General features: G+C 35.3%; 51 protein-coding genes, 2 pseudogenes and 3 riboswitches (1 of these 56 running past the window's edge). Of the genes and pseudogenes, 4 read left to right on the forward strand and 49 right to left on the reverse strand.

Annotated elements, in window-relative coordinates; translation table 11 throughout:
- Positions 1 to 147: 147 nt before the first annotated feature.
- Positions 148 to 501 (reverse strand): nuclear transport factor 2 family protein, encoded by a 354-nt coding sequence (locus GGQ92_RS10265; RefSeq protein ID WP_184248152.1) that lies wholly within the window; start codon positions 499 to 501, stop codon positions 148 to 150.
- Positions 502 to 713: 212 nt separating this feature from the next.
- Between GGQ92_RS10265 and GGQ92_RS10270 the strand changes: the two genes are divergently transcribed.
- Positions 714 to 1,259, forward strand: coding sequence for a DUF420 domain-containing protein (locus GGQ92_RS10270; protein WP_184248155.1), 546 nt, complete (start codon positions 714 to 716; stop codon positions 1,257 to 1,259).
- A 98-nt stretch (positions 1,260 to 1,357) separates the two neighbouring features.
- Here the strand turns inward: GGQ92_RS10270 and tenA (GGQ92_RS10275) are convergent, their stop codons facing one another.
- The 8 genes from tenA (GGQ92_RS10275) to GGQ92_RS10310 form a co-directional block, all read right to left on the reverse strand.
- A complete protein-coding gene (tenA, locus tag GGQ92_RS10275; protein WP_184248158.1) occupies positions 1,358 to 2,038 on the reverse strand; it encodes a thiaminase II in 681 nt (226 codons plus the stop codon).
- 198 nt (positions 2,039 to 2,236) lie between these two features.
- Positions 2,237 to 2,335: riboswitch (TPP riboswitch) on the reverse strand.
- Between the two features lie 329 nt (positions 2,336 to 2,664).
- On the reverse strand, positions 2,665 to 3,138 hold the full coding sequence (locus GGQ92_RS10280; protein ID WP_246384366.1) for a cupin domain-containing protein: 474 nt from the start codon (positions 3,136 to 3,138) through the stop codon (positions 2,665 to 2,667).
- Between the two features lie 21 nt (positions 3,139 to 3,159).
- On the reverse strand, positions 3,160 to 4,071 hold the full coding sequence (locus GGQ92_RS10285) for an SDR family oxidoreductase (protein ID WP_184248164.1): 912 nt from the start codon (positions 4,069 to 4,071) through the stop codon (positions 3,160 to 3,162).
- Between the two features lie 357 nt (positions 4,072 to 4,428).
- Entirely contained in the window at positions 4,429 to 4,818 is a 390-nt protein-coding gene (locus tag GGQ92_RS16420) for a DUF3887 domain-containing protein (RefSeq protein ID WP_184248167.1), read from the reverse strand.
- Positions 4,815 to 5,498: a YhfC family glutamic-type intramembrane protease gene (locus GGQ92_RS10295; protein ID WP_184248170.1), complete on the reverse strand. Its 684-nt coding sequence runs from the start codon at positions 5,496 to 5,498 to the stop codon at positions 4,815 to 4,817. Before GGQ92_RS10295 ends, GGQ92_RS16420 begins: the two co-directional genes overlap by 4 nt.
- A 276-nt stretch (positions 5,499 to 5,774) precedes the next feature.
- Positions 5,775 to 6,947, reverse strand: a complete 1,173-nt coding sequence (locus GGQ92_RS10300) for a Ger(x)C family spore germination protein (protein WP_184248173.1) — start codon at positions 6,945 to 6,947, stop codon at positions 5,775 to 5,777.
- A complete protein-coding gene (locus tag GGQ92_RS10305; protein ID WP_184248176.1) occupies positions 6,928 to 8,043 on the reverse strand; it encodes a GerAB/ArcD/ProY family transporter in 1,116 nt (371 codons plus the stop codon). The genes GGQ92_RS10300 and GGQ92_RS10305 overlap by 20 nt, the downstream gene beginning before the upstream one ends.
- A complete protein-coding gene (locus GGQ92_RS10310; RefSeq protein WP_184248179.1) occupies positions 8,040 to 9,590 on the reverse strand; it encodes a spore germination protein in 1,551 nt (516 codons plus the stop codon). The genes GGQ92_RS10305 and GGQ92_RS10310 overlap by 4 nt, the downstream gene beginning before the upstream one ends.
- 293 nt (positions 9,591 to 9,883) lie before the next feature.
- Between GGQ92_RS10310 and GGQ92_RS10315 the strand changes: the two genes are divergently transcribed.
- Positions 9,884 to 11,284, forward strand: coding sequence for a purine-cytosine permease family protein (locus GGQ92_RS10315; protein WP_221437295.1), 1,401 nt, complete (start codon positions 9,884 to 9,886; stop codon positions 11,282 to 11,284).
- Between the two features lie 113 nt (positions 11,285 to 11,397).
- Here the strand turns inward: GGQ92_RS10315 and tenA (GGQ92_RS10320) are convergent, their stop codons facing one another.
- The 18 genes and pseudogenes from tenA (GGQ92_RS10320) to GGQ92_RS10405 all read right to left on the reverse strand — a co-directional run bounded on the left by tenA (GGQ92_RS10320) (position 11,398) and on the right by GGQ92_RS10405 (position 30,730).
- Positions 11,398 to 12,087, reverse strand: a complete 690-nt coding sequence (gene tenA / locus GGQ92_RS10320; protein ID WP_184248182.1) for a thiaminase II — start codon at positions 12,085 to 12,087, stop codon at positions 11,398 to 11,400.
- Positions 12,088 to 12,197: 110 nt separating this feature from the next.
- A riboswitch (TPP riboswitch) is annotated at positions 12,198 to 12,300 on the reverse strand.
- Between the two features lie 71 nt (positions 12,301 to 12,371).
- Complete coding sequence (locus GGQ92_RS10325) at positions 12,372 to 13,355, reverse strand: ketoacyl-ACP synthase III (RefSeq protein ID WP_184248185.1); 984 nt, start codon at positions 13,353 to 13,355, stop codon at positions 12,372 to 12,374.
- A gap of 109 nt (positions 13,356 to 13,464) precedes the next feature.
- A complete protein-coding gene (locus GGQ92_RS10330; protein WP_184248188.1) occupies positions 13,465 to 13,821 on the reverse strand; it encodes a hypothetical protein in 357 nt (118 codons plus the stop codon).
- Between the two features lie 152 nt (positions 13,822 to 13,973).
- A complete protein-coding gene (locus GGQ92_RS10335) occupies positions 13,974 to 15,986 on the reverse strand; it encodes an ABC transporter permease (RefSeq protein ID WP_184248191.1) in 2,013 nt (670 codons plus the stop codon).
- Positions 15,976 to 16,735: pseudogene (locus GGQ92_RS10340) on the reverse strand (ABC transporter ATP-binding protein). The gene GGQ92_RS10335 and the pseudogene GGQ92_RS10340 overlap by 11 nt, the downstream one beginning before the upstream one ends.
- 52 nt (positions 16,736 to 16,787) lie before the next feature.
- Positions 16,788 to 17,204: a hypothetical protein gene (locus GGQ92_RS10345; RefSeq protein ID WP_184248194.1), complete on the reverse strand. Its 417-nt coding sequence runs from the start codon at positions 17,202 to 17,204 to the stop codon at positions 16,788 to 16,790.
- A gap of 157 nt (positions 17,205 to 17,361) precedes the next feature.
- The gene (locus tag GGQ92_RS10350; RefSeq protein WP_184248197.1) at positions 17,362 to 18,378 is read right to left on the reverse strand and encodes a sensor histidine kinase; all 1,017 of its coding nucleotides are present in this window, start codon (positions 18,376 to 18,378) and stop codon (positions 17,362 to 17,364) included.
- Positions 18,375 to 19,040, reverse strand: coding sequence for a response regulator transcription factor (locus tag GGQ92_RS10355; protein WP_184248200.1), 666 nt, complete (start codon positions 19,038 to 19,040; stop codon positions 18,375 to 18,377). The genes GGQ92_RS10350 and GGQ92_RS10355 overlap by 4 nt, the downstream gene beginning before the upstream one ends.
- 197 nt (positions 19,041 to 19,237) lie before the next feature.
- Positions 19,238 to 19,531, reverse strand: coding sequence for a Dabb family protein (locus GGQ92_RS10360; protein WP_184248203.1), 294 nt, complete (start codon positions 19,529 to 19,531; stop codon positions 19,238 to 19,240).
- A gap of 10 nt (positions 19,532 to 19,541) precedes the next feature.
- Positions 19,542 to 20,792, reverse strand: coding sequence for a flavin-dependent oxidoreductase (locus GGQ92_RS10365; protein ID WP_221437296.1), 1,251 nt, complete (start codon positions 20,790 to 20,792; stop codon positions 19,542 to 19,544).
- Positions 20,793 to 21,039: 247 nt separating this feature from the next.
- The gene (gene xylE / locus GGQ92_RS10370) at positions 21,040 to 22,425 is read right to left on the reverse strand and encodes a D-xylose transporter XylE (RefSeq protein ID WP_184248206.1); all 1,386 of its coding nucleotides are present in this window, start codon (positions 22,423 to 22,425) and stop codon (positions 21,040 to 21,042) included.
- A 327-nt stretch (positions 22,426 to 22,752) separates the two neighbouring features.
- Complete coding sequence (locus GGQ92_RS10375; RefSeq protein ID WP_184248209.1) at positions 22,753 to 24,321, reverse strand: response regulator; 1,569 nt, start codon at positions 24,319 to 24,321, stop codon at positions 22,753 to 22,755.
- Between the two features lie 20 nt (positions 24,322 to 24,341).
- Positions 24,342 to 25,757: a sensor histidine kinase gene (locus GGQ92_RS10380; RefSeq protein WP_184248212.1), complete on the reverse strand. Its 1,416-nt coding sequence runs from the start codon at positions 25,755 to 25,757 to the stop codon at positions 24,342 to 24,344.
- The gene (locus GGQ92_RS10385) at positions 25,750 to 26,757 is read right to left on the reverse strand and encodes a sugar-binding protein (protein ID WP_184248214.1); all 1,008 of its coding nucleotides are present in this window, start codon (positions 26,755 to 26,757) and stop codon (positions 25,750 to 25,752) included. Before GGQ92_RS10385 ends, GGQ92_RS10380 begins: the two co-directional genes overlap by 8 nt.
- Positions 26,758 to 26,948: 191 nt before the next feature.
- Positions 26,949 to 27,722, reverse strand: a complete 774-nt coding sequence (gene pstB / locus GGQ92_RS10390) for a phosphate ABC transporter ATP-binding protein PstB (RefSeq protein WP_184248217.1) — start codon at positions 27,720 to 27,722, stop codon at positions 26,949 to 26,951.
- A 25-nt stretch (positions 27,723 to 27,747) separates the two neighbouring features.
- Positions 27,748 to 28,617, reverse strand: coding sequence for a phosphate ABC transporter permease PstA (gene pstA / locus GGQ92_RS10395; protein WP_184248220.1), 870 nt, complete (start codon positions 28,615 to 28,617; stop codon positions 27,748 to 27,750).
- Positions 28,618 to 28,620: 3 nt separating this feature from the next.
- Positions 28,621 to 29,541, reverse strand: coding sequence for a phosphate ABC transporter permease subunit PstC (gene pstC / locus GGQ92_RS10400; protein WP_184248223.1), 921 nt, complete (start codon positions 29,539 to 29,541; stop codon positions 28,621 to 28,623).
- Positions 29,542 to 29,833: 292 nt separating this feature from the next.
- Positions 29,834 to 30,730: a phosphate ABC transporter substrate-binding protein gene (locus tag GGQ92_RS10405; RefSeq protein ID WP_184248226.1), complete on the reverse strand. Its 897-nt coding sequence runs from the start codon at positions 30,728 to 30,730 to the stop codon at positions 29,834 to 29,836.
- Between the two features lie 442 nt (positions 30,731 to 31,172).
- On the opposite strand from GGQ92_RS10405, the gene GGQ92_RS10410 reads away from it, so the two are divergent.
- Positions 31,173 to 31,553 (forward strand): PH domain-containing protein, encoded by a 381-nt coding sequence (locus GGQ92_RS10410; RefSeq protein WP_184248229.1) that lies wholly within the window; start codon positions 31,173 to 31,175, stop codon positions 31,551 to 31,553.
- A 72-nt stretch (positions 31,554 to 31,625) separates the two neighbouring features.
- Here GGQ92_RS10410 and GGQ92_RS10415 read toward each other — a convergent pair whose 3' ends face one another.
- From GGQ92_RS10415 to GGQ92_RS10500, 18 genes and pseudogenes are all read right to left on the reverse strand, one after another.
- Entirely contained in the window at positions 31,626 to 32,966 is a 1,341-nt protein-coding gene (locus tag GGQ92_RS10415; RefSeq protein WP_184248232.1) for an LLM class flavin-dependent oxidoreductase, read from the reverse strand.
- Positions 32,967 to 32,985: 19 nt separating this feature from the next.
- Positions 32,986 to 33,834: a MetQ/NlpA family ABC transporter substrate-binding protein gene (locus tag GGQ92_RS10420; protein WP_184248235.1), complete on the reverse strand. Its 849-nt coding sequence runs from the start codon at positions 33,832 to 33,834 to the stop codon at positions 32,986 to 32,988.
- Positions 33,835 to 33,861: 27 nt separating this feature from the next.
- A complete protein-coding gene (locus GGQ92_RS10425) occupies positions 33,862 to 34,512 on the reverse strand; it encodes a methionine ABC transporter permease (RefSeq protein WP_184248238.1) in 651 nt (216 codons plus the stop codon).
- Positions 34,454 to 35,533 (reverse strand): methionine ABC transporter ATP-binding protein, encoded by a 1,080-nt coding sequence (locus GGQ92_RS10430; RefSeq protein ID WP_184248241.1) that lies wholly within the window; start codon positions 35,531 to 35,533, stop codon positions 34,454 to 34,456. The genes GGQ92_RS10425 and GGQ92_RS10430 overlap by 59 nt, the downstream gene beginning before the upstream one ends.
- Positions 35,534 to 35,565: 32 nt before the next feature.
- The gene (locus tag GGQ92_RS10435; protein WP_246384370.1) at positions 35,566 to 36,381 is read right to left on the reverse strand and encodes a MetQ/NlpA family ABC transporter substrate-binding protein; all 816 of its coding nucleotides are present in this window, start codon (positions 36,379 to 36,381) and stop codon (positions 35,566 to 35,568) included.
- 22 nt (positions 36,382 to 36,403) lie between these two features.
- Positions 36,404 to 37,591, reverse strand: coding sequence for an amidohydrolase (locus GGQ92_RS10440; protein WP_184248244.1), 1,188 nt, complete (start codon positions 37,589 to 37,591; stop codon positions 36,404 to 36,406).
- 12 nt (positions 37,592 to 37,603) lie between these two features.
- Positions 37,604 to 38,122 carry a GNAT family N-acetyltransferase gene (locus GGQ92_RS10445; RefSeq protein WP_184248247.1) on the reverse strand — a complete coding sequence of 173 codons (519 nt, stop codon included), beginning with the start codon at positions 38,120 to 38,122 and terminating at the stop codon, positions 37,604 to 37,606.
- Positions 38,123 to 38,152: 30 nt separating this feature from the next.
- Positions 38,153 to 39,166, reverse strand: a complete 1,014-nt coding sequence (locus tag GGQ92_RS10450; protein ID WP_184248250.1) for an MsnO8 family LLM class oxidoreductase — start codon at positions 39,164 to 39,166, stop codon at positions 38,153 to 38,155.
- Positions 39,167 to 39,352: 186 nt separating this feature from the next.
- Entirely contained in the window at positions 39,353 to 39,622 is a 270-nt protein-coding gene (locus tag GGQ92_RS10455) for a glutaredoxin family protein (protein WP_184248253.1), read from the reverse strand.
- 79 nt (positions 39,623 to 39,701) lie between these two features.
- Positions 39,702 to 40,808, reverse strand: a complete 1,107-nt coding sequence (locus GGQ92_RS10460; RefSeq protein ID WP_184248256.1) for a 5-methyltetrahydropteroyltriglutamate--homocysteine S-methyltransferase — start codon at positions 40,806 to 40,808, stop codon at positions 39,702 to 39,704.
- A 330-nt stretch (positions 40,809 to 41,138) separates the two neighbouring features.
- A riboswitch (SAM riboswitch) is annotated at positions 41,139 to 41,242 on the reverse strand.
- 954 nt (positions 41,243 to 42,196) lie between these two features.
- Positions 42,197 to 43,168 (reverse strand): sugar phosphate isomerase/epimerase family protein, encoded by a 972-nt coding sequence (locus GGQ92_RS10465; RefSeq protein ID WP_184248259.1) that lies wholly within the window; start codon positions 43,166 to 43,168, stop codon positions 42,197 to 42,199.
- Positions 43,169 to 43,178: 10 nt separating this feature from the next.
- Complete coding sequence (locus GGQ92_RS10470; protein WP_184248261.1) at positions 43,179 to 44,324, reverse strand: Gfo/Idh/MocA family protein; 1,146 nt, start codon at positions 44,322 to 44,324, stop codon at positions 43,179 to 43,181.
- Between the two features lie 17 nt (positions 44,325 to 44,341).
- The gene (locus tag GGQ92_RS10475; protein ID WP_184248264.1) at positions 44,342 to 45,298 is read right to left on the reverse strand and encodes an ABC transporter permease; all 957 of its coding nucleotides are present in this window, start codon (positions 45,296 to 45,298) and stop codon (positions 44,342 to 44,344) included.
- Complete coding sequence (locus GGQ92_RS10480; protein WP_221437297.1) at positions 45,276 to 46,784, reverse strand: sugar ABC transporter ATP-binding protein; 1,509 nt, start codon at positions 46,782 to 46,784, stop codon at positions 45,276 to 45,278. Before GGQ92_RS10480 ends, GGQ92_RS10475 begins: the two co-directional genes overlap by 23 nt.
- Before the next feature lie 53 nt (positions 46,785 to 46,837).
- Entirely contained in the window at positions 46,838 to 48,004 is a 1,167-nt protein-coding gene (locus GGQ92_RS10485; protein ID WP_184248270.1) for a levoglucosan dehydrogenase, read from the reverse strand.
- A 36-nt stretch (positions 48,005 to 48,040) separates the two neighbouring features.
- Entirely contained in the window at positions 48,041 to 49,255 is a 1,215-nt protein-coding gene (locus GGQ92_RS10490) for a substrate-binding domain-containing protein (RefSeq protein WP_184248273.1), read from the reverse strand.
- A 15-nt stretch (positions 49,256 to 49,270) separates the two neighbouring features.
- Positions 49,271 to 50,086 carry a sugar phosphate isomerase/epimerase family protein gene (locus tag GGQ92_RS10495; protein ID WP_343068811.1) on the reverse strand — a complete coding sequence of 272 codons (816 nt, stop codon included), beginning with the start codon at positions 50,084 to 50,086 and terminating at the stop codon, positions 49,271 to 49,273.
- A gap of 84 nt (positions 50,087 to 50,170) precedes the next feature.
- Positions 50,171 to 51,180, reverse strand: a pseudogene (locus GGQ92_RS10500) (LacI family DNA-binding transcriptional regulator).
- A 642-nt stretch (positions 51,181 to 51,822) separates the two neighbouring features.
- Here GGQ92_RS10500 and GGQ92_RS10505 point away from each other — a divergent pair.
- Entirely contained in the window at positions 51,823 to 53,811 is a 1,989-nt protein-coding gene (locus tag GGQ92_RS10505) for a LacI family DNA-binding transcriptional regulator (RefSeq protein ID WP_184248278.1), read from the forward strand.
- An 827-nt stretch (positions 53,812 to 54,638) separates the two neighbouring features.
- Here GGQ92_RS10505 and GGQ92_RS10510 read toward each other — a convergent pair.
- The 4 genes from GGQ92_RS10510 to GGQ92_RS10525 form a co-directional block, all read right to left on the reverse strand.
- Entirely contained in the window at positions 54,639 to 55,025 is a 387-nt protein-coding gene (locus tag GGQ92_RS10510) for a hypothetical protein (RefSeq protein ID WP_184248281.1), read from the reverse strand.
- A 91-nt stretch (positions 55,026 to 55,116) separates the two neighbouring features.
- Positions 55,117 to 56,499, reverse strand: coding sequence for an ATP-binding protein (locus tag GGQ92_RS10515; RefSeq protein WP_184248284.1), 1,383 nt, complete (start codon positions 56,497 to 56,499; stop codon positions 55,117 to 55,119).
- A complete protein-coding gene (locus GGQ92_RS10520; protein ID WP_184248286.1) occupies positions 56,496 to 57,176 on the reverse strand; it encodes a response regulator transcription factor in 681 nt (226 codons plus the stop codon). The genes GGQ92_RS10515 and GGQ92_RS10520 overlap by 4 nt, the downstream gene beginning before the upstream one ends.
- A 102-nt stretch (positions 57,177 to 57,278) precedes the next feature.
- Positions 57,279 to 57,671: the 3' portion of an ABC transporter ATP-binding protein gene (locus GGQ92_RS10525; RefSeq protein WP_184248289.1), read on the reverse strand. 306 nt of this gene lie beyond the right edge of the window; the window shows 393 of its 699 coding nt (coding positions 307-699); its start codon lies beyond the right edge, outside the window; its stop codon occupies positions 57,279 to 57,281.

Raw genomic sequence — 57,671 nt, forward strand, 5'->3', positions numbered from 1 at the left:
ACGGACACCCTTACGATTAGCTAACCACTACTTCTGCCTTCGTGGCTCGGGACTCTCACCCTAGAGATTACACCCATGCCGGGCACACTAAAAAAATGGCTATTGACTTGCCGTATTGGCAGGTCAATAGCTTTTTTAATGGTTAACTTATAAAGATTGGACGTAGCTAATAATTTCAGTTATTTTATTGTCGTTCTCATTCACTAGATACATATCACAAAAACTATAGTGAGACCATTCGCCTTGATTGCTCAAAGAATGAATCGTGCCATTTAATGCAGCTTTATTTCCTTCAATAATAATATGCTCCAAATCTATCTCAAAACCCTCATCTGATTTTACATCCGATAAAAGCGCCTCTAATTTCTCTTTCCCTTTAATCGTTTCTGTTCCAACCATTCTCCAAACTACATTGTCCGAAACTTTTTCTATTACACTTTTTACATCAACGTTCATTAATGCTTTATTAAAATCCATAAAAAAATGTTTATCTAAGCTCATCGTCTGCTTCCTTTCCTCTACTACTAAATAATTGTTCTTTTATTATAGCATGGTCTATATTTCTATCCTTCGCACAGCATTCTCTTACTGTACAATTAAAAACCAACTCAAAATCGAAAAGACTGTGAATATTATTCGTTAAGACTGATATGCTCGAGATGTTTGTGATAAACTAAGGTATAAAAATAGAATGTAATGGAGTGTTTGAATAGATGGGAGAAAAGTTATCTAATAATAAAGTAAAAAGAAATTATAAGCCCGCTATCATTACCATCTCTATCGTTCTGATTGGGGTTATTGGACTTCTTTCGGGAAAACGCGGTGGTGAAGAAGTAGAAGCTTTTGATATTACCATCCTGCCTTTAATGAATGCTATTTTTAATAGTTTTACGTTTATCTTTTTACTAAGTGCATTCATCGCAATTATGAAACGAAAAGTAAAAGTGCATAAGCGCTTTATCTATGCCGCATTTGTAACAACGTCCTTTTTCCTTGTTACGTATGTTACCTATCATTATCTAACACCGTCAACTTCTTACGGTGGAACAGGTATTATGGCATTTATTTACTACTTTATTTTGATCACACATATCGTGTTAGCAGCAGGTATTGTGCCACTTGCTTTAACAAGTGTAGCGAGGGCATGGAATGAAGAAAATGATCGCCATCGAAAAATTGCTCGTTGGACCATGCCGATTTGGCTTTATGTAAGTATTACTGGTGTTCTCGTTTATGTAATGATTTCGCCATATTACTAATAAATGAAATCCCCTATTAGCAAGTATCAAATACTTACTATTAGGGGATTTTTTTAATGTCGAAGATTTATGAGTCAACTACCATTGAAAACAAACTTTTATAGCTTAATCGGCCACTCCTCTTTGTTTTCAGCCATGTCCCAAAACATGTACTCATAAAGACTTGTTTTTACAACAATATCTTCTAACACAGCAAGATCTCTCTCGGGCATATCATCTGCCATTTTGTTCATTAGTTGTATACAGTCATTTGCTAAGGCAGTAAATTCCTCGGATGAATAGGTTGTCACCCAGTCTCCGTAAAACTCATGCTCCAAAGCACCTGGAATTTTAGCTAGTTCTTTCCCAATATAATTATAACTCCATGCACACGCTAATACAGAAGCTACAACATTTTCAATACCACCTCGTTGAGACACATTTAACATATAACTTGTATAAGCAGTCGTTGTAGCAGCTGGGTATGTTTTCTCTAAATCTTCTGGAGTAATATTAAACTTTGCCGCATATTGGCGATGCAAATCCATCTCCATATGAAGTGTTCCATGAAGCAACCCGGCAAAAGTAGTCATTGTTTCTAAGTCTTCTGCTTTTGCACTACCTAAAGCAAACAATCGGGAATATTCAATTAAATAGACATAATCTTGCTTGAGCCAATGTTTAAATTTTTCCTTATCTAACGTGCCATCACCTAACCCCTTCACAAAAGGGTGCTCCAAGTAGGCAGTCCAAATTGGTTCTACTTTACTCCATAAACGATCGGTAAATACATTTGTCATCATACATTCTCCTTCTTCATTATATTTTTTTAAATAGACTCTCCAATATGTATTCTAGAAAAATATCATCCTTTCTCATCGACAAGGGGCATTTCATTAATAGAAAAGCAAAAACCCATTTCCGTAAGTACTGGAAATGGGTAGAGTTCAGCTAGCAATATTAACTAGAACATCATAAATTGAATATGCTCGTTATGCATGCTTTCCATTCCACTTCCCTACGCTAGTGCTAACTAGATCAGGTTCAAAGGGTCGATTTTACTCTCTCAGCATTTTCATGCTCCCCTAGTCGAATTAATTATTCAATTACTAATATTCAGTATAATAAGGAATTTATGGTAAGTCAATGATAGTGTATGAGAGTATTAGTATCGAAGGTTTAGAGCATGCGACGATTCTGCTTTATCCGTAGTGGATTCGTGGTATCGTGAGTCGTTTATGCTTTATCCGTAGGGGATGTGTAGTATCAGGAGTCGTTACTGCTTTATCCGTAGTGGATGTGTAGTATCGGGAGTCGTTACTGCTTTATCCGTAGTGGATTCGTGGTATCGTGAGTCGTTACTGCTTTATCCGTTGTGGATGTGTAGTATCGCGAGTGTTACTGCTTTATCCATAGTGAAAGTCTATTATCGTGAGTGTTCCTGTTCATGTGCAGCCATAGCTTCAGCCTTTGTGCGATGCACAGTTCCAAATGGATGATTCGGTGGAGCGTAAATAGAATAAAGCTTCATCGGGACATTCCCAGTGTTGATAACGTTATGCCAAGTTCCTGCAGGGATAATTATCGCCGAATCATCATGCACAGGTGTTACTTGTTTCAAGTTTCCTTGATGATCACCAAATTGAACAATCCCCTGTCCCTGTTCAATACGTAAAAACTGATCCACTTGCGGATGAATCTCTAATCCAATATCTTCTCCTGGAAGTATGCTCATTAAGGTTACTTGCAAATGGCGCCCTGTCCATAAAGCTGTTCGAAAATTTCTATTCTCTTTTGTAGCCTGATTAATATTAATTGTAAACGGATATGGGCCGTAATCAGTGACAGTACTTTGCACTCTATTAACATCTTGATTATACGACCAATCATTATAATACATAGTTATCATCCTTCCCTTTATTTATCTAAAAATTTGTCCTCCATTAACATGTAACGTTTGACCTGTTACAAAACGCGAATCGTCAGACGCTAAATATACAAATGTTGGCGCTAATTCAAATGGCTGTGCCTGTCTGTCCATCGGATTCCCTGCTAATGTTACCGCATCAGGTGAAAAACTTGATGGTATTAAAGGTGTCCACACACGACCTGGAGCAATGGCATTGACCCTAATTCCCTTCGTCACTAAGTTTTTTGCTAAGGAACGAGTAAAGCCAACATTAGCTGCCTTCGTAGCTGAGTAATCAATTAATTCATCATGACCATCAAAGGCAACCACAGACGATGTATTAATAATCGAACTTCCAGCCTCTAAAAACGGCAAAGCAGCCCTCGTCGTGTAAAAATGTGAATATATATTTACTTTAAACGTATCCTCGAATTGCTCATCACTAATATCTTCTAAATTTTGCTGTTGAAACTGAATGCCAACATGATTACATAGAATATCTAACTGACCAAGTTTCCGTATAGTTTCCTCTACTATAAATTGACAATGCTCTTTATCTCTAACATCTCCTGGTAACAAAAGGCACACTTGACCTAATTCTTCTATTCGTCTCTTTGTTCGATTAGCATCCTCATGTTCATCTAAATAAGAAATCGCTAAATTAGCACCTTCTTTTGCAAACGCAATTGCCGTTGCTGCACCTATTCCGCTATCACCACCAGTAATCAATGCTACTTTTCCTTTTAGTTTTCCACTACCTTTTTCTTGTGGATTTTCAATGATTGGCCTAGGAACCATAAGACTTTCGACTCCTGGTTGACGGTATTGTCTTTGTTCTGGAACAGTTAGTGCTACTTCTTGATATTGTGTAATTCTCCCGTAATTCCGTGCCATAGGATACGTTTCATTTCTATTATTAGGCATGAGAAAACTGCCTCCTTCATAAGTATCTAGGTTTACTTTATGATAGTTAGGCATACGTTGTGCATGTTTCCTCATAAAGACTTGCTCTGATTTTAGCAGTGTAGCATATAGTACATAGTAAATCGTGAGAGGAGAGAGAATATTGGAGTATTACTACCATCCGGAAGTTAAATATCTCTTATTAAACCATTCAAATGAAAGGGTTAGGGTTTCTTATGCTAATAATTCTTCCCCCTTTCTTTTACCACTTATAGCAAGTAGACCACCGTACTACACGAACCCTATTTATGAGCCAATGTATCCCATTCTATAATAAAAGAGCTGCTTCCCAGGAGGAGGCAGCCGATACTCAACATTTTATTTTACAAACAATCCTGCTATTTTGTCTTCTGGATCGAAGGTTATCGTGTAAACTCTATTTACGTTGCTATAATTACCCGTAATCGTTACAATATAATATCCTTCCTTCATCTCCACTGAAGATTGATCAAAACTTTGAAATTCTCCTGACTCTTCGATGACTGGTGTCACTTCAGCATTCATTTTTTCTACAGATAATTCTGAAGACATTTTTTCATCAAATTGTTCATAAAGTTCTTCAAATTTTCCGTCATTTAATAATTGGATAGCATCTTCTGCTTTTGTAGTGTAAGTTTGTGCTGTCTCTTCATCTACATTACCACTTACACAACCTACTAATATAAATAGGAACCCTGTTAATAATAAAATTGTAATCTTTTTTTTCACCTTAAAGACCCCTTCCTTCTAACTACAAAACTATACGCTAACATGATTAATCCCATCATAACAATAAATCCTTCAATTATATATAAAGATAGATTAGTAGGTACGTAATAAGATATAACTCCAATTGAAGCATTTACTATCGTATGTAGTATTATCGCTATCCACACATATCGAATCTGTTTTTTGACAACTCCCTGCAGTATCATTAAAGATAAACCAACATGGAGAAACATAGCGGATAATCTTTCTATTCCACTAATAAAACTAAGACTATCCGTTAGTAAATAAGGCGTCATCAAAATAGCATTAATCATAGGGATTCCCACTAGCAATATTGCTTCTATTCCGCCATGGCCTAGACCAAAAATAACACCGTGTCCCCAATTTCTCCGTTTCATAAGAAAGCGCATCGTAACATACCTTCCCCATTCCTCAATAAGGGCCGCTGTAACTCCGAGGAATAAAGCAAATAAGATAGGCTGTGTTGCGCTAAAAAATAAATAGCTAGTACTATTCTTTTCTAAAACAGACAGTAAAGGCATTCGCAGAGTTACTTGGGAAACAACAAATGTTGCTACACCTAACAAAAAGGAAACATAACTTTTTTTCCAACAAGCATATATAAATACTGCTACTGGTAAAATAACACTCACTAGTATAGTGAATAATCCCCCTAGCATTCCCTTCCCCCTTATCTCATAACGTTCTATTCTCTATCTATTTCAATATACAGAATTCCTATCTCTAAGACAATAAATGTCTAACCCCCCCACAATCAACCATTTCTATGAGCCTTTCTTTTTCCACGGTGGATCTCCATGTTCGTGTAATTTTTTATTTGCTTTATAAACGGTCAATGGGATTAGAAAAGATAGTATTGTACATATCATTACCATTCTATCTGGAAGGAAACCGAATATGTATTCTAAAGTAGATAACACCTCACACAACCTTTCTTATTTTTTATTTGACTTATCGATTACACCATGAGCTCGTACCTCTGCAATTACATTGACGGTTATTTCACTATTAACAAAATATTTTTCGCCTTTTTCCCAATCATCTTTCATCTTTTTCCAAGTCTTATAATCACTCTTGTTGAGCTCATCTAAAAAACCAAATATATCCGCTTCGAATTCTTGTTGTGCCTTTTTTATTGTTTTTTCGACAATCTCTTCTGTTTTTGCTGCTACTTTTTTCTCTAGCTTCAAATTAGATTCAATATCATTCAGTACTAGACCTCCAAAGGTTTCTTGCAATTCGCCCTCTAATTTAATCTGAACATTTATTTTCGGATTTTCTTGATTTTTTGCTTGAACATTAACGATACTTTTCGCTTCTCTAATTGAAAAAGTAGTTATCCCACCTTCTATTTCCACTTCTATCGGTCCACGTGCATCCTCTTCTGTAACCAAATTCAAGCCAAACATTTCATTTAATTCTAGTTTACCGATAACTTTTTCTGACACTGACCCATAAATGGCTCCATCCGTTTCCTCTAATAGCTTTTCCTTGCTAGCTAACTCGGTTAGAACAAAGCTACGTTTCGTTAGTAAATAATCATGAATATCCCCAAGCTTTGTGTTCTTTAATTTATTCGTTTCTTTTAGATTTTTCTCTAATAATTCAAAAAGGTACAGAGTTGGTAGCTTCTCATTTTCTGGTTCTATCTCCAATATATCTTTTGCTTTGTCTTTTGAAATAATAACATCTATTCCTCTATCGGTATCTCTATTTCTTATAAATATATCGAGTACATCTGCCATGAGTCCAGGGGTAGACGCAACTTCTTCTGAAATGGCTATTACTTTAAGATGTTCAAAGAATGGTATCTTGTTTGTCTGATTAGCTATTTTTTGAGTGATGAGATCTATACTATTTCCGCTAGCAGATAGGTTCATATAGGGATTTCCACCACCACCTGATTGAGCAGGATTTCCTAATCCGGGAGGAACTGCAAACTGAGTAGTAACTGTCAAATGATTCTCGGCAGCCTCTTGACCTTCAGCAAAATCTATCGCCATACCAATAATTAAACCCCGATCCTCTATATTAACAATATCCCAACATCCAGAAAGCAGAAAGATAATGAGTAGACAACCAATAAAATTAAATAGCCTTTTTTCCATTAGATTTCCCCTTTCTCACCTTGGCGATGATAAACAATACAATCGCTATTAAATATCCATATATATACATAGAGGTTGCGATATAATTTCCAAATTGAATAATTTGTGTCGTATTTTTTGGAATTGTTCCAATAAAGTAAACAAGGGGGCTAAGAAATAAGATGATATGTATTTTCTTTATTTTCTTAAAAATGGATTGTAATGCTAGTATAGCCACATCAAAAACCATCATTGCTGTCGTAAACACTCCCATTGTCCATACAGTAAAAAATAGTGCTTCTATTCTTTCTAACATTCCTCCAGGAAGGTCTACACGCTTGGCTAAATCTACCGTTGGAAATAGCATGTTCGACGTTCCAACTTGTCCAAAAACTAAAATACAATTTAAATACACAACAATATAGAGGACCACTGGAACGGTTACCCCAATGATAGATACTTTTGGTATGTTCTTCGGATTTTCTACGAAGGACGTATAGAATAGTATAATACTTATCCCGATATACGATAATGCACTCGTATACAAACCATGCATATGACCTTTAATGTCCGTTTGGAAGGCAGGTCTTAAGTTTGAAACATCCATTATTTTCGAGCTTAATAGGAAAACAACAATTGCAACAATGAGAATGATAGGCAAAAAGAGTATGTTTAGCCGAAATATTCCTACTCTAGACCCCGATACCGCATAGACAACTACAAGTAAGAAGGCAAGCATTACTACCTCGACTGGTGTTTTCTTAAATAAATATTGCTCGGATATATGTCCCAACATTCGAATATCATAGGCCGTAACACATATGAAATATACAGCAAAAGTAAATGTGATTACTACCGCAACAGGCTTGGACACCAATTTGGCTGAATACGATAAAAAGCTTTGTTTCGGAAAACTTGAAGCAACTTTAGCCATAAGCCAAATAACACCCATTTGCAAAATACCTGCGATGAGAAGGGCGATCCATCCGTCAGAACCGACTGTCACTGATGCGATACCACTTGGTAAGGAAAGAACTCCTACCCCAATAATCATAGAAGGTATAGCTATTTTTAATTCTTTATCACTTATCGTTTCGTTACTATAAAGAAACTTCATTCCTTCTCCCTACTTCCTGAATCTACATCTTTCGTATTCATAAAGTTAGGTCGCCTCGTTAGAATCGTCATCGGTGCACGTAAAATAAGATCCTTCCAATCTCTATCCATTGTTGGAGAAAAGGGTGCTGTATACGGTACACCGAATGATTTTAAATTCACCATATGAATCATCACCATAATGTAAACAAGGATAATCCCGAATAATCCAAGAATTCCTGCCGCTAACATAAAAGCGATGCGTAAAATTCGAAACGATATACCAAGACTAAAAGAAGGAGTGGCAAACGCTGAGATTGCGGTCAAGCCTATAACAATAACCATAATAGGACTAACGATCCCTGCTGAAACAGCAGCATCTCCAATGACTAATCCTCCTACGATTCCAATGGTTTGACCAATCGGTGCAGGTAATCGGAGACCAGCTTCTTGTAACAATTCCATCGTGAGAACCATAAGAAAGGCTTCTGCTACTGGTGGAAATGGCACTTCCTCCCGTGTTGCCGCAATAGACAATGCCATATCAGTAGGTAATAACCCTGGGTGTAGAGATATTAATGCTATATAGAGCGAAGGTAATAGTAATGCAAAAAAAGCTGCTACATATCTTAAGATCCTTAATAGAGTTCCAATGAGCCAGCGCTCGTTGTAATCTTCAGGCGATTTTAGAAAATCCCCTAAGGTAAATGGCGCAATTAATACAAAAGGAGTACCGTCTAATAAGATGACTACCTTTCCCTGTAATAATTCTGAGGAAGCTTTGTCCGACCTCTCCGTATTGTCCATTTGTGGAAAAGGTGACAAAAAGCTATCTTCAATCCATTGTTCTATAAATCCTGATTCCGGTGCGTCATCAATATCGATCGATTGAATCCTTCTATTTACTTCTTTAACTATCTCAGGGTGAACAACCCCATCTACATATGCAACGACAAGACTTTTTTTGCTACGTCTACCAATTTGATGAGTTTGAAAACGCAAACTCGATGTTTGTAATGATTTCCTTAATAGTGCTAAATTCGTTCCTAAACTCTCCACAAACCCTACTCTTGGACCACGAACAACCATTTCTGTTGTAGGTTCATCAATGGATCGGCTTTCTCCACCCTTGGTATTAATGATTAAAGCGGAAGTTTGCCCATCAATCAGTATTACCGTTTTACCTACAAGAATTCCATCTAAGGCATCTTCCAGAGTATTTCCCTTCTCAACCGAATGAATAGATATAAAGTTTTCATACATCACTTCTAATATCGTTTTTGAAGTATCGTATGATTTTTTGTTAGATGCAAAATCTTTCATATTCCTTAATATACTTTCTTGTACTAACTGTTTATCGATTAATCCGTCCATATAAACGACGGAACCCTTCATGGTAGGATTATTATTTAAAAGAAATTCCCTAATGACAAGATCATTTGGCCCGTCTAGTAATTGTTTCAATTTTTGAATGTTTGCATCAAGTTGACTATTCAAACTCTCATTGCTCGTCTGTTCTTTTATATTCTTTGATGGCCAGTTTGCTTTTTTTGTATATCGACGCCTCATAAAAAAACCTCTTGTCTTTGTAAAAGTTATTTCTATCCTTCCCAATTTCTTCATTTTTTATATAAATGTACGTCGACAACTTATTTTCTTTGTCAAAATAGGTTGTATTCTGACAAAGGACAGCTTCTAATAGATTTCTTGTACGTCTAAGGGAGATAGGCATAAATAACCCCGATATATTAGTGTTTATCACTATCTTTCCTGTTTTATCGCGTTTGTTGGGATAGATATCAATATGATATAGTAGAAATGTTGCTCATTCACAATTTAATAAATGAAAGGGAGTTGATAGTTTGGAAGCTATCCAAACAACTGAAGATTATACAACCAATAATAGTGGTGAGGATTACTCATTAGACAGAGTTCCCCGCGATAAGAGAAACATGGGATGGCTTAGTATAACGAATATTACTTTCGGTATTGCGACTGCTATTTTTTATTTCCAAATGGGAAGTGTCATGGCACTCAGCTTTGGTGCAATGAATGCCATTATTTCTGCCGTTTATGCTATTGTTGTTGCCGGAGTACTCGGCACGTTTATTGCTTATCTATCGGCTAAATCTGGTATGAACGTGAACCTGCTTTCTAGAGGAGGCGGATTCGGTTATATCGGTGCATCTTTAACCTCATTTATTTATGCCACGAATTTTATTATGTACTGTGCGTTAGAGGGAATGATTCTCGTTGCAGCAGTGCATGAATTTATGCCTTCTATCCCACTATGGGTATTAATTGTATTTTTTGGTTCCATCGTTATCCCCCTCAACTGGTTCGGAATCAAACAGTTAGATAAACTACAAAAATGGTCATTGCCGATATTTTTTGTATTCTTAATCGCAGCAATTATTATGGCTTTCATGACCCCATCAGGATATGATGGTTACTTTTGGACATACCTTCCAGAGGGAGTTCAAGTCGGCGGATTAGCACTATTATCATGTATTGGTATGCAACATGGAATTATGGGATTAACCCCACTTCTAGCCTCTGATTACGCCCGTTTTCTTAAGCCTAAAGATACAAAAGTAGGCATCTTCGCAATTGGATTTATACCTCAAATCTTCTGTTTTGGTGTCATGGGAGGACTTGGAATATGGTTTGGTGTTCGACTCGGAGAACCAAATCCAGGTGTTTACATCGTACTTCTTCTTGGTGCATGGGGAGCATTATTTACGATGCTAACACAAATAAGAATAAATATTACTAATATTTACAGTGGGTCTTTATCACTGTCTTCTTTCTTCGAAAATATCTTTAAATTTACACCAGGTAGACGCTTTTGGATTGTTGTGACAGGGGTAGCAGCAATTGGTTTAATGCTTGGAGGAATTGTGGATCACTTAGAATTAGCGATGACGTTCCAAGGAGTATTTTTATTAACATGGGCAACGATTTTGGTAACGGACGCAATCTTTGTGAAACGATTTCTTAAAATTGGACCAGGCTACTATGAAGCTAGACAGCAATATTTGTATAAATGGAATCCTGTTGGGGTAGGAGCTTTACTGATTGCAAGTGGGCTCGGTACGATTGCAGCATTAGGATTTATGGGTGAATTTTTACAAAGTACGGCTGCATTCTTCGCAGCAATTTTAGCAGCCATGTTAACATTTGTTCTAGCTATTTTTACGAAGGGTAAATATTATGTAAAGAAAGATGTAAACGATATACCTAGCGAGGACTATATAAGATAATGAAGGTGGAGGACGAAACCTCTCACCTCCTTCCCCATCTGGGGTAAAACTCTTCGATATATTCTTCATTTTCTCTCTACTATTCTTACCTCATTAAAGAAAAATATCTTTATTTATACGGTTGTCTCTGCTTTCTTCTTTTCTGACAACCATGTTTCAAACGTATACGACATTTCCCAGAAAGCAAGCTCATATTCCTTAGCAATAATAAATTGCTCTTTCACTTTTTCTTTTTCAGTATCCCCTAATTGTTCTACCAACTCGTCCAATAAATCTATCATTTCTTGTGTGGAATCCTGAAACCAATCGCTTGCATACATGTTTAACCAGTTCTGATAAATTTCCTTTTCAGGTTTCGCATCTTTATACGTCATCCCAATATCTGCATACAACCAATAACATGGGAGCATTGCTGCTACGATTTGAGCTAGACTTCCTGATAAGGATGCTCGATACAAGTGAGAAGTATAAGCATACGCAGTCGGAGCAGGTTTAAAATTAGCAATATCTTCATCCGTTATTTCTAAAATTTCCGCATGCTCCTTATGGACGGTTAATTCTGCTTCGGCAGTATTTTTCGCTTTTTCTGCAAGACTAGCAGCAACGTGGAAATCATCTGCATGAGCCGCTGCGAAGGCATGTACCTTTCCATAATGCTTTAAATAATAGATATCTTGCATGATGTAGTTCTTGAAAATGCTAAGTGGCAAATCTCCATCCACGATACCTTTAACAAATGGATGATTTAGACTCAGCTCCCAACTGTCCTTCGTTAATTCTTTTAATTCATCTGTAAAACGCATTAAAAATTCCTCCCCTATTTTCGTTTCCGATGTTGGAGGAGGAAATGGATATACGCTAATAATAATTATCATACGCGTGATGAGAAATCATCACTATTTAATATGATAATGGTTGCGTTCTTCCACTTCCCTCCGCTGGTATTAACCAGATCAGGTTCAAAGGGATCAAGAAATCATTCTTGTCTCAGCCCATAGGCACCCCTAGCAGAAACGTTATAATTTTGTACAAACCAACCTTATCATACTTCTTTCTATATTAAAAGGAAATCGCTTTAATTTATACTCTAGTACTGAAGCAACATTGTGATAAATTCATAACCCGTCCCAATCGTCCAGACAAGAACATAATCTCCACGTTTGATTTTTCCTCGCTTTACACCTTCATGAAGTGCTAAAAATGGACTGCTTGTTCCTGTATAGCCGAATTGATCGGCTACAAAAATAATTTGATCATCAGCGATGCCGATATTTTCTTGGATTAACCTTACATTCGCTTTATTAGATTGAGAGAAACAACATTTTACATCACTTGGCTTCAAATCGTATTGATTCAATAACTCTCTTATTGATTCATACACTTTAGGAAACATTTCTGCATCATCAAATGGCTTTGTTTCCATGTAACGACCTTCCCCATTTTCTAACAAATGGGTCAATCCTTGTCCTGGAAATACCATGTTATTTGGATCTGTATGATCAACATAATGGATAGCATCGATAAAACCGCCTGATTCCTTGGTTCTTTCTAATACAACGGCAACGGCTGCATCTCCAAATAGAGGATAGGTTACTTCATTCTCTGGATCTAGTATTGGCGAAAAGTAATCACTACCTACCACTAATGCTCGTTCAATACGTGGATTGGTAAGCATATTACGAGCGGCTTGCTCCACTCCTACATTCATCCCTGCACAAGTCGCATTTATGTCGTATAAAAGTGTTCGATTTTTCCCATTAATAGCTTGATGTACGTAGATAGAACTCATTGGAATCGTTTGTTCAGGAGTTTGTGTAGCAAAGATAATCATATCGATATCTTCTCCCGTAAGATTCGCACGTTCCATTACTTTCTTAGATGCTGCAACAGCCATTGTGATACTTGTTTCCTCATCCGTTGAATCAACCAAATACCTACTTTCTCTTCCAATATGTTGAAGCAAACGTCGAATATCTTTTCCTCGCTTATCAAAATGTTCAAAAAAGTAATCATTGTCTATCGTATGTTCTGGGTGATAAATAGCTATGTCCTTAATCTTTATGTTCGTCATTACTGATAATCTCCTCGATCATGTGATATAAATTATTAAATATGTAGTTTTAAACACGCCTAAAGAGTAAAAAAACAAGGTTTGAGACAAACCTTGTTTTTTACATCTATTATACTTCAAGCAATTTCGCGTTACTTACTCCGCTATTACGTATAATTCTATTTAATTGCATTTTTAGAATGCCATTAGATGCTTTAACAGTAAATGTTATATCTTTAAATCCGGTTTGTTGGTACATTTTAAATACTTCTTCAAGTTTTTGAACTTTATCTTGTGTTTCCACAGACATTTCTTGACAATCTACAACTAAAGCAAAATCACTTACTTGGATGCTACTAGTTTTACTATTATATTCATTCAAAAACTCTTGTATTGCTTCAGGATTTGCTGTACCTGAAACATAAATATTTACTGTTTTACCTACGCTATCTACTGTAATTTCATAGCTGCCATCATACTTTGACACGAAACTTCTCCCTTTCTCAATATGTACTGTTAGTCAAAAAGACACCTAACTATTTTACTATATTTTAGGAAATAAAGAAAGCGATAAGGGCGTGCACAGTTAATACAAAAATGCTTGGCTATTTTTAGCCAAGCATCTTTAATTTAACTCCTTTATGAATTACCGTTTTTCACTACATTTTTAACGCCGACATATGTTGAATAAAAATATACGCCATATATAATCCCTAGGAATAACGTACTTACGATAATACTCTCATAGTGGAAGGAAAAAATGTCGTTAAGTGCAATAATCCCTACTATTGAATGTACAATCGCTAAACTTAAAGGTGCGAAGAAATAAATGAAGCTTTGTTTTAATATTGCTTTATTTATCATTCTTTCAGTCACACCTATTCTCTTTAAAGCTTTATACCGTCCTAGGCTTTCGCTAGCATCTGATAGTTGCTGTAATGCCATCACTGCCGCACTAGAAATAATAAAGATTAAACCTAAAAAGAGACCGATAAATACTACCATTGCTGCCATACCATTTTGTCTATCTTTTATTTGATTTAATGTATTTCCAATTACTAATGCTGGAGAAACATCTCTATATTTGTTGTCCCACATGTCATTAAATAATGTTGAAAATCTTTCTTCTGATTCATCAAAATATCGTTCATCATAAATCACATTAAAATTTGTAGATTCTAATTCTAAATCACCATCAAAATTATCAGGGATAACGAGATAAAAGAAATCACTATCTAAATTTGCCTTAATATTCTTCTCTATAGCAACATCATTTTTTATCGTATATTCCTTATCCTCTATTTGGATGCTATCTTCATTTTCCATGAATTCTGGTAAAGCATCCGTTATATTATCATAACTTGATAATACTAATACCTCATCATCACTTAATTGAATAGACTCATTTCCAGTAATCTCTAATATGGAATTGTAATCCGACAGTTTAATCGCAGACATAGGACCACCTAAATAGTCTTTCACTAAATCAACTTGTTCCTGCTCACTTAAATAATCTGAAAGTAAGTCCTCTATTGTGAGACTCAGCTTATATTCGCTATAAAAAGCATATTTTTCATTGTTTTCAAATGTGAAATTTATATCCTTTAAATATTCCTCAATATCATTTTCCCGTGGATCCTCACTTTCGTTATCAACGACGAGAAATGCAGAAGCATCAAATTCCTTATTACCCTCTAAACTCCGATCAATCGTTCCCTTTAAATCAAACGCAGTAAAAAGAAGCGTAATGGTTAAGAAAAGCATTAAACAAATTAAAGTCATCGACAGAAAGTTCGTATTAATTTTATTGTTTATCTGTCTTAAGATAAATATATTTATTCCTTTTAAGTAGACTTTCTTGTTCTTTTTCACAACATGAATAAAGAAGCTAGAAGTACTAAAAAAGAAAAATAACGTTCCGAAAACTCCCATTATGACGGTTATGAACAATTCCGTGTTTGCAGCATCTAAGCCCGTTTCTAATACCCTAACATATGCAGTTACTAATAGTATTACTGACAACGTAAATACTAGTACCGATATAAAGGCGTTTTTTAGTTTCACCTCTTCATTTTTCTTAGATGCATGTAGCATATCAATCAATTTATATTTGGATATCGTATACTGATTGAATATCATGACTAATCCATAAATAATCCCAAAATAGACGACTGATTTAATCACAGCGCTTAATGAAATGATAAACTGATAGTGATTCAGATTCACTCCCAAAATGTTAGCTACAAGAAGGGATAACCCTTGTGATACGAGGATTCCAAGTAAAATTCCGACAATAAGGGATACAAGACCAATTAAAAAGGTTTCGAATAAAAGTATCTTAGAGATTTTTCGTTTCGGCATCCCTAATGTCATATAGATACCTAATTCTTTTTTTCGTTTTTTTATTAAAAAATTATTTGCGTAAATGATTAGTCCACCGAGAACGAAAGAGACAAATATAGATGTCCCAGTAATTAGTTTATTTAGAGAATCGTGAAAAATCGGATTTTTATTTAATTCTAATATCGCGTTTTGAGATTCAATCGAATTAAAGCTGTAAAAGATACAAACTGCAAGAGTTAATGTTAGGAAGTAGATGGAGTAATCTCTAAAACTCCTTTTTACATTGTTGACGGCTATTTTAGAGAACATTGTCAACATCGCCTCCAAGCAAAGTTACAACTTCCATTATTTTATTGAAAAATTCCTTTCTCGTATCATTTCCACGAATTAATTCATTAAAGATACGACCATCCTTTATAAATAAAATTCTGTTAGCATAACTTGCTGTAAAGGAGTCGTGGGTAACCATTAATATCGTTGAATTAAATTCTCTATTCAACTTTTCAAATGAATCTAATAGCAATCTTGAAGATTTAGAATCTAATGCTCCAGTAGGCTCATCAGCTAAAATAAGAGAAGGCTCCGTAACGATAGCTCGAGCACTTGCTACTCTTTGCTTTTGTCCTCCTGATAATTGAAATGGATACTTATTCAACATCTCGTTAATCTCCAACTTCTTTGCTACTTGTTGGATTCTTTTATCGATTTCTTTTATAGCCATATTTTGAATCGTTAACGCCAAAGCGATATTTTCGTATGCAGTTAGCGTATCAAGTAGATTAAAATCCTGAAAGATAAAACCTAACTCCTTGCTTCTAAACTCTTCTAAAGCTTTAATTTTCAAATTTGTAATATCTTTTTTATTAATAACAATCCTACCTGTCGTTACCGTATCAATGGTTGAAATACAATTAAGAAGAGTAGTTTTACCACTACCTGAAGGACCCATTAAACTCGCCCTCTTTTACGTTAAAACTTATATTATCAATGGCCTTTGTTATATTTCCTTTATTACCATAATATTTTTCAATTTTTTCAACACTTAATATTGTTCGCATAATTTCCCTCCGCGGTTTAGTAATTTCGTTGCGATAAATTCCTTGTATCTATTTACACCTCTAGTTCAAATGTAGCTTTCTCTTCCATTATTTCTTTATCTTGTACGTAAATAATCACTCCATATGAACCTTCTTCCAGCCCTTCTGGAATTGTTAATTTCGCAGAGAAATATTTTGCGTCGTTGACTTTCACGTTTTCCTGTACCAATATTCGGTTTTCCTGTTCAAAATCTCCTTTATACCAGATAATTCGTGCCTCATCAATCCAAAATCGATTCTGCTTAGCAGAAAAATAAATCGAGTCTTCCGGAGTAAATACTTTTGTTACCTCTACTGGTTTTCCTTTTTCATCTATATCCTTTGATAATACACCATCTACCATTTTCGGTTCTGTAGCATATTCGTAACCGAAGAAAATCACTAACCCTACACCAATGATTATTAATATTGTTCTTATGGCTTTATTCAATTCCATTCCTCCTAAAATTTATGTCCTACAAATATCTTATCAGGAGGTATCAGAGTGACATATTGGTTTATATTTTATTAACGTTACATTTTTGCAAGATTAGTTAAGAATAAAAAACGGTTTTATAGCAAATTGCCATAAAACCATCCTGTGTAGGTTATCCTTTCATTAAATTCATATTTCCTAAAGGAAAAGTAATATTCACCTTTGTTCCTTCGCCTGCCTCTGACGTTAAAGTGATACCTAATCCGAGTTGTGTTGCAAGCTTTTTACATAAATATAGCCCTATTCCAGTAGATTTACCGTATTTCCTTCCGTTCTCTCCAGTAAACCCCTTCTCAAAAACTCTATTTATATCATTTTCTACAATCCCTATACCATTATCCTCTACAGTAAGTACGATATTGTTTTCGTTTTTGCTCGTCGAAATTGTCACTTTGCCATTACTATCTTTAATATACTTAATGGCATTTCCTATTACTTGATTTAAAATAAATTCCAGCCATTTAGCGTCACTATAAACGGTGGCATTGACTTTTTCGATATCGACGGAAATACCCTTGTTAATAAAGTCTCTTGCGTTTTTCTTAATAACATTTTTAACGAGAGATTCTAAGGATATTTCTTTGATAATATAATCCTTACTCACATCGTTGCTTCTAGAATAATAGAGCACTTGTTCAATGTATTCTTCTATTTTTTTCATTTCATCATGAATGCTTCTAGTGATATCGTTTTGATTATTCTCAATCATTAATCTTGTAGATGCGATTGGAGTCTTAATCTCATGCACCCACGTATCTATATACTCTCTATAGTCTCGTTGCATATCTCGATACTTCTTAACATGCTCGTGCATATCCTTATTTGCTTGTTTTAATAGCTCATATACCATTTTTCCTTCGATAAACTCAGGCTCCCTCATAATCTCCGACAACAAATATTTTTGATCTAAACTTGCCATTAACTCATTTAACTCATCATAGAAAGTCTTTTGCTTAACAAATTCTACCATGATGTAGGTAAGCAGAGGGAGGAACCACAAACAAAAAACGAATAAGATAATAGTTGCACGGACGTTCATTAATATCATAATGCCTGATAGAGTGACAAACAACATACCATTAATGAGCAGGAATAGAGTTCGCTCTTTTAAATAATCTTTGAAATTCATGGCAGTATATATCCTAATCCACGTCTCGTTTCGATGTTTTCTTCCATTCCTACCGCTTCAAGCTTTTTCCTCAACCTTGTAACATTTACAGAGAGGTTATTGTCGTCCACAAAAATATCGGAATTCCACATAAAATCCATAAGTTCATCTCTCGAAACGATTTTTCCCTTGTTTTTTATTAGACATGAAAGGATTTTGAGTTCATTTTTCGTTAGCTCTGCTGTTTTACCTTCATAATTAATAGTACCATTAGATAAATTAAGCTTAAGATTTTGATAATCAATCGTATCTCGACTAGAGCCTTGAATTCTTCTTAAGAGCGATTCGATTCTCGCTAAAAGAATTTGAGTGTTGAATGGTTTCGTAACAAAATCATCCGCCCCTAAATTCATACTCATTAGTTCGTCCATCTCGTTGTCTCTACTTGTCACAACGATTATTGGCACATCCGAACTTTTTCTTATTTCTCTGCATATATAGTATCCGTCCGTCACAGGTAGGTTTATATCCAAAAGTATTAGATCCGCTTTTTCTTTGAGAATATCATCGATGATATTTTCAAAGTTAGTAGGTGCTATCACTTCATAACCATAACGAATCAGAAAGGTTTGCAATTCCTCTCTTATTGTTTCCGTGTCTTCTATAACCATTATTTTGGACATAGCTTCACATCCTTTGCGCATTCGTGAATATCTATTGACTGTTTTTCGTATTTCAAGTAATAATGATTCCTTCTTCTTCATAAGAGAAAATGTATTGTTACTTATTATAACAAAACAAAAAACCATCCCCTAATATTAGAGAATGGTCAATATTTATGTAAGTATGATTGCTATTTCCAATGCATTACGAAAAATTACTACATTTCAAAATCCACGACAATAATATCTTCTAATCCGATTCCTTTTAAATAAGCGATAATCTTTTGATGCTCAGGATGAGAATCATAGCTTTCTAACGATTCCCTGTCTTTAAATCGAACCGTTAACCCTATTTCGTATCCTTGGCTTCTAGATGAAAAGTTGATGCCTTGTTGAATATCGACAATACCAGGGATTACATTTTTTAACGCAAGTGTTCTGTTTATTAACTCTTGTTTTTGTTCCATCGTTGCGGCAGGCGAAGGTTTGATTAATACAATATGCTCAATCATATGTGGTCTCCTATTTATTATTCAACGTTTCTTTATCAAAACCAGCTACTTGTTTGTATTTATTCGCGATATTTTCTAACTCCTGTTGTGTAATAACGTCAGATAAATTCTCAAAACCGTTAGGGGCTCTTTCTTCGACAATTTGCATAACTTCTTCTGGTCCATTTTTTCGATTAGCATAAACAATTTTAGCAGTCGGTTCTAGCCTTATTTGTTCATAACTCTTTAAGGCGACCTCTGGATTCTCATATTTTCCAATTGATTCACCTAATGCATCGGCATCTAATATTGCTTGCGAAGCACCGTTAGATCCAATTGGATACATAGGATGAGCAGCATCTCCGAGCAAAGTAACACGCCCAAACGTCCATTGAGGTAATGGATCACGATCAACCATAGGAAATTCAAAAATGTCTGCTGCATTTTCTATAATTTGAGGTACATTTAGCCAACCAAAATCCCATTTTTCAAATTGAGGCAAAAATTTCTCCTTATCGACTGCGAGATTCCAGTCAGCACGAGAAGGTAGTTCTCCTCCCACTGTTAGTTCCGCTATCCAATTAATTAGGGAGCGACCTTTAGAAGCAGTATCTGGACAAATAGGATAGGCTACAAATTTCTGATCTTGGTGTCCAGCCATAATCATCGATTTTCCTGTTAAAAAAGGAGCGGATTCGGTAATGCCACGCCACAAGATACGACCACTGAATTTCGGTTGACCCTCATCTGGATAATAGAATTTTCTAACAACCGAATGAATACCATCTGCGGCAATCATGATATCCGCACTATAGGAACGTAACCGTTCTCCTGTTTTCTTATTGACAAACTCTGCAGTTACTCTATCCGCAAAATCATGAAAGGATGCTAGATGATGACCAGTTACGATGGCGCTTTCCCCTAATTGTTCTTTTACTGCTTTCAATAACATCATTTGCAGTTTCCCTCGATGAATCGAATATTGAGGCCATCGATATCCTGCATGGATTCCTCTATCTTCTTGCCAAATTTGCTTACCAAATTTATTCACATAGATGAGTTCCGCTGTAGGAATTCCCGTCTTCTTCAGCTCATCACCCAAACCAAGTTCCGTTAACACTCTCACAGCATGAGGCAATAGATTAATCCCTACCCCTAATTCTTTAATTGTTTCCACACTCTCAAAAACACGAACAGATACTCCAACACGATTAAGTTTTAGCGCGGTTACTAGTCCACCAATTCCTCCACCAATAACCATCGCTGTTTTAACATTAGACAAATAAATACCTCCATGACCGAAACAAAGAAATTTGAATATTCTGAATTAATTTTATTAGAGTATTGTATAAAGGTCAATCGGAAATTAGGCAACAGCTTTCCCTAAGGATGAGTTTTTTTACTATGGATGGCCAAGTATTTTTCGACCAATTCCTCCAATAAACGATAAAAAAGAGGCCTTTCAAAAGTTACAAAAACTAATGAAAAACCTCTTTATATAGGCTATGTTAACTATAGCTTATGCCTCTCTATACAGTTTTTTTGATAAGATTGCTTTCGAGTTCTTCAAGCGATTTTCCTTTGGTTTCAGGTACGAACTTCCAAATGAATAGTGCAGATAATAAGCTCATCACACCGTAGAAAGTATACGTTAATCCACCACTAAACTCCATCATCGCTGGGTATGTGGAAGAGATAAAGTAGTTAGCTGCCCACTGTGCTGCTACTGCAATAGCCATTGCTTGTCCTCTAATTTTGTTCGGGAAGATTTCTGAAAGAAGTACCCAAACGACAGGACCCCAAGACATCATGAATGATGCTGTATAAATGACGATAAAGATTAATGTTCCTATTCCAATCGCATCTAAGAAGGCTAGTGTTCCAACCCCAAACATACCTACTGTCATCCCAACTGAACCGATAATTAATAAAGGCTTTCGACCAAATTTATCAACAGCAAAGATAGCGATTAAAGTAAATACAACATTCACTGCGCCCATCACGATTGTCTGGACCATAGAAGCATCTCTTCCTGCACCCATGCTTTCAAATATCCTCGGTGCATAATAAAGTGCTACGTTAATTCCAACAAACTGCTGAAATATTGATAACAGAATACCAATTACGATAATCCCCTTACCATAAGCAAATAATTTGGCTTTATTGACATCAAAGGATTTTTTAATTTCAAACATGGTCGCTTTCGCAAATGTAGTGTCGTAAATCTTATTCAATACATCCATTGCTTTGTGATCTTTATTTTTCAAGACTAAATATCGTGGTGTTTCAGGCACTGTAAATAAGAGTAGTAAGAACAGTCCTGCAGGGATTACTTCAGATAAGAACATGTATCTCCAACCAACGTCGTTAATCCACTCCATCGATTGTCCGTTACCAATTCCCCAGTTAACAAAATAAACAACTAACATACCTAGTACAATTGCAAATTGATTTAGAGAAACTAGGGTACCTCTTATTTTTGGAGGTGCCAATTCACCGATATACATCGGTACAACAGCAGATGCAAGACCTACCCCAATACCTCCAATAATACGATAAAGATTAAACGTAATTAATAGCGCAATTGTAGGTTCTCCTTTTTCAAAGAATAAAAACTCTGGAAATGCAGAACCAAGTGCTGATAGGATAAATAATATAGCTGCGACAACTAGTGAATACTTTCTTCCGATTCCACCGGAGATATAACCAGAAATCAAACCACCGATAATACAACCAATCAATGCACTAGAAACGGTAATTCCGTGTGCTAATGAACCAAGTCCTAAGTTATCTGCAAAATATAGCTGTAGGGACGATTCTGCTCCGGATATAACAGCGGTATCATAACCAAATAAAAGTCCCCCAAGTGTTGCTACTAAAGTAATTAAAACAATATATAATTTCTTGTTTTTCATTTTTTGTACGAAAGAGAATACTCCCTCTCTAACTCTCCCCTCTAAAAGTTGTCTATTTTGTTAGCCTTTACATTCCATTGTGCAAACCATACTATTTTCTAGAAGAATGTTAGACGGCTCACTTGTATGTTGTCTAATTCTGATGATTTCGTTTTCATAAATCAGAAAGTTAGAAATGTTGTACTTTTAAATTATCATGAAAAAAGCTATCAAGTAGTAAATTAATCTTCACAATCTTGTTATTATCTAGACAATATTGTTTCGTAAGCGGAATTGAATCGTCCATTAAAAAATGCAACAAAAAAACGACCTATGCAGATCGCTTTCTTACTCTTGATATTTATTTCTATACCCACGTGGGCTAACACCAAACTCTTTTTTGAATACTCTACTGAAGTAATTCGGGTCTTTATATCCGATATCCATGGCTATCTCTTTAATTGATTTGGAACCATCCATGAGAAATGCTTTTGCTTTTTTCATGCGTATATTTGTTACGTATTCAATTACGGTTACCTCATAACGATCTTTAAATAATTTGCTCAAATAATAAGGGCTTATTCCAATGTAATCAGCTAATCCTTCAAGGGTAATGGTTTTGCCATAATTTTTATCTAAATATTCCTTTGCTTGCGCGAGAAGAGCTTGGATCCCACTTACTCTCCATTCACCTAGCCGTTCCATCATATAGATAAGACGAGAGCGCGACGCTTCTTTTAGTTGCATAACTGTTTCAAATTGCCCGATGCTCACTGGAATCTCTTGATTAAATCCAAGCTCTTTAATAGCTCGTGTTAATACAATAAAGAAATCTTCTATTGCTTTTTGTGTATTTCTTAGTTGGAAACCAACGTCTTGTTGTATCGATTGAAAGTATGCATCAAACAATTGAAGACCTTTTTGCGTATTTCCTAACTGCACGGCTTCGACTAATTCTTTTTCTACTTCAAACGGAACAAGAACTTGCTCCTTCTCACGTAACCGTTCGCTATAGACCATGTAGGCAGCTCCTGGATGTTTATACACATGCTCTAATGCAAAGATTGCTTCTTTATACGAGTCGGAAAAATAAACCACATCGGAAACAATGCTCCCAATGCCCGCAAACAAACGAGAGTGCTTCAAATGATGCTGCACTTGTTGGATAGTAGTTGTTACAAACGCCTCTCTTCTTTCTTCATTCGATTCATTTGCATTATTATATAATACTAAAACGGGGACTTGTAACCCTGTTAATGGTCCGATAATACAATGTGGCGATTGTTCGACTACTACTTGTTTTAAGGTTTGTAACCATTTTGCCTTTTCTGCTCGACTAGGTTGAAGACTTTCTGATTCAAATGAGAATACAACCATAAATCCTTGCTTATCTTCTAAGTCTAACCATTCATCCCATTCCTCTTGGTCTGCATCCTGTACATGATCAAGCATTAGTGAGAGAATAAAGTCCTTTTCTATAAAGGAACTAGCTCGTGCCAAGCGCTGGCTTACTTGTATTCTTTCTAACATCTCCTGTTTCTCAGCTTCAATTTCGTTCACCATTTGATCATACGCTTCTAAAACTTCCGATACTTTACTTGGTTTAAGCAAGTAAGACTTTACACCGAATTTCATAGCCTCTCTTGCATATTCAAATGTATTAAATGCAGAAACCATAATATATTTTGTCTGTGGGAGCTCTGGCATGATTTTTTTAATCACTTCAAGCCCATCCCATATCGGCATTTTAATGTCCATGAAAATCAAATCAGGCTTATGTTCCAATGCTAGTTCGACTGCTTCTAAACCGTTTTGAGCCTCAGCAACTATTTCAAAATTAGTGCGGTTTCTACTTAACATGAGTTGAAGGCCTTCTCTTTCAATCGACTCATCATCGACTAACATTATTTTAATCACGTATCCCTCTCCTTTCTGTATCACTTGTTAATTTGAATACTTATGGTTGTACCTTTTCCAACCTCCGAAGAGATGTTTATTTTACTATCCTTTTGAAAAAGTTTTAGTCTATCCATTACATTTCGCATCCCAATCCCTGTTGAATGACCACTTCCCTCTTTCGTTCCGCTCATCGTGTCTTCTTTTGGGTTCATTAACCGTTTGATAGACTCCTGATCCATTCCAACCCCATTATCTTTTACGTCAATGCACACTTTATCATGCTTTTCATAAATGTTTAATTCAATCTTCGAACCACTAGCCATATTTTCAATCCCATGCTTAAAGGCATTTTCAACAATAGGCTGTAAGGTCATACACGGAATGACTGTTGAAAGACAGGCAGGATCTATATTTTCGATAAATTCTACTCGATTTCCAAATCGCGTTTTTTGAATAAAGAAATACTCTCTTACTATTTCCACTTCATCTTTTAACTGTGTTTCACGATCTAAATTCCCAATGTTATATCGAAGTAAAGCAGATACAGAGGATATTAAATCACTCGTTCGCTCTGCTCCTTCAATATACGCCGTTTTAGAAATGGTATTTAACGTATTAAACAGGAAATGAGGATTAATCTGGTTTTGCAGGCTTTTTAACTCCATTTCTTTTAATAGGTTCGTTAATCTTGCCTTTTCCTCAATCTCACTGACGGAATTAAGAATATTCTTTTTCATTTCATTAAATGTTTTGGTTAAAAACCATAGCTCGTCCTTCTTAGAAACAACAACATCTTTTCCTGAATAACGACCAGCGGCTATTTCCTGTGCTGCCCATGTTAATCGCTCAATGGGACGCGTTATTCCGTTAGAGAACCATAAAGCAAATAAGACACTCAGAGCAATGATAGCGATAATTATTGTAATACCCGTTTGTTTTGTGTAGGCAACCTTTTGATTGATTAAGTCTGATAACTCTTGATAAGCGGTTAATTCCATATTGATTAATTCTAGAGTGTTTTCATAAATATAATTGGATGTGATTTCTACCTCATTGAAGTACGTGGAATATTGCTCAATATTCTGTTGTTGAACCCCCTCCACAGTCATGTCCGTTTGTTCAAGAAAACTATCAAGCATGGATAAGAAGTTTTTCTTTGGAATGCCTTCTTCTTCTCGTTGTTCAAATGTTTCCTTTAACTGTATGAGGTCCGTTAAATCTTCTTCATAAAGTATTAAGTTCTCGTCTAATGGTTCGTGCACATAAATTTGTAACGATTCCACTGTTTCATTTGTCTGTCGTGTTAATTCATTTAATAGAAAAAAATGTTCCATGTTCTCATCATAAAGATTCATCACTTGCTGATTGTTTTGTTCACGGATGAGTAACAGTAGGACAAATAATAAAAGAATCGTCGCAAAATAAATGAGTAATTTCGTGCGAATTTTAATCATCGGCTAACATCCTTCTCTCTGTCATGCTCGCCAAATCATTCCTTCGAATGACAGATGTATCTGTATGATAAATTTCTTCGATTTCTCTATCTTGTAAAATATCTAACAACACCTTTATACTTTGATTCCCCATTTCGAATGGTTGTTGTTCTACTATCGCGTCAATGTCGCCATTTTCAAGCAATTCTATATTCTGCTTTATCGCATCAAACGTGATTACGTATATATCATTTTGTTTCTTTAGAGAATCTGCTGCTGCCACAATACCTAAGCCGTTGTAAGAGCTTGTCCCATAAAAAGCAGTTATATTTTCATATTCCATCAGCATGCTATACGCTGTTTCCTCTGCTTCTACTCTAGTTATATTAGATTCCTCTATTGCTACAATCTCAATTCCTTCCACATCTTCTACGACATCCTTAAATCCTTGCAATCTTAGTTGATGGTGCAGATTATCAAGATTGCCTGTAATGATTCCGACGGTTGCTTGTCCATTCGTATCGTTCACTAATGCTTCTCCAGCCAATCGGCCTGCTTCGTAATTATCTGTCCCAATATAAGCATTGCGTTCACTATCTGGAGAATCCGTATCCACTGTAATAACGGGTATTCCTTCATTAACAGCTTTGTTAATCATCGGTGTAAAATTGTCATTAAGCGCCTGGACGATAATACCATCAACTTTCGATTTAATAGCCATATCCACCAATTTTAATTGTTCATCCGGGTTAGAACGCTTTGGAGCCTCATACTCCACAAAAACATCATACTCAGATTCCAGTTCTTTCGCACCCTCACCTACTAAGCGCCAATATTCATGGTTCCTCTCCTCACCTATTAAGGCGAAGTGATATGCTGGTAGTGAGGCTTCAAAAGTGACTGCTTCGTCCATCTGTTTATTGTTAATTTGTAATTTTTGATAATAGTAAATAGAAAGTCCCGCAGCAATAAAGAAGGTTGTTATTAAAATAATATAAATAATTTTCGCTTTTCGGTTCATGGTAACCTCCTATAGATAGCTTGTCGAATAGATTAAATAATAACATAATTAGTTTATAAACTCATTAGGATACGTGTTTGCTATATATGTTGTTCCGAAACAAATAAAAGACTCTAGAATGTAAAACGTCCTTTACAAAGGATACACTTTACCGCTTCTAGAGTCTTTTATTCAAGATATACACCAAAAAGTTAACCAAACTTTCCTGTTATATAATCTTCTGTTTCTTGTTCTTTTGGATTCGTAAATAGTTGATTTGTTTCATTTGTTTCGATGATAGAACCATTTAGAAATAAAGCAGTTTTGTCCGAAACCCGCGCAGCTTGTTCCATGTTATGAGTAACAATTACTACTGTATAATTTTGCTTTAGCTCATTTATCAATTCTTCCACTTTTAAAGTTGCTATCGGGTCTAATGCAGATGTTGGCTCATCCATTAAAATAATTTCAGGTTTCACGGCCATAACTCGCGCAATACAAAGGCGTTGTTGTTGACCGCCCGACAGCCCTGTTGCACTATCATTCAATCTATCTTTTACCTCGTCCCACAATGCTGCCTGTCGTAAACTTTCCTCAACTATCTCCATTAACTCTTTCTTATTCTTTATTCCATGAGCTTTTGGACCGTAAGCAACATTATCAAAAATACTTATTGGAAATGGATTTGGTTTTTGAAAGACCGTACCTACTGATTTTCTCAATTGGACAACATCCACATTTGGATCATAAATATCATGACCCTCTATTTGTACTTTCCCAACAACTCTCGTTTTAGGAATCAAATCATTCATTCTATTTAATACACGTAATAGTGTTGTTTTTCCACAGCCAGATGGACCTATAAATGCAAAAACTTCATTTTTATTTATGTCCAAAGAAACGTTTTTCAATGCTTTTGTTTGATTGTAATAAAAATCTAAATCTTCTATTTCTATTATTGCATTACTTTCTTTTTGATTCGTCATCTTAATCTCTCCTCTGTCGAGCTAATCACGCTGAGAATCTTCTAACTAGTAATTTAAATAATCCTGTTGCAGCAAGATTGATGATTAAAATAAGGACGATTAGGACTGCTCCAGTACCAAAGGCCATTTCCGTATTTCCTGTTTCCATTGCTACCAAGTACAAGTGCAAAGCAAGAGTTCTAGCTCCATCAAATACAGTTGTAGCTAATAATAGACTTCCGCCTAGAGTTAATAAGAAAGCTGCTGTTTCTCCAATCACACGTCCGATTGCTAAGATGATACTTGTTGTAATTCCAGGTATTGCTAAAGGTAAAACAATTTTCTTAATCGTATACCATCGAGTTGTACCCAGTGCTAGACTTCCTTCTTTTAAATTATTAGATACACTTCTCAGAGCTTCTTCCGATGCACGAATAATTATCGGTAAAATCATAACTACTCCAGTTAAAGCACCAGATAAAATCGACCAACCACCTGTGTAATCTCCTAGAGCGATAACGAAAAATAGAAAGCCAAACATTCCATGTACAATCGAAGGAATCGCCGCTAATAATTCCGTCGCAAATCGGAGGACACTTTTAAATCTACCATCAGGCATATACTCGTTTAAATAAATTGCTGTTCCAACGCCTATAGGTGCTGCTATTAGAATTACAAGTCCTACTAAATAGATAGTCCCTACAATGGCTGGATAAATACCGCCTTCTGCTCCCATGCTTTTAGGTGAATCTAGTAGAAATTCCATACTAATCACAGATAGTCCTTGACTCATAACATAGATAACAATAGCTAAGAGAATGAGGACTGTTAATGCTGCTGCTAGACTTAACATCGTAAAGGCGAATACCTGATTTCGCTTCACTTTAATAAGGTGATTTGGTTTTACTTCGACCATCGTTTACGTCCTCCTTCTTCTTAGTAATAATGTTAAAGAATTGATGATAATGATAAATATAAATAGAATAATCCCAGTCGCAAATAATGCTTGACGATGCTCTGGCCCCGCATAACCCATTTCAAGAGCAATATTTCCAGTTAACGTTCGAACAGGTGCGAATAGAGTTTCCCAACCTGGAATTGGGATTTGCACACTATTTCCGACTACCATTATAATAGCCATCGTCTCACCAATTGCTCGACCAACACCAAGAATAACCGCCGCAAGTATACCTGATTTAGCCGCAGGTACTACTACCCGAAAAATTGTCTGCCATTTCGTAGCACCCATCGCATAGGAACCTTCTTTATATTCTTGAGGTACTGCACGAATAGAATCTGCTGAAATCGATATGATTGTTGGTAAAATCATAATAGCCAAAATAAGTACCCCGGCTAATACTGAATAGCCTGTTTGGTAACCTGCTGGTAAATATTCACTTAAAGGACCACGTGAAATACGACGAAGTAAGTCTATAATTACCACCATACCAAAAAGTCCGATAACAACAGATGGTATTCCTTCTAACAATTGAATGGCTGGTTTGACTATCTTAGCAACACGGCGAGGTGCAATCTCTACTAAGTAAACGGCGACTGCTATTCCAATTGGTGCACCTATTAGCATAGCAAGTACAGTAACTATTACGGAACCAACAATCATAGGAAAGATTCCATACACTTGATCTGTCGGATTCCATGTTGTACCGAATATAAAATCAGTAATTCCATAGTTAATCATGAAAGGAAGTCCTTCATTAAAAACAAAAAATGTAATGAGACCTAAAGATATGACAGAAGATAAAGCCATAATGAATAATATAACTTTAACAATACCTTCTTCTATATTACTTTTATTATTTTTCTCTTTTTGAAACTTCATTTTTATCACTCCATGACAAATCAAGAATTCAGCTGGTTAATGTACCAATACTGACAAATACCTATCGCGTTTCTTCGTAATTGCACACTAGTTGTAGGTGCGATAAGTTTTTTCCCTAAGAGCTAGATTCATGGGATCTAACAATCGCAATTAACAATCATGAAGAGACTGTTTAATTTATTTTAAAACCTAAAACCCAAGAATGTTGACATACCAGCATTCTTGGGCTTTTCATTTACCAGTTTAAATACTGCTTTTCAGACAGCACATATGCAACGTTTTATTTAAGTTATTAGTTAACTGGAATAAATCCATTTTCTTCAACTACTTTTTGTCCTTCATCGCTTAGTACAAAGTCAAGAAATGCTTGTGCTAATTCGCTTAATTCTGCATCTTCATTCATTGCGTAATTGAACGGTCTAGATACTGCATAATCACCAGATTGAATGTTCTCTAAAGTTGGTTCGAATCCATCAACTGCAAGTGCTACAACTGAATCCGATACAGCACCCGTAGAAGCATATCCAATTGCATTTGGATCGTTTGCTACAGCTTCAAGAACTCCACCAGTTGAATTATGGATAAGAGCAGATTCCACTAATTCTTCATCGCCCAAGACAATATCAGTGAATGCACCTCTTGTACCAGAACCATCTTCACGGCTAACTACAACAATATCTTGATCGTCTCCGCCGACCTCTGACCAGTTCGTAATTTCTCCAGCGAAGATTTTCGTAACATCTTCTAAAGCTATATCTGTTAATGAGTTATCTGGATGAGCAATGATTGCAATTCCATCAATCGCAATTACTTCAGCTGTGATACCTGTTTCTTCATCTTTAATTTCACGAGATACTGCTCCGAAATCTGCTGCACTCTCTTGTGCTGCTGTAACACCTGCACCTGAGCCACCACCAGAAACTTCTAATCGAGTTTCAGGATGTAATTCCATAAAAACAGCTGCTAACTCTTCAGAAAGAGGTTGTACAGAAGTTGAACCAGCCATTGTGATCGTACCTTCTAAATCAGAACCTTCTTCACTATTTGATTCATTGTTATCTGTTTCAGTTTCTTCTGTCGTGCCATTTTCCGCTAACCCTTCCTCCGAGCTGTCATTTCCACAAGCTGCTAGTAAAGGTATGATTATAAAGAAAGCTAACATGAAAAACATTACGTGTCTTTTCTTCATTTTAATTGCCCCTCTCATCTCTGTTTAAGTATTGTTTCTTACATGTACTACTATAAAAGATGAATATGGAGTTACGGTTAATTGAATGTAAAGTATCGTATAGATTATGTAAATTGAAATTTACAAACAAGGATGGAGGAGGAAATGGACAATGGTAGAGGGAATTTGAATCTTTCACAATTCTATAGAGGAATAAAATTAATTCTTTGCTCTTCTATTGATATAGAGTCTATAATGTCACCAATAATGTTTTGTAGTATCGATTTTATCGAAATTAAAAATAGGAAAACAATTTATCGTTGATAATAGAAATAGGGAAAAAGGGAAGTATAATTTTATCCATAAAATGAATGTTATAAACTCTTTGACCTAATATTGAAGTGAGTCTAATAAACTGTAAAGAGGTTAACTTATTGAAATAACATATTAGGAGGACGATTAGATGGGAATTTTAAGCGGAATATTAGATAATGCATCGACAATCAGTACTAAAGAGGCAAAAAAAGAGTTAGAGAACATCTTGATTCCAGGTGAGGAAATAGAAGCTGCTTTTAAACTTGTTAGAGACTTAATTGTTTTTACAGATAAAAGAATGATTCTAGTTGACAAGCAAGGTATCACAGGTAAGAAAATGGAGTTCCATTCCATACCATATAGCAGTATTTCACATTATAGCATCGAAACTGCTGGAACTTTTGATTTAGACTCTGAGCTTAAAATTTGGATAAGTAGCGCAACAGAACCTACTGTTAGTAAACAATTTAAAAAAGATAAAAGTATTTATGATATCCAAAAAATATTAGCATTAATGACGATGAAATAAAGAGGGAATAAAGGTGTATAACTACTGTACACCTTTAACCTAATCATGATTTCCACCTCATAACCAGCTAATTTATTGAAGATTTTCTATTGTAAAATGATTATCTGGTTTTTTCAATCCTAGATGATCACGTAATGTGTCCCCCTCGTAATCCAATCGAAATATACCTTTTTTCTGTAAGATTGGAACAACTAACTCCACAAAATCTTCCAAATCACGAGGCAAAAGGGGAAATTGAAGCATGAATCCATCTGTTGCCTTTTCGGTAAACCACTTCTCCATCTCATTTGCTACTTGAGTTGGTGTACCAATAAAGCCGTCTTTTCTAGCTGCACCGAAAAATCTAGCATAGAGATCCCCTACTTTGAGATCTTCTTCCTCGATAATTTTTTTCATCTCATTGAATTGACTTTGAATACTATTTACTTTTGGAAACTTCACTTCTTTTGCCGGTGTATCTAAGGAATATTTAGAGAAATCTACGTTCCCCATATATCCAGAGACAAATTTCAAGCTTTTATACGGGTCCATTAATTTTTGTAACTCATTATATTTTTCATATGCTTCTTCCTCTGTCTTTCCTACTATTGGTGAAATACCATGAAGAATATGAAGTTCATCTTCATCCCTGCCAAATTCCGCTAATTGTGATTTAAGATTTTGATAGAATTGTTTGGATTCCTCAATGTTATCCCAGTGAGTAAAAACTACTTCCGCTGTCCTTGCTGCTAGCCTTTGTCCAGGAATAGATGCACCAGCCTGAATGATTACGGGTTGACCTTGAACCGACCTCGCAATATTCAGTGGTCCTTTTACTGAAAAATACTTCCCTTTGTATTCGAGCTCATGTACTTTATCTGGATGATAAAATTCTCCTGCTTCCTTGTTATAGGTAAATGCATCATCCTCCCACGAATCCCAGAGACCCTTTACAACATCTATAAACTCCTCGGCTCGTTCATAACGATGATCATGCTCCCAATGTTGTTCCCTACTAAAATTCAATGCTGTTTGACCTGTTGCATCTGCTGTTGTCACCATATTCCATGCTGCACGACCAGCACTGATATGATCAACCGATGCGAACTGCCGTGCTAGAGTAAATGGTTCATTGTATGTTGTCGAAGCAGTGGCACCGACGCCAATTTTCTCCGTAGCTGCAGCTAATGCAGTTATGAGTATCGTCGGATCAAAACGATTTAAAATTTGTGGGTGGGACTCATGATTAATTGCTAAACTATCTGCGACAAATGCCAAGTCAAATTTCCCCTTCTCTGCAATCTGTGCTAGTTTTTGGAGGGTATTGATATCAATACTTGCATTAGGGCTCGATAATGGGTGACGCCAGGAAGCTACATGCATTCCAGTTCCAATCAAGTATGCTGCTAATTTCATTTGATTTTTTATCATCATTCTCTCCTCCCTCTTTGATTTAGTTATTAGAATAAGTTTCTTTGAATGTACTTAATTCCTCTAATGAAATAGTGATTGGAAGATAATTCCCTTGGTAGGTTTCTTGAATAAATGCAGCCGTCTCATCAGATTGATAGATTTCAACTATCTTCTGAAAAGCTTTCTTATCCTTATCTTGTTCCATAGTTGCAATTACATTTATATACGGCTTTGCTGTTTGACTTTCATGAATAAGGGCATCTTTTAATGTGAGTCCTGCCTCTAGTGAGATCCCATTATTGATGATAGAAGCAGCTACATCTTCCATAACTCGAGGGGTATTCGCACTATCTACAGGTACAACTTCAATGTTTTTTGGATTCTCTTTTATTTTGTCTTCTCCACCCAATCCATCAAAGTCATCCACAACGGTTATTAATTCTGCTTCTTGTAATAGCAATAACGCCCTTCCCCAGTTAGGAGCATCGTTTGGTACTGCTATTTCTGCACCATCTGGTATTTCATTTACCTTTTTGTATTTATTAGAATATAATCCTAGTGGAGCGATAATCGTTGTACCAATTGGGACAATAGTTGAATTGGTATTTTCATTAAATGAATCTAAATAAGCTACATGTTGAAATGCATTTATATCGATATCGCCCTCGACTAAGGCTTGATTTGGATCATACGCGGATGAAAAATTTACAATTTCAATTTCAACACCTTCTTTTTCAGCCTGTTCCTTTATATATTGCCAGGTCCGAAGTTCGGAACTCCTAATTCCTACATTGACGGTTTCTTGTTTATCTTCTACTTTTTCATTATCAGAACATGCAGCTAATAAAGCGCTCAATACTAAAAACAATAGAAACAACCACTTTTTCATCTCTTTACACTCCCTATCAAATTGTACCTACATTCTCCTTACTCTCCGTTCGAGTTTGTTTCCTATTTCTTGAATGGCTTGAACGAGAACAACAAGAATTACGACGGTTACTAGAATCGTTATAGAACTAAATCGTTGATAACCATATGTTATAGCAACATCGCCTAGCCCTCCACCACCAATCGCTCCTGCCATTGCTGTTGCGCCAATTAATCCAATCGTCGCTGTCGTAATACTCAATATTAAAGAAGAGAAAGCTTCCGGCATCAAAAAACGATAAATGATTTGTAATGGTGTCGCTCCCATAGCTTTAGCTGCTTCGATTATTCCTTCATCCACCTCTAATAACGAATTTTCTACTAATCTTGAAAAATAGGGTCCAATATGAAGTACAAGAGGAACGATTGCTGCTGTAGTTCCTATGGAGGTACCTACTATTAACCTTGTAAACGGAATGATGGCAACTAATAAAATAATAAAAGGAATTGAGCGGAAAATATTAACAATTGGGTTCACTGTTCTATAAATCACTCGATTTTCTAAGATATGTCCTTCTCTTGTTACTACCAATAATATTCCTAAAAATATACCGATAATCCCTCCAAAAAAAAGGGAAATACTAACCATGTAAAGTGTTTCCCACAACGCATTTAATATTATTTCTGTACTTACTTCCATCTTCGGTAACCTCCTTTACTCTAATATCTTGACTAATGATATATTCCACCGCACGATTGATTTCATGGTCATTTCCAATTAGTTCAACAATTAAATTACCAAAAGGAATACCTTGTAATTCAGTAATGTTTCCGAAAAGGACATTGATTTCAACATCATAAACCTTTGCTGTTTTAGAAATAATCGGTTGTCCGGAGTTTGCTCCAAAAAATTCAATTTTAAAAATACGACTATAATGATTTTTCTCTCTTAATAGTTGATAAACACTTTTTGGAACTTCATCTCGGATAACCGATTTGACAAAATTACGTGTTGTTTCTTTTTTTGGATTGGCAAAGACATCGAATACTTTTCCTGTTTCAATAATTTGACCATCTTCCATTACAGCGATTCGATTACATATTTCCTTAATTACTTCCATCTCATGAGTAATGATTAAAATTGTAATGTTGTATTCTTTGTTTATTCGTTTTAAAAGTTTTAGAATTGATTTTGTGGTTTCCGGATCTAATGCTGATGTAGCTTCATCACATAATAAGATGGAGGGGTTTGTTATGAGTGCTCTTGCTATCCCTACCCGCTGCTTTTGCCCACCCGATAATTGATCTGGGTAATTTTTTGCCTTTTCTTCTAACCCAACAAAACGAAGAATCTCGAAAACCTTCTCTTCAACGGATTTCTTATTATAACCGCTTAACAACAATGGCATTGCCACGTTATGAAATACTGTTTTAGACTTGATAAGATTAAAATGCTGGAAAATCATACCGATATCTTTCTTCGCTTCTCGTATCTCATATTTTGATAGTTCAGTAAGATTTTTCCCTTTTACAAGCACTTCACCTGCCGACGGATATTCTAATAAATTTACCGTGCGAATGAGTGTACTTTTCCCTGCGCCACTGAAGCCAATAACTCCAAATATATCTCCTTTATCTATGGTTAGATTAATGTTTTTTAACGCTTCTACTTTATTTCCATTACTTTCAAATATTTTTGTGACCTGGTGAAATTCTATCAAACTGGAACCTCCTTACGAAACAATTATTTGTATTAGAACACAGGTACGACGGAACCTTCGTAATTCTCCAATATAAACTCTTTCACCTTTTCACTTTTTAATGCTTCAACAAGCTTTTGTACCAGTACACTGTCCTTGTTGTCAGGACGAGACACAAGTACATTGACATATGGTGAGTCCTCGCCTTCTATAATTAAAGAATCCTCAAGAGGCTTAAAATTAGCTTCTAACGCATAATTCGTATTAATGGCAGAAGCTTCTACATCATCAAGCGAATGGACTAAGAGTGGTGAATCTACTGGAACGAATTCGAGGTTTTTACTATTTTCCGTAATGTCTTCTAGTAAATAGTCACCTGATTTCGATTCATCCAATTTAATAATGCCATTATCCGCAAAAAGCAAGAGTGCTCTTGAAAAGTTTGATGGATCGTTAGGGATTGCAATTTGTGCACCATCTGATAATTCATTAATCGAATCAATCTCCTTTGAATACACTCCAAATGGCTCAATGTGAATCCCTTCCACGACTACTAAATCTAGTCCACTATCGGCATTAACTTGTTCCAGATAAGGAGTATGTTGAAAGAAGTTCACATCCAAATCGCCATCCGCTGTTTGCTGATTCGTTTGAATACCATCGGAAGTAATCACAATTTCCAATTTAATCCCATCATCTTCTAAGTCACCTGCAATAAACTCCAATATTTCGGCATGTGGTACGGAAGAAGCTCCGATTTTCAATATATTTTCTTCCGTATTTTCGGAAGCTACATCTCCACCGCAACCCGCAATTATAATTAATCCAATAAACACCATCACAAAAAGAAAAGCATATTTAATTTTCAATTCTGTTTCCCCCTATTTAAATTTATTTCACTACATTAACCTGATTTATTTTTTTCTTATCATGTGAATTATCTCGCTTTACATTTAATAAAGTTAAGGCACTTTCATACAAAAAGTAGGATGCTTTAATGATTGCTGATTCATCTATCGTAAAAGAAGGATGATGCCATTCTTCATTTCCGTTTGTGCCAAAGAAAACAAACGCACCCGGAATTTCTTGCAGATAAAAGGCAAAATCTTCACCACCCATCGTTGGTTGAGCTTCGATAGTCTTTAAACCTTGTTTTTTGGCTGCTTCATTTACTAGATCTATTGTTTCTGTATCATTAATTAATGGTGGAGGTCCTGGAAACCAATTCACGATTGCTTCCCCAGAATGAGCACGTACAGTATTCTCAACGATTGCTTTAACCCTCTCTTTAATTTCTCCACGAATTTGATCATTAAATGTTCGTATTGTCCCCTCGAGTGTTACTTCCCCTGGAATGACATTCCAAGTACTTCCACCTGTTATTTTTGTCACGCTTACGACAGCACTTTCCAACGGAGATATATTCCTGCTTACAACGGACTGAAGTGCCCAAACGACCTGTGATGCTGCAAGAATCGAGTCTTTTCCATTTTGCGGAATTGCAGCATGACTACCTTTACCAGTCACTGTAATATGAAAACGATCCACCGACGCCATAAGAGCCCCATCTTTTACACCAATTGTCCCAACTGGTAAATCAGGTTTATTATGGAGACCAATGATAGCCTCCACTCCTTCAAGTTGCCCGTCACGAATGGCCTGTTCTGCTCCTCCACCAATTTCTTCGGCTGGCTGGAATAGAAATCTAATCTTGCCTTTCCACTTCTTTAGATCTTTTTTTAGTAGAGCAGCTGCTCCTATTAATGCAGCAGTGTGGAAGTCATGACCACAAGCATGCATAACACCTTTTATCTTTGATGCAAAGGGTAAACCTGTCTGTTCTTCGATTGGTAATGCATCAATATCCGCTCGAAGTGCAATGGTTGGTCCAGAACTTTCACCTTGTAATTCTGCAAATACTCCTGTTTTCATGCTTGTGTTACTTATCTTTAACCCTATCTCATCCAATTTTTCTTTGATAAATTTTGTTGTTTCAAATTCTTGTGTGGATAATTCCGGATATTGATGTAAATGACGCCGAATTGCAATCAAATATTCGTTTAAATCGGATGAAAGCATACCATCCCTCCTCTAAAGATCTAATCTGTAGCACTTAGAAACCATATTTCCTCTAGAAAAATCGTTTGTTTTATCTCTTTGAAAACCTAATTTCTTATATAGTTGGACTGCATGAACCATAAAATCAGTTGTATGCAAATAGATGCTTGATTCACCAAGAGCTTTTACTTTTTGAATTGCGTTATTTAGTAAGACATTACCAACACCTCGGCCTCTCGCTTCTGGGTGAACTGCCACTAACCGAATAATAGGTGCTTGAATCTGAAGTTCTGGAATTTCATATGCTTCCACTCCTGAGCGAAATAACTGCAAGGTACCAACAACTCGCTGTTCAAGCTCAGCTACAAAAATAATATCTACATTCGGATTATCAATAGATGAAACAATTCGATTGGAATACTCCTCCCATGCTTGGGGAGTGAAATAATGCTCATACTGTTGATAGCTTTCAATCAATAGTAGCCGTACTGCTTCCGCATCCTCACTAACCAACTCTTTAACAATGATTTGATTGTTCATTAATTTGCTCATTGCTCCCCTCCATTTCAGGTTTTAACCTCCTTAAGATTGTGTGGCTTCCACTCTCGCCATTATTTCAATGGGGCTTAATAATTGAAACGAACGGAACCGTTCCGCTTCTTTCCAAATCGGTGTATGTAACATAAACTCATCCACATGAAAAAGCTGGTGTAGTCGATTTAATTCCTGCGTAACATATTCGGGTGTGCCAGCGATTATCTCTGCTGTCTTTTCTTGAACCTCAAACGGTCCTTCTGCTTGTTTTTCGTATGCCTTTACTTGCTCTTCTGTCTGTACAGTTAATGTCCGGCCATTATGAAGGTGTAGTATGAATAATTTATGATCCTCTGCTAATTTCACCGCTTCTTCTTGAGTTGGTGCTGCAAGTACAGTTAAGGCAACGATGAATTTTCCATCTTTAAAGTCTTTCTTAAAGGAATAAGCTGTTTCTTTGATAATCTCTTCATTACTATTTAAAAATCCCGCAAAAACAAAATTGACCTTTAATTTAGCTGCCAGTCGGGCACTATTGACACTTCCTCCAAGTAAATATATATCTGGTTTCTTATCTGGCTTGGGTAGCGCTTGAATACCTGCCAAGGGATGATTTTGCTCAATCGTCTCATCGACCAACCTTTTCAAAAATTTTATGCGCTCATTAAATTCATTTTCATTATTGAAAGGTCCATTCTGTAAGGCTTTCGTTGACAACGGTAATCCACCAGGTGCCTTTCCTATCCCTAGGTCTACCCTTCCAGGAGCGAGTGTTGCCAAGACATTAAAATTCTCAACAACTTTATATGGACTATAATGTTGTAACATCACTCCACCTGAACCCAATTGGATGTTATTTGTATGTGCTAATAAATGTGAAATTAACACCTCTGGAGAAGATCCTGCTACTTGTTCCATATTGTGATGTTCCGATACCCAGAAGCGGGAGTATCCCCATTCTTCAGCCTTTTTTGCCAACTTAATCGTATGTTGAAAGGCATCCGTTGCTGTTTCTCCCTTGAAGACAGGACTCTGATCAAGAATTCCAAGTTTGTAGTCCACGATATCCCCTCCATTTTCTCCAAAGAATTAAAAATAGACAGCACTCCACTCCCTTAGAAATAGAGGCTGCCTTTAGTTGTCTAATCGGCAAGGTGTATTTTGTTTGTTAGCTTGCATTCTTGAATTGATTACTTTCTAATGGATTCTATTTACGTTTTTTCCGTTTCTTACGTTCCTCTTAAATAACTAGGACGTTTCATTAACTCTTTGCAACAACTTTTCCAAATGTTCTATTCCTACTTTTGTTACTGCTTCATATACATTACCTCGGCCAATTTCCACAACAGGAACATGGCGAATTCCGTATTTAGCCTTTAAAATATCTCTTCGGTCTTCATTTTCTGTTATATCAATCGTTTGGTAATCTAACTCTTTACCTTCTAAATATGTCTTCACTTCTTCACAATAACTACACCCTTGTTTCGACCAAACCACAATATTTTTATTCTCTGCCATCTAGATTCCTCTTTTATTTAATATTTTTTATATCTTCTCTAGGCCAATTAGTCATCCTATCGTAAAGACGGATTAAATCTTATCCCCAAATTTCTTTAGATAAATCAACTATGGATTTTAGTTTTCTCCATTGTTCTTCTTCCGTTACTTTATTACCATGATGGGTAGAAGCAAATCCGCATTGTGGACTTATAGCAATTTGTTCAAGTGGCACATATTTAGATGCTTCCTTGATTCGTGCTTTAATAAATTCCTTATCCTCAATTTCACCATGTTTAGACGTAAAGACCCCAAGCACCACTTTTGGACCTCCTTTTGGGATGTAACTTAAAGGCTTAAAATCTCCAGAACGCTCATCATCATACTCCAAGAAAAATCCATCTACCTTTTCCTTCGCAAATAGCGTTGGTGCAATAATTTCGTAACTTCCCTCAAATGCCCAATTCGATCGGTAATTTCCACGGCATAAATGTGTCGTTACAACTAAGTCTTCAGGCTTTCCTTCCAATACTTCATTTATCACACGTAAAGCAAGTTCAATGAGTTTTTCTCTAGAATATTTCCCATCATTAAATGGAATATCAGGTGAGGAAAGACCTGCAATATACACATCGTCAAACTGTAAGTAACGAACACCAGCATCGTAGAAAGCTCGTAAAGCGTCGCGATATGTTTGAATAACATCATTAGCGTATTCCTCAATGTCAGGATAAATATCCTCATTAATTATCCCTTCGTTAAACAACTGATTTGGACTAGGTATCGTTTGTTTCGCAACTGCACGACCATCAACAATTTCATTAAATTCAATAAAATCTTCAATAAATGGATGCTCTGGATTGAAAGAAACTTTTCCTGTATTGCGGATATTGTACCTTTCTGTTTCCTCATTACCATGGAAGATATACCCCACACTTGGCACATAGCCCTCTATTCCGTTTAAATGCTCTAAAAAATCAGTATGCCAAAATCTCCGTCTAAATTCTCCATCAGTTACTGCTTCCAATCCAACTTCAATTTGTTTATCAACGATTCTCTTGATTTCTTTTGTCTCTATTTCACGTAATTGTTTTGCTGTAATTTTGCCTTCTTGGAATTCCCTTCTTGCTTCATGTATACTCTCTGGACGTAATAAACTTCCGACATGATCTGCTCTAAATGGCGCTTTCGTTAATGTAATTGACATTTTCATACCTTCTTTCGTTTTATTTTTTGTACACTAGCCAATATTTTTTGTCAGACTTCGCAGAATTTGATACTACAAAGCTTTGAGATTCATAGGTTATTCACCTCCTAAAATGCAGTTTAAAAGCCAAAAGGCATCTAACGTTTCCCAATCAAGATTGGAAAACATTAGATGCCTTTAGTTGTCTAATCGGCTAATTTATTATTTGTGTTACAAGAATTTTTCTTGCCAAGCAGAAGAGATTGACCTTAGCTCATAGCAAAAGTTAAATATTAAAAAACCTCTTCCTATTAGAAACAAGAAGAGGTTAAATTTAGCTTTACTACTCTCTTCTCATCTTAAAAGCACTTGGCTTACTGGAATTGGCACAGTACTGATATCAGTCTGTTGCCGAGGCTTCAACGGGCCAGTCCCTTCACCTCTCTGGATAAGAAAATAACTAATTATTAAATTTTAATTTATATTACACTCACCCTTTCCATTTGTCAAATACATTTTTCTATTTATTCTAAAAATTTTTTGCCATTCCGTTCAACTATGCTTAAGACTAATTCTATTCTTACTTCCACAAGGACAGGAAAATTATGAAGGGCCGTATGTCTTAACACTAGCAATTGATGATGAGTTTATAGATAAGAACATCGCTATTTTCTATTTAAACGAGGAAACAGGTGAATGAAAAAATATCGGTGGAGAAATTAATAAAGATAATAAACCAATCTCAGTAATAGTAAATCACTTCTCAAGATATGATGTATTTGTTATCTCAATGCTTCTGTCTATAATATCCAAAACACATAAGATTTACTTACCTATGAACACACGAAAAGGCCTTTCAACAGTTTAGCGAACTGATGAAAGACCTTCTCTAATAAAAGAGTTTTATTTTTAATTACCGTAATCAGATTAGTAATTTCTTGCGATTTTTCATCTAATCCTTCCACATTATCTACAGCAGTTTTTACTATTCTACCAATGATTTCTATTTGAACTTGTGTTTCCTACATTAGCTTTTACCTGTGGCAGTCATTTCATTAACCTATTTAGAAGATTTAGTTATTATAGAACCTACTCGCTCAGATTGAATAACCGGTTCAGTAAAGTTTTTCATAAAGTTGGAAAGATTATTAGTATCACTAGCCTGAGATTCTGACCCTTTTACTAATTCCTGCATTGTATCTCAACTTGTACTGCCGATGATTTTACTTTGACTGCGGAATTTTTCAAGCTGTAATGATAACGAATGCTAAGGCCAAAAATAAAATACCACCATATTTCCAACCAATATACCAATTAGATATTTTTAATGTCCTCAATTTTTTCACCCTCTTTGACTTATTTAATTCTAAATGAAAGGATTTAAATTAAATAAGTCACTTTCAATAGGGTTAAGCCCACCACATTTCACCAACATCTTCACTAAATAAACATTGCTTTAGCAAATCGATAGCTTTTCCTAAACCTTCATCTACAGATGCCAGCATATCTTCATGTTCAATTGATAATACATGGTCATATCCAACAGCCCTTAGAGTGCTTATAATATCTTTCCAAAATTTTTCATCATTGCCGTATCCAACTGACCTAAAAGTCCACGATCGATCTAATATTTCGCCATAATGCTTAGTATCTAATACTCCATTTAATTTGATATTCGATTTATCTAAAAAAGTATCTTTTGCATGAAAATGGAAGATCGCATTTTCCCTACCTAATTTTTTAATAGATTCTATAGGATCAATACCCTGCCAAACTAAATGACTAGGATCATAGTTAGCGCCGATACACTCCCCTACACTTTCTCTTAACTTAAGTAAGGTTTCTGGATTGTAAACAACAAAGCCTGGATGCATCTCAAATGCTATCTTTTTCACACCGTGAGCCAATGCGAATTGTGATTCCTTTTTCCAATATGGAATTACTACTTCATCCCATTGCCAATTCAGCATCTCTTGATACTCCGGTGGCCATGCACATGTTACCCAATTCGGATATTTTGCATTTGGTTGATCGCCTGGACACCCCGAAAAACCATTTACTGTATCAATTTCCAATTTTTCGGCTAACAGCACTGTATCTCTCCATGCCTCATGAGAGACTTTAGCAATCTCTTTATTGGGATGAAGCGGATTACCATGAAAACTTAATCCACTTATAATAAGATTTCTCTTATCTATCTCAGCAATAAATTCATCTAATGCTTGAGGATTATTTAATAAGTAGCTCGGGTCACAATGACTTTTTCCAGGATAATAACCGGTTCCTAACTCCACTGCTTCAAGACCCATTTCGACTACTTTATCTAACATCTCTTTAAATGGTAAGTCTTGATATAATACTGTAAAAACACCTAACTTCATAAAAATCCTCCTACTCTATTTCTATCCATCTTTCTAGTTCATTACTCTTCAGGATGGCATCAACTATTTTCATAATATAATGCGCATCTTCAAATGTGGAATAATCATGTTGCTCACTAGATTTAGGATTTCTAACATGATCATAAAAGTCAATAAATAAATTTTTCAAACCATCGGGCCATCCTTCTTGGTGTCCACCTGGATAGTGCGCTAAGGATCGAGCCTCAGAAGTTAGTAAATCAGGATCCTTTACTAATAGCTCATTTGCTTGATTGCGTTTTCCAATCCATAATTCGTTCGGCTTTTCTTGATCCCAACTTAATGTTCCATCTGCCATAGAAATAGCGAAATGAAAATTATTCTTTCTTCCTGCGCTAACTTGCGAAACATTAAACATTCCTTTTACCCCGTCTTCAAACTGTATTAATACGTGACCAGCATCCTCAGTATCTATATGGACTTCTTGATACTGTTCATGGCTATTATTTGAAAACGTAGAAGCCTCGTTAAACGGTTTCTGTCTTTTGTTATGAACAGTTGTTAAATCCGCAAAAACTCGAACAATCCTTTTACCTAATATATTTTGTATGGTATCACACCAATGTGAACCAATGTCAGCTATTGCTCTTGAGGGTCCATTTAATGTTGAATCCATTCTCCAACTATAATCAGATGGGTATAAACACCAATCTTGAATGTAACCCCCTGATACTAAATGCGGTTTTCCATAATCATTATTCGCAATTTTTGTCTTCGATTCCTTAATCAGCGGATAATGTCGATAATTAAAGCAAACCCCGTTAACTAAGTTTTTTTCTTTCGCTAAATTTGCTAGTTCAGAGGATTCATTACTGTCTAAAGCTAAAGGTTTTTCAGAAAGTACATGCTTTCCTGATTCCAAAATCTGTTTATTCAGAGAATAATGGAGAGAGTTAGGAGTACAATTATGAACTACTTCAATTTCTTTATTGTTTAGTAAGTCTGTCACATCGTCATATGCATATTTTATAGCATGCTGTTTAGCTAGTTTCTCTGCCCTTTCTAGTGATCTAGATACAACCGCTATTACTTGTACATTGGGAATTCGCTTTAACGCCTCAATATGTGAAGTAGCAGAAAAACCAGAACCTATAACTGATGTCTTAATTGTTTTCATTACTAATTTACTCCTTTCTATTTTGTTGCTGTTTTCCTACCAAATGCCACAGCTAATATAATAATAGCCCCTTTAATAATCATTTGTTGACTAACATCTAGTCCCATAAGTATTAGCCCATTATTAATTGTACCAATTAATATCGAACCCATAATTGTACCAATCACTGTACCAACGCCACCAAACAAACTCGTACCACCTAAGATAACTGCAGCAATTACTGATAATTCATCACCCTCACCAAAAGTAAATCTTCCAGCTTGTAATCTACCAGCATAAAGCATCCCTGCAAAGCCTGCTAGAGTCCCTGAAATCACTAGGACTGACAACTTAATTTTCTTAGTATTGATTCCTGAAAACTTTGCCGCACTCTCATTACCACCAGTAGCTAAAACTTTTCTACCAAATTTCATATGTTTCAGTGCAAAATGCCCCATAACCACACAAAGTATGGTCCAAATAAATAACATGGGTAAACCTAAAATTGATCCTGATCCGAATATAAAATTATATGATTGATTTAAGATAGGTATTGGAGCTGTTCCTGATATCCACATCGCAAGACCACGAGCAACCTCCATCATTCCCAGGGTGACTAGAAAGGAAGGAATTAGAACTTTAGATACTAAGAGGCCGTTCACTAAACCTAATAATGCCCCTGTCCCTAGACCGGCTACTATTCCTCCAAACAAGCCAAAGGATTGTAATGCCATAGCAGTAATTATTGATGACAAAGCAGTAATAGACCCTACTGATAAATCTATTTCACCACTAGAAATAACCAATGTCATACCAACTGCCATTATTGATATCATTGCTGTTTGCCTAACAATATTTAAAAGATTATTTGATGTTAAAAAGCCACTATCATTTAATGTAATTGAAAAAGTGATAAACACTAATACGAATGCAATATAAACTATATATTTACGCCAATTAAGTAACTGTTTGTTAATTTTCATTTTGGATTGCATGTTCTAAATCCTCCTCTTGAACAATATCTTTTCTATATATCTCTCTGTCCACTTTGCCTTCCTTAAAAATCAGGATTCTGTCTACAACAGCTAATAGCTCAGACAACTCTGACGAAATAACAATAACGGATTTACCTTGATCGGCTAATTCTTTAATTATTTCGATAATTTCAGATTTAGCTCCAATATCCACACCATTTGTTGGCTCGTCTAATATAAGGATATCCGGATCATTTGCTAACCATTTCGAAAGAACTATTTTTTGTTGATTACCACCAGATAGTAAATTCATTGTCTTATATATATCATCAGTTTTTACATTCAATTTTTTAATAAATCTTTCTGATACATCATTAACAGATTTATTTTTAATGACTGATAACTTTGATACTTTATTTAAAATAGGTAACATTATATTTTCTCTCAAGCTATGTTCTAATACTAAACCTTGCACCCTTCTATCCTCTGGTACTAATGCAATACCTTCATTCATGGCGTCTTGAGGATTCGATATCTTTATTGGTTTTCCATTCACTTTGATTGTCCCAGTATCAATTTTATCTATACCAAACACCGCTTTTGACATTTCTGTTCGACCACTGCCCATTAACCCTGCAATACCCAATATCTCACCTTTAAACAGTTTAAAAGACAATCCATTTACTTTAGACCCTGAATGTAAATCTTGGACTTCGAAAACTGGATTACTTTCATCTAAAAAAGGATTCTTTCTCTCTTTCCATTGAAAGCTATCACCCATATCCTGTCCGACAATATGTGAAACTAAGCTTTTCATCGGCAGATCGTCTACAGGAGAAGTTATAACGTGCTTACCATCTCTTAATACAGTAATCCGATCACTCACTTTATAGATTTCATCCATCCGATGAGATATATAAATAATAGAAATTCCTTTGCTTTTTAATTTTTTAATTAGTTGGAAAAGCACAGTTGTTTCTTTCTTTGTAAGAGTAGCAGTTGGTTCATCCATAATTAAGATTTTGGCATCTTGAGATAACGCTTTGCAAATCTCTGTCATCTGCCAATAACCAACACTTAATTCCTCTAATTTAGTATTTGGATCAACTTTAATATTTAATTCTCTCAATAATTCTTTAGTTTGTTCATTTAGTCGCTTTTGATTTATAAAGCCAGTTTTTTTAAGTTCTTCTCGATTTAAGAACATATTTTCAGAAATAGACATGGTTGGAATTACACTAAACTCTTGAAATATCATGGCAATAGCTGCATTTTGTGCATCTTGTGGTTTTTCAATTCTCACTGGATCGCCATTAATCAATATATTACCTGAATTGGCAGTATAAACACCCGTTAATATTTTCATCAAAGTGGATTTCCCTGCACCATTTCCGCCCATCAGGGCATGAACTTCCCCTTTTTTCAACTCAAAATCTACATCATTTAGAACTACTACATCATTAAAAGATTTATTTATTTTTTCCATCTTTAAAATTGTTTGTGTCAAAATCATCACCCTTTATAATACAAAGGGATCAAATGATCCCTTTGTAATTGAATTTAGCGTTCTATTCGAATCCACTTATCATCCTCGGATGATTGTAATATAGCATCCGAAATAAGTGCGATTTGGTAACCGTCATCAAAATTCGGCGACGCAGAAGAATCTTCTACAATAGCTTTAGCTAAATCATGCACCTCTATAATTTTAGTGTCTGCATAACCAATACCTAAAGCTGGAATTGGCCATAGCCCTTCACCATAAGGATGATTAGGACCTGTGTAAATCGTCTTAAAGCCTCGTTCACCATCAGAGTCACTGGAGAAACACACTTGTAGTTCGTCTCTCCTTTCATAGTTAAAGTAAATTGAACCATTTTCACCATGAATTTCAAATGTCAGAAAATTATTTCTTCCCCAAGCGTTTCTTGTAGCTTCAATACTTCCAACAGCACCACTATTGAATCGAAGCATTGTCATTATTTCATCATCGACATCTACTTCACCTTTAGGTACATTTGCACCGGATTTTATTGTTCCTAATTTGTCAAGCCCACCATCTTGCTTTGGTCTTTCAGGTATCCAAGTCTTTGCTGTTGCCATTACTTCATCAATTTCTCCAACTAAATATCTAGCAAAATCAATTACGTGTGTTCCAATATCACCTAATGCACCCGAACCCGCAATTTCCTTATTAAACCTCCATGAAAGAGGAGAATTTGGATCTGCTGACCAATCTTGCAAATAGGTTCCTCTAAAATTTAGTATTTTACCAATCTTTCCTTCCTCAATTATCTTTTTAGCTAATGCAACTGCTGGTGTTCTACGATAATTAAATGCAACCATATGCTTGACTCCGTATTTTTGAACTGCATCTAACATAGTTTTAGATTCTGCTGCATCTCTGGCTAGAGGCTTTTCTGAAATAATATGCTTCCCTGCCTTAGCCGCCGCAATTGCAATCTCTGCATGAGAGTTATTTGGAGTAACAATATCAACAACATCTATTTCAGGATTGTCAATAATATCTTTCCAATTAGAAGTGTAATCAGCAAATCCTAAACGATTCGCCGCATCCTTTGCCAGTTCCTCTGTTACATCTGCAATCATCATTTTGTTAAATTTCGCTGGAGCTGGCCAAAAGTACATTGGCATCCCTGTATATGCTAAAGCGTGAGCCTTTGCCATAAAGCCAGCACCAATCATTCCTACATTTAAAGTTTTCATTGTAATCCCCCTAATCTTATTAACATTTTCACTTTATTATTCTGCTGCATCTACTGCATCTATAATTTCTTGAGGTGCTGATGAATTATAAACCATTTCCCATGATTCTAATAAGTTATCTTGGGTAACTTTTAGCGAAGGTACTGCTACATAAGGTGGCGTATCTTTACCTAATAAGGCGTAACCTGCCAAAATTGCTTCTGATGTACCTTGAACATAAGGTAATTGTGCTCCTAGACCTTTTATTGGTCCACCTTGAGCAATATTTAAGGCTACATTTGCGCCAAGGTCAATTGTTGTAATCACTATATCTTCTCTACCTGCTGTTCTAGCTGCTGCTAAAATCCCTTCAGAAGGTACATCCCATACACCAAATATACCGTCTAAATCTGGATTACTTGTTAACATTGCTGATGCGACATCCAAACCATCCTCAGGATCAGAAATTCCACCACGATCTACTATTTCAATATTTGGATACTCTTCTGAAATAGTTTTTTCAAAAGCTTCCACTCTTTGTGCAGTTACAAAGAAATCAGCATCATGATACACTACTCCAATTTTGCCTTCTCCGTTTAATTGCTCACCCATTATTTCTGCCGCTGCTATACCGTTACCGTAGTTATCGGCTGATACTACACTTACATAGTCTTCACCATGTTGCATACCGTCTGGCACATTGTCCATAAATACAAGTTCCACACCTTGCTTCGCCGCTTTTTGATATGCTGATGCTGTTGATACAACATCTGTTGGGATACTAACGATAATATCCGGATCTTGTGCTAATACTGTTTCAATATCAGATGCTTGCTTTTCAGGTTTAAATTGCGCATCTGTAACTGCCACTACTTCTATTCCCATTTTTTCAAACGCTGTTTCTAAGCCATCAATTTGAGCAGTTGACCAATCATTACCTGCATAGTGCATGACAATTGCAGCCTTATAGTTACCTTCTCTAATTTTTTCAATATCTTCTACTGTTAGTTCTAATGTTGTTGCAGGAACAGCTTCTTCACCATTTGGTCCAGTACTTGAAATTACGCTATCTGCACTAATATTTTGATTTACAGTAATCGGTGTAATCTCCTCGTCACTTGGTGATTTTTCTTGTTGATTTTCATCTCCACTCTCTTCGCCATTTGTTGCTTGATTATCGTTTTCAGAAGAAACATCATCGTTGCTATTACAAGCTGCTAAGACAACACCTAAAATAATTACCATTAAAAAAATTAATAATTTGTTTTTCATAGATAACGCCCCTTTTTATAAATTTTTTTGTAAGTAATTCTTACTAATTTTCGCACCTTCTTTTGGATCATAATAGCTATCTAGTTCCACAGTTATCCAACCATTGTAATTCATATGTTTTAATTCTTTTATTACTTGAGTTAGATTCTGCGTTCCTTCTCCTAATGGTTGGAAGTTGTCATTACCAAAGTCCTTAAGATGAACATACTGAATTCTGTCTTTAAATTCTTTAATGAATTCAGCCGGATCACTACCAGCAGCTTGTAAATGAGCAGTGTCAGGACATAGATGAATACTTGTGTGTTTTATCAACTCTCTAGTTTGTTCAATTGTTTCTACTGTTGAACCTAAGTGAGGATGGTAACTCGCTAATAAATTATGGTTTTCAGCTACAACTTTTACCTTCTCTAATGCATCCCCTAACTTTTTGTAATCGGTATCATTAATACCTGCAGATCTAATAGCGCCACCTCCGATAACCAGGTGTTTTGCACCAAATTCATTGGCTAAGTGTGCTACTTTATTTATCTTAGCAAGCTCTTCATCTAGAATTTCATCGTAAATGAAATTCGCACCAGTATACACACCTATAAGGGTTAGTTCATTTTTTTTCATTAAATTTTTAAAATCTTCTTTGGAATTTTCATACTGCATTAGGTTTCCATCAAAAATCTCAAATCCTTGATACCCTAGTGAATTCAAGTCACTTAGTGCTTCTTCTGTTGATCCATTTGCAAGGTAGTATGCATCTTTAACTGATGTTACCCCCCCTGGATGTCCAACTACTCCTCCCCAGCAATTCGTTACATAACCTAATTTCAAGTTGATCACTCCTTAACATTACAGATTTAAATAGGGTCTTTTTTTGCAATCGATTACATTTATAGGGAATATCACCCCCTTAAAATTATAATTTTAGTGTTTTTCATAATTAGCTCCACAAGACTCTCTAATAATTAATTCATCATTTAAAACATACTGCTTTTGAATTAAACTATTATTTGAATCTATAATATTAAGCAAAAGTTCCATAGCTTTTTTACCTAAACTAAATTTGGGTTGAGCAATTGTTGTTATACTTGGCTCAAAAATGGATGACATTTCTATATTGTCAAATCCTACTACAACTACATCCTCGGGGACTCTATAATTTCTAGATTTAGCAGCTTTGATCGCACCCATTGCCATTTGGTCACTTGCCGCAAAAACAGCTGTTGGTGGATTTTCTAAAGACAGTAATTTTATCATTTGTTTATAGCCTGAATCGTAGGTGAAGTCACCTTCCTGTATAAGCAGACTTTGACTTTCAATCTGTTTAGTTGATAAGGCTTGCAAATATCCTTTTAATCTATCTTTACTAAGAATTACATTCATCGGGCCAGTAATATGACCGATTCTGGTATGTCCTAAATTAATTAAATGATCTGTCAATTTTCTAGCACTACTTATATTATCGATCGTGACTGATGGAATACTTTCATTTTCATAATACTCGCAGCCTAAGACAATCGGATAAGACTTTGCCATTTCAACTAACTTCTCTTCTTTCATTCTAGCTGTTAATAAAATCATCCCATCAGCTAGTCTTTGTTTTAAAATTTCTGTATAACTAGCCTCGCTATCCTCATCATTTTCTGTATCACCTAGCAGTACCTGATACCCATTTTCTACTGCAACATATTCAATCCCTCTTAACACTTTGGAAAAAATTGATTAGTGATATCAGGAACCACAACAATAATGTTTTTTGTTTTATTCGTCCTAAATTGCCTCGCTACCATATTCGGTTGATAATTTAATGATTCAATGGCATCTAACACTTTTAATCTAGTAACTTCTTTTACCGTTTTAGGGTCCCTTATTACTCTAGATACAGTAGCTGTTGATACATTTGCATATGCTGCCACATCCCTCATCTTAACCATACTTGATCCCTCACTTTGTTAGTAAATAAAAATATTCCTGTTTTGTAATCGTTTTCAATTATAGTGAATTTAACAGCATCTTTCCTAAGACTTAACTATTACCGCTGAACCTTCGTTTTAACAATCTATTATTAAACACTTTTGATTTTTTTACTTACTATATTTTTAAACCTTTTTTCAAGAAACGTATCGATATTACTTTTCAGCATACCAATTAAAGGCGCTAGTTGTTTTTACGATTTTTTTACTGAAACAAATGTTATTTTTATATACAGTCCTTCGAAATGCTATTTAAAGGATTATTTCTTATAATTTACGTAAATACTATCAACTTAGAGTTAAAATGTCAATTGTTTTTTTGTTATTTAAAAAAATGATTGTTTTTTTAAACTTTTTTTTACTAGACTGGCTAATTATAAGGTTAGAGAAACTTATAAGAATAAAGTATAAATCTTTCTATTCTTTCAAAAAATGAATTAAAGTAAACATATCAATAATTAATGAAAAGAATTTCAAACAAATTTTAATTTATAAATTCTTTGTTATTTGAAAATTTACGTAAATATGAAATAATAGATACAGTTCATTAGATTAAGAAGGATAATTTTACTAATATTAGATAGATGATTTAAGGGGGCTACTATGAGTGTAACAATGAAGGACGTTGCTGATATCGCCGGTGTATCAATTGCAACCGTTTCACATGTGATTAATAAGACAAGATACGTAAATCCAGAACTTGTTAAAAAAGTAGAACAAGCCATTTGGGATTCAGGTTATATTTCCAAGCTTAATAACAAAAAATTAAGCCAATATAAAATAGGAAAAGCATCTGAAATCGCGTTAGTTATTCCAAGCACGAACAATGATTTTTATTGCCGTTTGGTAATGACTATTTCTCATTTGTTGAATGATGAAGGATATGTATTATCCACTTATTTATCCGATGAAAATTATTTAAAAGAAAAGCACATATTAAATGAGTTAATTTCCAATCGGAGAATTGCTGGAACAATATTAGTTCCAACTTCTAATGATTTCGATGATTATGAAAAATTAGTGAAATCGAGGTTACCATTTATTTTTCTTGAAAAAACATTCAAAAATAAGGAAGTAAGTGTAGTATATTCCGATAATACTGATGCAATTTATAGGAGTACGAAACATCTTATTAAGTCTGGTCACGAAAACATTGCTTTGTTACTAGAAAAAAGAACAGAAAATTCATATGATGAATATATAACTGGTTACAAGAAAGCACTAGAAGAATATAATATCCCTTTTAGAAACCAATACATTATTCCAATTAATTCTAAGAACCTCACATATGTTGATGAAATAAAAAGTTTATTAAAAAGTAAAATTTCTACTGCATATATTACGGGCTGTAATAACCTCACTCCTAAATTTTTAGAATGTGTAGACGAACTTGGTATTCAGTATCCAAATGATATTTCAATAATTGGTTTTACAGATAACGAATGGTGTGAGAGAATTTCCCCACCCCTAACAATGTTAAAACATAATACTCAAGAATTATCAGAAAAGGCGACTGAGATGATTTTAAAGAAAATTGAACATAACTCTTTAAATGAGAATGAAAGTGTATGTATTCCTATCGATTTGACAATAAGAAAATCTACTCAAAATATCGCTCGAGGGCCATTTGGCGAAATGACCGTAAATCCAGAACAAAATGTTCTAACTGAAGAAGAGATCGAAAAGCTTAATAATAGTAATTTTAAAGTAGCGATTTCGTTTCATTATAGTGGTGACAAATGGACCAAATTACACGAACAAGCTATAAAAGAAACAATGAACAGATATGGAATACATTTATTATCCATTACTGACGCTCATTTTGATCCCGAACTTCAGATAACACAATTGGAAAGTTTAATTATGCAAAAACCTGATGCGATTATAGCTCTTCCAACTGATGAAGTACAAACAGCACAAAAGTTTAAAGAAATTTCAAAAAAGACTAAGCTTATTTTATTAAATAATATGCCATCTAGTTTTGAACCAAATGATTACGCTTGTTGGATATCCGTAAACGAAAGAGAGAATGGGCAGAACGCAGCCAAGATATTGGTTGATCATTTTAAACACAAAAAAACAGCGAAAATAGGAATGATCACACATGGAACACCTTTTTTCGCCACGAAACAGCGTGACTTTTTTGCTGAACAAACTTTAAAAGAAAATGAAAATATTAATATTGTAGCACGTAAGGATTTCCTGAAAATTGATAATACTTATGATGTTTGTAAAAATATGATTCTAGAAAATCCTGATATCGAAGGAATATATATCACTTGGGAAAGACCTGCTCTCAAAGCAATTAAAGCATTAGAAGATATGAATCGTGAAGATATAGTTGTATCAACAACAGATTTGGATTATGATATTGCATCTTATCTAGCAAAAAAGAAAATGGTTATTGGCATCAGTTCACAAAGACCTTTTGAACAAGGTACAGCGGTCGCCATTGCTACAGCTAAAGCTCTCTTAGGTAAAAATGAATATAAGTCCATTGGCGTACCACCATATACTGTGACACAAACTAATTTACCAAAAGCATGGAGAGAATTAATAAAGACAGAGTTTCCAGATTTTAAAAATAATTAATACCTTTTATTAGTAGTTTTAACTTCCCCACCTTGAAATATGAATTGACCACAAAGAGTTAGACAAGTAAATTTTATTAAGCAACTTGTTGGCCATGAGTTCGGTATTGTTATATCGGGCTCATTCTTTTAATTTTCCCTTAATTAGTTTAATATTATATCCCGAGTTCGATAGTAAAGTATATAGAAAAATCCCCACCACTGTTTTCACCAATTAAGATTCATTGCTTGATCTCGTTTATCTTTCGCTGAATTTTTCCATATTCTTTTTTCCAACGGTAATAAGTTGATCGTGCAACTTCGAGACTCCTTTTAATGTAACTAAGCCGTTAGCTAATATCTGTCCATCCAATAGAAACACTCCTATGATTAGTATGCAGTACAATTATACTATATATAATTGGGGTTTTAAGGTTATGTTAGAATAAATATCTTAGGGTTAGAAAACTTCTCTTTTTTTCTAGATCAAGCAAGAGTCCAATCTCCTCACATAAATCCGTATTTCGAATCTAAATATAACCCCACATTCACTTCGTCATACTCATACATCACTTCTTGCCTAAAGTAGCTGTTGATTTATATGAGATTATGGATCGTTTAGGTCATCAGGATGATGAGACAACAAGAAGAGTCTCTTCACATAACTGAAGGAAGGAAACAAGAAGTAGCTGATAAATTTAGTAAGTTGATGGGGGATCTTACTAGAAAGCAAAACGTTTCATAGCATTTCGCTTTCCATCTACATATTTATTCAAATAATATTGGATATTGATATAAACTTTTTTCAAAATTCTAATTGAGGTATCGCAATTTTTGAAGATTTAACTCCTATTTTTCTTTATATAACATGGTCATAAAGAAAAATACGATATAACTAATTAGTAGAGTAACGCCACCACCAATATATAAAGGTAATGTCGCACCTGTTGGCAATTCAATTGGCCGCACCATGTATAGCCACATCCCTAATGTCAATCCAACAGTACCAATAACCGCACTCCAGACCTGTACAGTCGCTAAAGTTGATTTCTTTGTTTGAAAAACTTTATAGTAAACCGCCCATGCATAAAGACTTAACCAACCGACGACTAACACGTGTGCATGTACTGGACGAAAGGCATAAGAACCCGTTCCCGCCATGTGCGCGCCAAGTATTGCTCCTAGCAAACCAAAAAAAGCTGCAAATCTTAGTAGTAATGTACTATAATTACTCATTTCAATAACCTCCTATTTTTGCTATCTCTCCTTCCTCTATAATGTACGATTTGAATATGAACAGTTGATGAATAAATGATTACAATACGAGCTACTGATTTTTCGGTAACCATACACTAAAAATCGTGTGGTTCTCTTTTGTGTTATCTACACGAATTTGCCCACCGTGCAATTTGATAATCGTCCAAACAATCGATAAACCAAGTCCCGTTCCTTCAATCGTCCTTGTTCTTGCTGAATCTGCCCGGTAAAACCTATCAAAAATCCTTTCAATCTCGCTATTTGATAAAGTGATCCCGGTATTTTCAAAGGTAACGACAACCGATTCTTCGTTTTCTTCGATTGCTAGTTTGATACTTCCATAAGGTTGATTATATTTCAGTGCATTGGACAATAGATTATCCCAAACCATATGAAGTAAAGTAGGATCTCCGATAATCTCTATATCCGGAAAAGTATAGCTAAGCATGATATTTTTCTCATTTATTTGCCATTGATAATTTCGTACTAATTCTTTTATTTGTTCGCCTATATTGAAATGCTTTTTCTTCATTAAATTATCACTACGATCTAAAGAAGCAAGTACTAATAATTGTTCCGTTAAATTGGATAACCGGTTAATTTCATCATTTATAACCGCCGTATACTCGGCTCTTGCTTTCTCATTGTTCGTCTCTATTTTCAAGAGATTCGTATACCCTTTAATATTTGATAAAGGGGACTGGATATCATGGGAAATGTTCGAGATAAATTCCTTTCTTACATCATCTAGTTGCTCTATTTTTTTTGCCATTCGTAAAAAGCTTTGCGAAAGTTCACCTAGTTCATCCTGACGATTCGTATCGAGTTTAACCTGATAATCACCATCTGCAAGAGATTTTGTTGCAGCTGTTAATTGGGATATCGGCTTCACTTGATATTTCGTACTAAAAACAACGAAAACGATACTTAAAATAATGGTCAACATAAGGATCGCTCCAAATAAAAAATGCACCTCGTTGAAAAGCAGTTTAATATCAGGTCTCATAAAAAGCGCATAACTTTCCGAGTTATGTGTTACTGGAATACCAATTGTATTTTGTAATTCATTGGCGAAAAAACCAGTCACAAACGTTTCTTGAGGAAAATGAAGAATACCATGATACATTTCACCATTTAAAACAAGCTTTTTCTTATCATCAGAAAGACTTTTATCACGAAATTCCGCCCCAAAAAATTGTTCTTTCCCTTGATTATCAACTAAATATAGTTGATGTCCGGTGGAAGCTATCGTTTCCAAATATTCCTGCAAATTGATTTGCGGATTATCTTCAATATATGAAGTGACTGACTGTGCAATCATGGTGATCTTTTCATCGTTCTCTGGTTTTAATTTTTGTTGGTAATACGAATTGGAAATAATAAAAGCAAGAATACTACTCAAAATCATAATCGCAATTGTTCCGACAACAAATTTCACATAAAGAGTTTTCACGTGTGATTTACCTCCAGTAGATAGCCTACTCCACGTATGGTTTTAATTTGAAAATCATCGGTCAATGTTGAGAAGCGTTCCCTTATTCTTTTAATATGAACATCTACAGTCCGGTCATCCCCTTCATAATCAAAGCCCCATATTTGTTCAATGAGCTGTTCTCTCGAAAATACTTGCATCGGTTTGGATAATAAATAATATAAAAGTTCAAATTCCTTTAAAGGTAAAATGATTGTTTGATTATCAATTTGAACTTCATAATTATTTTTATTTATCGTTGTATTTCCGACTTTGATTATTAGTTCTTTTGGTTGGTTATGGTAAAGGCGCAATAAAGCATTTATACGTAAGATGAGTTCTTTTGGTTCGAATGGTTTAACCATATAATCATCTGCGCCCGATTGAAAACCCTCTTCTTTATCATCCAGTTGATTTTTAGCTGTTAACAGAATCACTGGGATATTATACTGCTCTCTGATTTTCTTTGTAAGTTCAAAACCATCAATAAACGGCATCATAACGTCAACGACTGCTAAATGAAGTGTTTGGTTCCTAAAAGCCTCTAAAGCTTCGATGCCATCTTTTGCTTGTATGACATGAAAACCTTCTTTTGCTAAGTGGATATTTACTAGTTTTAATACATTAATATCATCATCAACAATTAAAATATTTGTCATCATCTTAACCCCTATAAATCGTTTCATTATTAAAACTATACATATTGAAGCAGCCACATGCAATCTCGGAGGTTGCAAATCAAGTACCAAATAAAGCTGTCATCAATATACACCTGCAGATTCCTCTTTAAATACGACACCATCTCTCATATTGATAACGTGATCTGCGTAAGTAAGCATTTCTTCATCATGCGTAACCATTAGTGTAGTAACTTTCTGCTCCTTGGTTAAATTACGAATTAATGTCATCACATCTTTTGATCTTTTTGAATCGAGACTTGCAGTTGGTTCGTCTGCAAAAAGAATTTTAGGTTGGTGGATCATTGCACGAGCAACTGCAACTCTTTGCTTTTCTCCACCTGACAATGAAGATGGATATGCTGTTTTTCGGTGATCCATTTCTACTAATTCTAGGATTCGCTCGACCTCTCTTACTCGGTCTTTTTTGACTAATTTTGATTCAGCTATATCTAACATAAGCATCAATTGTTCTTC

Source organism: Gracilibacillus halotolerans, from assembly GCF_014206945.1.
Lineage (GTDB): Bacteria > Bacillota > Bacilli > Bacillales > Amphibacillaceae > Gracilibacillus > Gracilibacillus halotolerans.

What these genes read in the sequence shown, in the direction of transcription:
- GGQ92_RS10265 (WP_184248152.1), bottom strand. Translation starts at nt 501, where the DNA reads ATGAGCTTAGATAAACATTTTTTTATGGATTTTAATAAAGCATTAATG.
- GGQ92_RS10270 (WP_184248155.1), top strand. Translation starts at nt 714, where the DNA reads ATGGGAGAAAAGTTATCTAATAATAAAGTAAAAAGAAATTATAAGCCC.
- tenA (WP_184248158.1), bottom strand. Translation starts at nt 2,038, where the DNA reads ATGACAAATGTATTTACCGATCGTTTATGGAGTAAAGTAGAACCAATT.
- GGQ92_RS10280 (WP_246384366.1), bottom strand. Translation starts at nt 3,138, where the DNA reads ATGTATTATAATGATTGGTCGTATAATCAAGATGTTAATAGAGTGCAA.
- GGQ92_RS10285 (WP_184248164.1), bottom strand. Translation starts at nt 4,071, where the DNA reads ATGCCTAATAATAGAAATGAAACGTATCCTATGGCACGGAATTACGGG.
- GGQ92_RS10295 (WP_184248170.1), bottom strand. Translation starts at nt 5,498, where the DNA reads ATGCTAGGGGGATTATTCACTATACTAGTGAGTGTTATTTTACCAGTA.
- GGQ92_RS10300 (WP_184248173.1), bottom strand. Translation starts at nt 6,947, where the DNA reads ATGGAAAAAAGGCTATTTAATTTTATTGGTTGTCTACTCATTATCTTT.
- GGQ92_RS10305 (WP_184248176.1), bottom strand. Translation starts at nt 8,043, where the DNA reads ATGAAGTTTCTTTATAGTAACGAAACGATAAGTGATAAAGAATTAAAA.
- GGQ92_RS10310 (WP_184248179.1), bottom strand. Translation starts at nt 9,590, where the DNA reads ATGAGGCGTCGATATACAAAAAAAGCAAACTGGCCATCAAAGAATATA.
- tenA (WP_184248182.1), bottom strand. Translation starts at nt 12,087, where the DNA reads ATGCGTTTTACAGATGAATTAAAAGAATTAACGAAGGACAGTTGGGAG.
- GGQ92_RS10325 (WP_184248185.1), bottom strand. Translation starts at nt 13,355, where the DNA reads ATGACGAACATAAAGATTAAGGACATAGCTATTTATCACCCAGAACAT.
- GGQ92_RS10335 (WP_184248191.1), bottom strand. Translation starts at nt 15,986, where the DNA reads ATGTTCTCTAAAATAGCCGTCAACAATGTAAAAAGGAGTTTTAGAGAT.
- GGQ92_RS10350 (WP_184248197.1), bottom strand. Translation starts at nt 18,378, where the DNA reads ATGAATTTCAAAGATTATTTAAAAGAGCGAACTCTATTCCTGCTCATT.
- GGQ92_RS10355 (WP_184248200.1), bottom strand. Translation starts at nt 19,040, where the DNA reads ATGTCCAAAATAATGGTTATAGAAGACACGGAAACAATAAGAGAGGAA.
- GGQ92_RS10360 (WP_184248203.1), bottom strand. Translation starts at nt 19,531, where the DNA reads ATGATTGAGCATATTGTATTAATCAAACCTTCGCCTGCCGCAACGATG.
- xylE (WP_184248206.1), bottom strand. Translation starts at nt 22,425, where the DNA reads ATGAAAAACAAGAAATTATATATTGTTTTAATTACTTTAGTAGCAACA.
- GGQ92_RS10380 (WP_184248212.1), bottom strand. Translation starts at nt 25,757, where the DNA reads ATGATTAAAATTCGCACGAAATTACTCATTTATTTTGCGACGATTCTT.
- GGQ92_RS10385 (WP_184248214.1), bottom strand. Translation starts at nt 26,757, where the DNA reads ATGAACCGAAAAGCGAAAATTATTTATATTATTTTAATAACAACCTTC.
- pstB (WP_184248217.1), bottom strand. Translation starts at nt 27,722, where the DNA reads ATGACGAATCAAAAAGAAAGTAATGCAATAATAGAAATAGAAGATTTA.
- pstA (WP_184248220.1), bottom strand. Translation starts at nt 28,617, where the DNA reads ATGGTCGAAGTAAAACCAAATCACCTTATTAAAGTGAAGCGAAATCAG.
- pstC (WP_184248223.1), bottom strand. Translation starts at nt 29,541, where the DNA reads ATGAAGTTTCAAAAAGAGAAAAATAATAAAAGTAATATAGAAGAAGGT.
- GGQ92_RS10405 (WP_184248226.1), bottom strand. Translation starts at nt 30,730, where the DNA reads ATGAAGAAAAGACACGTAATGTTTTTCATGTTAGCTTTCTTTATAATC.
- GGQ92_RS10410 (WP_184248229.1), top strand. Translation starts at nt 31,173, where the DNA reads ATGGGAATTTTAAGCGGAATATTAGATAATGCATCGACAATCAGTACT.
- GGQ92_RS10415 (WP_184248232.1), bottom strand. Translation starts at nt 32,966, where the DNA reads ATGATGATAAAAAATCAAATGAAATTAGCAGCATACTTGATTGGAACT.
- GGQ92_RS10420 (WP_184248235.1), bottom strand. Translation starts at nt 33,834, where the DNA reads ATGAAAAAGTGGTTGTTTCTATTGTTTTTAGTATTGAGCGCTTTATTA.
- GGQ92_RS10425 (WP_184248238.1), bottom strand. Translation starts at nt 34,512, where the DNA reads ATGGAAGTAAGTACAGAAATAATATTAAATGCGTTGTGGGAAACACTT.
- GGQ92_RS10440 (WP_184248244.1), bottom strand. Translation starts at nt 37,591, where the DNA reads ATGCTTTCATCCGATTTAAACGAATATTTGATTGCAATTCGGCGTCAT.
- GGQ92_RS10445 (WP_184248247.1), bottom strand. Translation starts at nt 38,122, where the DNA reads ATGAGCAAATTAATGAACAATCAAATCATTGTTAAAGAGTTGGTTAGT.
- GGQ92_RS10455 (WP_184248253.1), bottom strand. Translation starts at nt 39,622, where the DNA reads ATGGCAGAGAATAAAAATATTGTGGTTTGGTCGAAACAAGGGTGTAGT.
- GGQ92_RS10460 (WP_184248256.1), bottom strand. Translation starts at nt 40,808, where the DNA reads ATGTCAATTACATTAACGAAAGCGCCATTTAGAGCAGATCATGTCGGA.
- GGQ92_RS10465 (WP_184248259.1), bottom strand. Translation starts at nt 43,168, where the DNA reads ATGAAGTTAGGTGTTTTTACAGTATTATATCAAGACTTACCATTTAAA.
- GGQ92_RS10470 (WP_184248261.1), bottom strand. Translation starts at nt 44,324, where the DNA reads ATGAAAACAATTAAGACATCAGTTATAGGTTCTGGTTTTTCTGCTACT.
- GGQ92_RS10475 (WP_184248264.1), bottom strand. Translation starts at nt 45,298, where the DNA reads ATGCAATCCAAAATGAAAATTAACAAACAGTTACTTAATTGGCGTAAA.
- GGQ92_RS10485 (WP_184248270.1), bottom strand. Translation starts at nt 48,004, where the DNA reads ATGAAAACTTTAAATGTAGGAATGATTGGTGCTGGCTTTATGGCAAAG.
- GGQ92_RS10490 (WP_184248273.1), bottom strand. Translation starts at nt 49,255, where the DNA reads ATGAAAAACAAATTATTAATTTTTTTAATGGTAATTATTTTAGGTGTT.
- GGQ92_RS10505 (WP_184248278.1), top strand. Translation starts at nt 51,823, where the DNA reads ATGAGTGTAACAATGAAGGACGTTGCTGATATCGCCGGTGTATCAATT.
- GGQ92_RS10510 (WP_184248281.1), bottom strand. Translation starts at nt 55,025, where the DNA reads ATGAGTAATTATAGTACATTACTACTAAGATTTGCAGCTTTTTTTGGT.
- GGQ92_RS10520 (WP_184248286.1), bottom strand. Translation starts at nt 57,176, where the DNA reads ATGACAAATATTTTAATTGTTGATGATGATATTAATGTATTAAAACTA.